At 73.0% G+C, this 57,467-nt stretch carries 50 protein-coding genes and 1 pseudogene (1 of these 51 cut by a window edge); 36 read left to right on the top strand and 15 right to left on the bottom strand.

Annotation, left to right across the window (positions count from 1 at the left end):
• The 5 genes from ACGFR9_RS26440 to ACGFR9_RS26420 form a co-directional block, all read left to right on the top strand.
• Positions 1-266, top strand: partial view of a hypothetical protein gene (locus ACGFR9_RS26440; protein WP_311649020.1) — the 3' portion only. Its footprint begins 136 nt before the window's first position; the window shows 266 of its 402 coding nt (coding positions 137-402); the start codon falls outside the window, past its left edge; its stop codon occupies positions 264-266.
• Positions 263-1,039, top strand: coding sequence for a hypothetical protein (locus tag ACGFR9_RS26435; protein WP_393212798.1), 777 nt, complete (start codon positions 263-265; stop codon positions 1,037-1,039). Before ACGFR9_RS26440 ends, ACGFR9_RS26435 begins: the two co-directional genes overlap by 4 nt.
• Before the next feature lie 38 nt (positions 1,040-1,077).
• Complete coding sequence (locus ACGFR9_RS26430) at positions 1,078-1,599, top strand: roadblock/LC7 domain-containing protein (RefSeq protein ID WP_393212797.1); 522 nt, start codon at positions 1,078-1,080, stop codon at positions 1,597-1,599.
• A gap of 87 nt (positions 1,600-1,686) precedes the next feature.
• Complete coding sequence (locus tag ACGFR9_RS26425) at positions 1,687-2,061, top strand: hypothetical protein (protein ID WP_030218876.1); 375 nt, start codon at positions 1,687-1,689, stop codon at positions 2,059-2,061.
• Between the two features lie 127 nt (positions 2,062-2,188).
• Positions 2,189-4,558 (top strand): glycoside hydrolase family 65 protein, encoded by a 2,370-nt coding sequence (locus tag ACGFR9_RS26420; RefSeq protein WP_393212795.1) that lies wholly within the window; start codon positions 2,189-2,191, stop codon positions 4,556-4,558.
• 100 nt (positions 4,559-4,658) lie between these two features.
• Here the strand turns inward: ACGFR9_RS26420 and ACGFR9_RS26415 are convergent, their stop codons facing one another.
• From ACGFR9_RS26415 to ACGFR9_RS26400, 4 genes are all read right to left on the bottom strand, one after another.
• Entirely contained in the window at positions 4,659-6,023 is a 1,365-nt protein-coding gene (locus tag ACGFR9_RS26415; protein ID WP_393212793.1) for an FAD-dependent oxidoreductase, read from the bottom strand.
• A 134-nt stretch (positions 6,024-6,157) separates the two neighbouring features.
• Positions 6,158-8,896: a SpoIIE family protein phosphatase gene (locus tag ACGFR9_RS26410; protein ID WP_393212791.1), complete on the bottom strand. Its 2,739-nt coding sequence runs from the start codon at positions 8,894-8,896 to the stop codon at positions 6,158-6,160.
• A gap of 209 nt (positions 8,897-9,105) precedes the next feature.
• A complete protein-coding gene (locus ACGFR9_RS26405) occupies positions 9,106-9,651 on the bottom strand; it encodes a hypothetical protein (protein WP_030218867.1) in 546 nt (181 codons plus the stop codon).
• 29 nt (positions 9,652-9,680) lie between these two features.
• Positions 9,681-10,199: an ATP-binding protein gene (locus tag ACGFR9_RS26400; RefSeq protein WP_393212789.1), complete on the bottom strand. Its 519-nt coding sequence runs from the start codon at positions 10,197-10,199 to the stop codon at positions 9,681-9,683.
• 184 nt (positions 10,200-10,383) lie between these two features.
• On the opposite strand from ACGFR9_RS26400, the gene ACGFR9_RS26395 reads away from it, so the two are divergent.
• Both ACGFR9_RS26395 and ACGFR9_RS26390 read left to right on the top strand, forming a co-directional pair.
• Complete coding sequence (locus ACGFR9_RS26395) at positions 10,384-10,614, top strand: DUF397 domain-containing protein (RefSeq protein ID WP_311649005.1); 231 nt, start codon at positions 10,384-10,386, stop codon at positions 10,612-10,614.
• 154 nt (positions 10,615-10,768) lie between these two features.
• Positions 10,769-11,689 carry a helix-turn-helix domain-containing protein gene (locus ACGFR9_RS26390; protein ID WP_393212787.1) on the top strand — a complete coding sequence of 307 codons (921 nt, stop codon included), beginning with the start codon at positions 10,769-10,771 and terminating at the stop codon, positions 11,687-11,689.
• Between the two features lie 68 nt (positions 11,690-11,757).
• Here the strand turns inward: ACGFR9_RS26390 and ACGFR9_RS26385 are convergent, their stop codons facing one another.
• Positions 11,758-12,579: an SAM-dependent methyltransferase gene (locus ACGFR9_RS26385; RefSeq protein ID WP_393212785.1), complete on the bottom strand. Its 822-nt coding sequence runs from the start codon at positions 12,577-12,579 to the stop codon at positions 11,758-11,760.
• A 175-nt stretch (positions 12,580-12,754) separates the two neighbouring features.
• Here ACGFR9_RS26385 and ACGFR9_RS26380 point away from each other — a divergent pair, with 175 nt between their 5' ends.
• Positions 12,755-12,958: a hypothetical protein gene (locus tag ACGFR9_RS26380; RefSeq protein ID WP_393213148.1), complete on the top strand. Its 204-nt coding sequence runs from the start codon at positions 12,755-12,757 to the stop codon at positions 12,956-12,958.
• Positions 12,959-13,090: 132 nt separating this feature from the next.
• Positions 13,091-14,788: a hypothetical protein gene (locus ACGFR9_RS26375; RefSeq protein ID WP_393212783.1), complete on the top strand. Its 1,698-nt coding sequence runs from the start codon at positions 13,091-13,093 to the stop codon at positions 14,786-14,788.
• Between the two features lie 47 nt (positions 14,789-14,835).
• On the opposite strand, the gene ACGFR9_RS26370 is transcribed toward ACGFR9_RS26375, so the two are convergent.
• A complete protein-coding gene (locus ACGFR9_RS26370; protein ID WP_030218851.1) occupies positions 14,836-15,042 on the bottom strand; it encodes a hypothetical protein in 207 nt (68 codons plus the stop codon).
• Positions 15,043-15,156: 114 nt separating this feature from the next.
• Between ACGFR9_RS26370 and ACGFR9_RS26365 the strand changes: the two genes are divergently transcribed.
• The 20 genes from ACGFR9_RS26365 to ACGFR9_RS26270 all read left to right on the top strand — a co-directional run bounded on the left by ACGFR9_RS26365 (position 15,157) and on the right by ACGFR9_RS26270 (position 37,417).
• Complete coding sequence (locus ACGFR9_RS26365) at positions 15,157-15,369, top strand: hypothetical protein (RefSeq protein WP_030218849.1); 213 nt, start codon at positions 15,157-15,159, stop codon at positions 15,367-15,369.
• Positions 15,370-15,664: 295 nt separating this feature from the next.
• A complete protein-coding gene (locus ACGFR9_RS26360; RefSeq protein WP_393212780.1) occupies positions 15,665-16,567 on the top strand; it encodes an alpha/beta hydrolase family protein in 903 nt (300 codons plus the stop codon).
• A 147-nt stretch (positions 16,568-16,714) separates the two neighbouring features.
• Positions 16,715-18,961, top strand: coding sequence for a LuxR C-terminal-related transcriptional regulator (locus tag ACGFR9_RS26355; RefSeq protein ID WP_393212778.1), 2,247 nt, complete (start codon positions 16,715-16,717; stop codon positions 18,959-18,961).
• 146 nt (positions 18,962-19,107) lie between these two features.
• A complete protein-coding gene (locus tag ACGFR9_RS26350) occupies positions 19,108-20,364 on the top strand; it encodes a helix-turn-helix domain-containing protein (protein WP_393212776.1) in 1,257 nt (418 codons plus the stop codon).
• Positions 20,365-20,755: 391 nt separating this feature from the next.
• A complete protein-coding gene (locus ACGFR9_RS26345; RefSeq protein WP_393212774.1) occupies positions 20,756-21,541 on the top strand; it encodes an ABC transporter ATP-binding protein in 786 nt (261 codons plus the stop codon).
• The gene (locus ACGFR9_RS26340; RefSeq protein WP_393212772.1) at positions 21,538-22,344 is read left to right on the top strand and encodes an ABC transporter ATP-binding protein; all 807 of its coding nucleotides are present in this window, start codon (positions 21,538-21,540) and stop codon (positions 22,342-22,344) included. Before ACGFR9_RS26345 ends, ACGFR9_RS26340 begins: the two co-directional genes overlap by 4 nt.
• Positions 22,341-23,237, top strand: coding sequence for a branched-chain amino acid ABC transporter permease (locus tag ACGFR9_RS26335; RefSeq protein ID WP_393212770.1), 897 nt, complete (start codon positions 22,341-22,343; stop codon positions 23,235-23,237). The genes ACGFR9_RS26340 and ACGFR9_RS26335 overlap by 4 nt, the downstream gene beginning before the upstream one ends.
• Entirely contained in the window at positions 23,230-24,369 is a 1,140-nt protein-coding gene (locus ACGFR9_RS26330; protein WP_393212768.1) for a branched-chain amino acid ABC transporter permease, read from the top strand. Before ACGFR9_RS26335 ends, ACGFR9_RS26330 begins: the two co-directional genes overlap by 8 nt.
• Positions 24,366-25,652: an ABC transporter substrate-binding protein gene (locus ACGFR9_RS26325; protein ID WP_393212766.1), complete on the top strand. Its 1,287-nt coding sequence runs from the start codon at positions 24,366-24,368 to the stop codon at positions 25,650-25,652. The genes ACGFR9_RS26330 and ACGFR9_RS26325 overlap by 4 nt, the downstream gene beginning before the upstream one ends.
• 283 nt (positions 25,653-25,935) lie before the next feature.
• The gene (locus ACGFR9_RS26320) at positions 25,936-27,222 is read left to right on the top strand and encodes an ABC transporter substrate-binding protein (RefSeq protein ID WP_393212764.1); all 1,287 of its coding nucleotides are present in this window, start codon (positions 25,936-25,938) and stop codon (positions 27,220-27,222) included.
• Position 27,223: 1 nt separating this feature from the next.
• A complete protein-coding gene (locus tag ACGFR9_RS26315) occupies positions 27,224-28,159 on the top strand; it encodes a carbohydrate ABC transporter permease (RefSeq protein ID WP_393212762.1) in 936 nt (311 codons plus the stop codon).
• Positions 28,159-29,013 (top strand): carbohydrate ABC transporter permease, encoded by an 855-nt coding sequence (locus ACGFR9_RS26310; protein WP_393212761.1) that lies wholly within the window; start codon positions 28,159-28,161, stop codon positions 29,011-29,013. Before ACGFR9_RS26315 ends, ACGFR9_RS26310 begins: the two co-directional genes overlap by 1 nt.
• The gene (locus ACGFR9_RS26305; protein ID WP_393212759.1) at positions 29,010-31,106 is read left to right on the top strand and encodes an alpha-galactosidase; all 2,097 of its coding nucleotides are present in this window, start codon (positions 29,010-29,012) and stop codon (positions 31,104-31,106) included. Before ACGFR9_RS26310 ends, ACGFR9_RS26305 begins: the two co-directional genes overlap by 4 nt.
• 65 nt (positions 31,107-31,171) lie before the next feature.
• The gene (locus ACGFR9_RS26300; protein WP_393212757.1) at positions 31,172-31,945 is read left to right on the top strand and encodes an SDR family NAD(P)-dependent oxidoreductase; all 774 of its coding nucleotides are present in this window, start codon (positions 31,172-31,174) and stop codon (positions 31,943-31,945) included.
• A 37-nt stretch (positions 31,946-31,982) separates the two neighbouring features.
• Positions 31,983-32,723, top strand: coding sequence for a FadR/GntR family transcriptional regulator (locus tag ACGFR9_RS26295; protein ID WP_393212755.1), 741 nt, complete (start codon positions 31,983-31,985; stop codon positions 32,721-32,723).
• Positions 32,720-33,865: a galactonate dehydratase gene (gene dgoD / locus ACGFR9_RS26290; RefSeq protein ID WP_393212753.1), complete on the top strand. Its 1,146-nt coding sequence runs from the start codon at positions 32,720-32,722 to the stop codon at positions 33,863-33,865. Before ACGFR9_RS26295 ends, dgoD begins: the two co-directional genes overlap by 4 nt.
• Before the next feature lie 2 nt (positions 33,866-33,867).
• Positions 33,868-34,686 (top strand): hypothetical protein, encoded by an 819-nt coding sequence (locus tag ACGFR9_RS26285; protein WP_393212751.1) that lies wholly within the window; start codon positions 33,868-33,870, stop codon positions 34,684-34,686.
• Positions 34,687-34,712: 26 nt separating this feature from the next.
• Positions 34,713-35,345 (top strand): bifunctional 4-hydroxy-2-oxoglutarate aldolase/2-dehydro-3-deoxy-phosphogluconate aldolase, encoded by a 633-nt coding sequence (locus tag ACGFR9_RS26280; RefSeq protein WP_393212749.1) that lies wholly within the window; start codon positions 34,713-34,715, stop codon positions 35,343-35,345.
• A 210-nt stretch (positions 35,346-35,555) separates the two neighbouring features.
• Positions 35,556-36,437: an SMP-30/gluconolactonase/LRE family protein gene (locus tag ACGFR9_RS26275; protein WP_393212747.1), complete on the top strand. Its 882-nt coding sequence runs from the start codon at positions 35,556-35,558 to the stop codon at positions 36,435-36,437.
• Positions 36,434-37,417 carry a sugar kinase gene (locus tag ACGFR9_RS26270; protein ID WP_393212745.1) on the top strand — a complete coding sequence of 328 codons (984 nt, stop codon included), beginning with the start codon at positions 36,434-36,436 and terminating at the stop codon, positions 37,415-37,417. The genes ACGFR9_RS26275 and ACGFR9_RS26270 overlap by 4 nt, the downstream gene beginning before the upstream one ends.
• Positions 37,418-37,423: 6 nt before the next feature.
• Here ACGFR9_RS26270 and ACGFR9_RS26265 read toward each other — a convergent pair whose 3' ends face one another.
• A complete protein-coding gene (locus tag ACGFR9_RS26265) occupies positions 37,424-37,906 on the bottom strand; it encodes an MSMEG_6728 family protein (RefSeq protein WP_393212743.1) in 483 nt (160 codons plus the stop codon).
• A gap of 55 nt (positions 37,907-37,961) precedes the next feature.
• Entirely contained in the window at positions 37,962-39,005 is a 1,044-nt protein-coding gene (gene mgrA / locus ACGFR9_RS26260) for an L-glyceraldehyde 3-phosphate reductase (protein WP_393212741.1), read from the bottom strand.
• Positions 39,006-39,231: 226 nt separating this feature from the next.
• Here mgrA and ACGFR9_RS26255 point away from each other — a divergent pair, with 226 nt between their 5' ends.
• The gene (locus tag ACGFR9_RS26255) at positions 39,232-39,780 is read left to right on the top strand and encodes a snapalysin family zinc-dependent metalloprotease (protein ID WP_393212739.1); all 549 of its coding nucleotides are present in this window, start codon (positions 39,232-39,234) and stop codon (positions 39,778-39,780) included.
• Between the two features lie 209 nt (positions 39,781-39,989).
• On the opposite strand, the gene ACGFR9_RS26250 is transcribed toward ACGFR9_RS26255, so the two are convergent.
• The 3 genes from ACGFR9_RS26250 to ACGFR9_RS26240 all read right to left on the bottom strand — a co-directional run bounded on the left by ACGFR9_RS26250 (position 39,990) and on the right by ACGFR9_RS26240 (position 43,937).
• Entirely contained in the window at positions 39,990-41,312 is a 1,323-nt protein-coding gene (locus tag ACGFR9_RS26250) for a lipase family protein (RefSeq protein ID WP_393212737.1), read from the bottom strand.
• 164 nt (positions 41,313-41,476) lie between these two features.
• On the bottom strand, positions 41,477-42,652 hold the full coding sequence (locus ACGFR9_RS26245; protein WP_393212735.1) for a S1 family peptidase: 1,176 nt from the start codon (positions 42,650-42,652) through the stop codon (positions 41,477-41,479).
• A gap of 139 nt (positions 42,653-42,791) precedes the next feature.
• Positions 42,792-43,937 (bottom strand): hypothetical protein, encoded by a 1,146-nt coding sequence (locus ACGFR9_RS26240; RefSeq protein WP_393212734.1) that lies wholly within the window; start codon positions 43,935-43,937, stop codon positions 42,792-42,794.
• Positions 43,938-44,043: 106 nt separating this feature from the next.
• On the opposite strand from ACGFR9_RS26240, the pseudogene ACGFR9_RS26235 reads away from it, so the two are divergent.
• Together ACGFR9_RS26235 and ACGFR9_RS26230 are read left to right on the top strand one after the other, a co-directional pair.
• A pseudogene (locus ACGFR9_RS26235) lies at positions 44,044-44,181 on the top strand (RICIN domain-containing protein); the annotation flags it as partial.
• Between the two features lie 96 nt (positions 44,182-44,277).
• Complete coding sequence (locus tag ACGFR9_RS26230) at positions 44,278-44,808, top strand: DUF2269 domain-containing protein (protein WP_393212732.1); 531 nt, start codon at positions 44,278-44,280, stop codon at positions 44,806-44,808.
• 23 nt (positions 44,809-44,831) lie between these two features.
• Here the strand turns inward: ACGFR9_RS26230 and htpG are convergent, their stop codons facing one another.
• Positions 44,832-46,730, bottom strand: coding sequence for a molecular chaperone HtpG (htpG, locus tag ACGFR9_RS26225; protein WP_393212730.1), 1,899 nt, complete (start codon positions 46,728-46,730; stop codon positions 44,832-44,834).
• 202 nt (positions 46,731-46,932) lie between these two features.
• Between htpG and ACGFR9_RS26220 the strand changes: the two genes are divergently transcribed.
• Entirely contained in the window at positions 46,933-47,376 is a 444-nt protein-coding gene (locus ACGFR9_RS26220) for an ATP-binding protein (RefSeq protein ID WP_393212728.1), read from the top strand.
• Between the two features lie 33 nt (positions 47,377-47,409).
• Here ACGFR9_RS26220 and ACGFR9_RS26215 read toward each other — a convergent pair whose 3' ends face one another.
• Positions 47,410-50,076 (bottom strand): SpoIIE family protein phosphatase, encoded by a 2,667-nt coding sequence (locus ACGFR9_RS26215; protein WP_393212726.1) that lies wholly within the window; start codon positions 50,074-50,076, stop codon positions 47,410-47,412.
• 245 nt (positions 50,077-50,321) lie between these two features.
• Between ACGFR9_RS26215 and msrA the strand changes: the two genes are divergently transcribed.
• Positions 50,322-50,834: a peptide-methionine (S)-S-oxide reductase MsrA gene (gene msrA / locus ACGFR9_RS26210; RefSeq protein WP_030218755.1), complete on the top strand. Its 513-nt coding sequence runs from the start codon at positions 50,322-50,324 to the stop codon at positions 50,832-50,834.
• Positions 50,835-50,905: 71 nt separating this feature from the next.
• On the opposite strand, the gene ACGFR9_RS26205 is transcribed toward msrA, so the two are convergent.
• Positions 50,906-51,379, bottom strand: coding sequence for a carboxymuconolactone decarboxylase family protein (locus tag ACGFR9_RS26205; protein WP_393212724.1), 474 nt, complete (start codon positions 51,377-51,379; stop codon positions 50,906-50,908).
• Between the two features lie 178 nt (positions 51,380-51,557).
• On the opposite strand from ACGFR9_RS26205, the gene ACGFR9_RS26200 reads away from it, so the two are divergent.
• The gene (locus ACGFR9_RS26200; protein ID WP_393212722.1) at positions 51,558-51,782 is read left to right on the top strand and encodes a hypothetical protein; all 225 of its coding nucleotides are present in this window, start codon (positions 51,558-51,560) and stop codon (positions 51,780-51,782) included.
• 24 nt (positions 51,783-51,806) lie between these two features.
• Here the strand turns inward: ACGFR9_RS26200 and ACGFR9_RS26195 are convergent, their stop codons facing one another.
• On the bottom strand, positions 51,807-54,386 hold the full coding sequence (locus ACGFR9_RS26195) for a discoidin domain-containing protein (RefSeq protein WP_393212720.1): 2,580 nt from the start codon (positions 54,384-54,386) through the stop codon (positions 51,807-51,809).
• Between the two features lie 450 nt (positions 54,387-54,836).
• Here ACGFR9_RS26195 and ACGFR9_RS26190 point away from each other — a divergent pair, with 450 nt between their 5' ends.
• Entirely contained in the window at positions 54,837-57,113 is a 2,277-nt protein-coding gene (locus ACGFR9_RS26190; RefSeq protein ID WP_393212718.1) for a catalase, read from the top strand.
• The last annotated feature ends 354 nt before the right edge of the window (positions 57,114-57,467 follow it).

Raw genomic sequence — 57,467 nt, 5'->3', positions numbered from 1 at the left:
CCGCGGAGACCGCCGAACTCGCCCGCCTGGCGATGGAGAGCGGCACGCTCGCCCCCGCCGACGGCGGCCACCCGAGAACCGGCAAGGAACCACCCGTCGACGACCTGATCCTCACCACCGCCGACGCCTACCACCTGCTCCGCTTCGTCATCACCACGTTCGACAGCACCGTCTTCCTGTACCTCTGGCTCGACCGCGAAGCGGGCAACCTCGCCCTAGCCCGGATCCGGCTGGCCGAGATGGCGGACCGGCTGGTGCTCGGATGACCACGGCGTGCACCGACGGAACCGCGCCGGAACTGCTCGGCACCCTCGCGGCCGACCACGCCACCGGAGCGCTCTCCACGGAGTCCGGGATCTTCTACCTCTCGGCCGGACGCGTGGTCCACGTGGAGTCCGCGTACAGTCCCGACCTCGGCGACCTGCTCACCCGCAGCGGCGCCGTCGCCCCGGCCGGCTGGTGGGAAGCGGTCGAACAGGCGGGGGCCGCGCACGGCGTCGGCCGCCGGCTGGTGGACAGCGGCCGCCTCACCACGGGCGCGCTGGAACTGTGCCATCTGGGCGCCCTGTTCGACGCCGCGTACTTCGCGCTCGTCCACGACGGCGCCACGCACCGCTTCCGCCCCGGGGTCGCGCACTGGATCGGCGCGGTCCGCCCCGTACCCGTGTCGACGGTCCTCGGCGAGTCACGGCGCCGCCGCGACCTGCTGCACCGCATCTGGCCCGACCCGTCCGTCGACACCGCCCCGCTCACCCGCGTGCCCGGCACCGGCCCGGCCGAACTGCCGCCCCGCCGTGCCCGCACCCTCGCCCAGGTCGACGGCGCCCGCACCGCCGCACAGATCGCCTCCGCCCTCGCCCACCGCACCTTCCACACCCTCGTCGAACTGCGCCGCCTGGCCGCCGGCGGGCTGGTCACCCCCGCGCCACCCCCGCCCGCCACGCCCGTCCACGCCGTCCCCGACACGGGCGGCGCGGCGTGGGACGAGCCCGACACAGCCCTGCTGAGACGGCTCCTGGACGCCTTGGAGGCACTGTGATCCGCGCGCGCCGGCAGCGTGCCGAAAGGAGACTGCTCATGGCCGTCGAGACCGACGTGCTGGACGAACTGCGTCGGCTCCGTACCCGGATACCCAAACTGACGGGCTCACTCGCCGCCACCGTCGACGGACTCGTCCTCGCCCACGACGTGCCCGACACCGAACCGGAGGGGCTGGCCGCACTCACCGCCGCCGCGCTCGGCGTCGCCCACCGGATGACGGACGCCGCCGCCCGCGGCGACTTCCGCGAACTGCTGGTGCGGGGCGGCAACGGCTATATCGCGACCTACGCGGCCGGCACCACGGCCGTCCTCACCCTCCTCGCCGACGACAGGGTCAACGTGGGCCGGCTGCATCTGGAGGGACGGCGCAGCGGCGCCCGGATCGCGGAGCTGGTGGACACCCACAGCGGCCCGGGCGGCGGGCGGCACGCCGACCGGCTCGCGCTCCGCGAGCAGACCCCCGAGCCGGGGGAGATCCCGGCCCGGCCCATCGGCACCCTCCCGGTGCGGACCCCGCAGCGGCCCGCACACCGGCCCCGGCCCCAGCCCGGCGGCTGACCCCGGCTTCCCTCCCACGGCCGGACGCCTTCGCAGGACCCGGCGGCCGGCCCGGATCACCCATCACGACAGAAGGGACACCCACCCATGGCCAACACCGAGACCGCGCTCAAGGAATGCCTCAGCTCCATCGACGGCGCGACGGCCGCCGCACTCGTCGACTACACCAGCGGCATGGCCCTCGGCACGCTGGGCGGCGGCAAGGACTTCAACCTCGAGATCGCCGCCGCCGGCAACACCGACGTCGTACGGTCCAAGCTGCGCACCATGGAGCACCTGGGGCTGAACGACGAGATCGAGGACATCCTGATCACCCTGAGCAGCCAGTACCACCTCGTCCGCCTGCTCAAGGGACGGGGCGGGAACGGCCTCTTCCTGTATCTGGTGCTCGACAGCACCCGGGCCAACCTGGCGATGGCGCGGCACCAGCTGCGCCGTATCGAGGCCGACCTCGAGGTCTGACCCGGCGCCCGGGCCCTTCGCGCCGTCAGGTGCGAAGGGCCCGCCGGCGGCCGGGGCGTGTGTGCGGGGCACCCGCCAGGGGTACTCCGGTGGTCGACCGCCTGCCGTCGGCGGGAGGAGCGGCGCGGTGACGGGCTGGACCTGGGAGAACGAGGGGTACGACCCCGACGGGGCGCGGCTGAGGGAGTCACTGTGCACCCTCGGCAACGGATACTTCGCCACCCGCGGCGCGCTGCCGGAGTGCTCCGCCGACGAGGTGCACTATCCCGGCACGTACGCCGCCGGAATCTACAACCGGCTCGTCTCCGAGGTCGCCGGACGGCATGTCGAGAACGAGGACATGGTCAACCTGCCCAACTGGCTGCCGCTGCGCTTCCGGCTCCCCGGCGAGCCCTGGCTCAGCCCCGACACCGCGGCCGTGCTCGACCACGGCGAGACCCTGCATCTGTCCTCCGGGCTGCTGGAGCGCCGGACCCGGTTCGGCCTCGGCGCCGGACGCGCGCTGTTGGTGCGCCAGCACCGGTTCGTGCACATGGCCGCCCCTCATCTGGCGGGCCTGCGCACCGAGTTCACCGCCGAAGGCTTCTCCGGCCCCCTCGAGACCGAGGCCGCGCTCGACGGCGACGTCACCAACGCCGGGGTGCCGCGCTACCGGGACCTGGACGGCCGTCACCTCACCCATGTGCTCACCGGGACGACCGCCGCGGACACCGTGTGGCTGCGCTGCCGCACCCGCACCTCGGACATCCGGATCGCGCTCGCCGCCCGGCTGACCTCGCCCGCGCCCGTCGTCAACCGGCACGACCGCCCGCGCGCCCTGCAGACCACCCGTCTGGAACTCGCCGTCGGGGAGACGGTCACCGTCGACAAGATCGTCGCCCTGCACACCTCCCGCGACCCCGCGATCAGCGACCCGCTGCACGCCGCCGTGGACCGGGTGACCCGGGCGGGCGGCTTCGACGAGCTGCTGCCACCGCATCTGACGGCCTGGGAGCAGCTGTGGCGCCGGGCCGAGCTGGACGTACCGGGTGAGGCGGGCCGCATCCTGCGGCTGCACCTCTTCCACGTCCTGCAGACCCTCTCCCCGCACACCGCCGACCTGGACGTCGGGGTGCCGGCCAGGGGACTGCACGGCGAGGCCTACCGGGGCCATGTCTTCTGGGACGAGCTGTTCGTCCTGCCGTACCTCAACCTGCACTTCCCCGAGGTGTCCCGAGCGCTGCTGCACCACCGTCACCGCCGCCTGGAGCGTGCCTGCACCGCCGCCCGGGACGCCGGGCACCGGGGCGCGATGTATCCCTGGCAGAGCGGCAGCGACGGCCGGGAGGAGACCCAGCAGCTGCACCTCAACCCCCGCTCCGGCCGCTGGCTGCCCGACCACTCCCATCTCCAGCACCACGTCGGATCGGCGATCGCGTACAACGTGTGGCAGTACTGCGAGGCCACCGGCGACCAGGAGTTCCTGCAGACCAAGGGCGCCGAGACGCTGCTGCAGATCTCCCGGTTCTGGGCGGACACGGCCACCTACGACGACCGTCTGGGCCGGTACCGCGTCAAGGGTGTGGTCGGTCCCGACGAGTACCACGACGCCTACCCGGACGCCGCCGAACCGGGCCTCGACGACAACGCGTACACCAATGTCACGGCCGCCTGGGTGCTCGCCCGCACCCTGGACGTGCTGCGCGCTCTGCCCGAGCCGCGCCGCCGTGAACTCTCCGAGCGGACGGGGCTGGACGCGGCGGAACTCGAGCGGTGGGAGGAGGTCTCCCGCACCCTGTACGTCCCCTTCCACCACGGTGTCATCAGCCAGTTCGAGGGCTACGGCGAACTCGCCGAGCTGGACTGGCGCGGCTACCGGCACCGGTACGGAGACATCCGGCGCCTGGACCGGCTGCTGGAGGCCGAGGGCGACACCGTCAACCATTACCAGGCGTCCAAGCAGGCGGACGTCCTGATGCTGGGCTACCTCTTCTCGCCCGCCGAACTCCAGTCCGTCTTCCGCAGACTGGGGGTGAGCCTGGACGAACGGACCTGGCGGCGCACGGTCGACCACTATCTGCACCGCACCAGCCACGGCTCCACCCTCAGCGGTCTGGTCCACGGCTGGGTGCTGGCCAGGGCCCGGCGGGCGGACGCCTGGAAGTTCTGCCAGGAGGCCCTCCAGGCGGACATCGCCGACATCCAGGGCGGCACCACAGGGGAGGGCATCCACCTCGGCGCCATGGCCGGCACGCTCGATCTCGTCCAGCGCGGGCTGACCGGCCTGGAGACCCGCGGCGGAGCCCTGTGGCTCGACCCCGTCCCCCTGCCCGAGCTCTCCTCCTACGGCTTCACCCTGCGCTACCACGGACACTGGGGCGTCCGGCTCCGGCTGGAGCACGACCTGCTGGAGGTCGCCGTACCGGCCTCCGGCCGCACCCCGATCGAGGTCCACCTTCCGGACCGCACGGTCCGCCTCCGTCCGGGCGAGACGGACCGTCTGACCCTCCCGGACTGACCGCCGGCCGGCCCGCGGGCGGGCACGCCGTGGACGCGCGAGCGCCCGCCCGGTCCGCGTACGGACCGGACGGGCGCTCGGAACCGGGCCCTTCGGGTGGTCAGGCGCCGCTCTCGCGGAGCATGTCCTCACGTTCGACGAGCTTCACACGCTCGCGGCCCTGCGCCTCGCCCAGCGCCTTCTCCGCGGCGTCCAGGCGGTACCAGCCGTCCCAGGTGGTGAAGCGGATGCCGCGCTCGGCGAGGAACGCGTCGACGGCCTCCGGGCCGGGGGAGCCGGGAGTGGCGAGCCGGCCCGCCGCGTAGTCCTCCAGCAGGTTCGCCACCGTCTCGTTGGCGTCGCCCTTGGTGTGGCCGATCAGGCCCACCGGACCGCGCCGGATCCAGCCGGTGACGTACGTGGACTCCAGGTGCTCACCGGACTCCTGGAGGACGCGCCCGCCGCGGTCCGGGACCGTGCCCGAGTCGAGGTCCCAGGGCAGCTTGGGCAGCTTGTCGGACAAGTAGCCCACGGCCCGGTAGACCGCGCTGACGTCCCAGTCCTTGAACTCGCCGGTGCCCTTCACATTGCCGGTGCCGTCGAGTTCGGTGCGCTCGGTGCGCAGGCCGACGACCCTGCCGTCCTCGCCGAGGATCTCGGCCGGCGACTCGAAGAAGTGCAGGAACAGCTTGTGCGGACGGTCGCCGACGTCGCGGATCGCCCAGTTCTCCAGCGTCTTGGCGACCATGTCGGCCTGCTTGTTGCCGCGCCGGACGGCGATGGAGCCGTCGTCGTAGTCGATGTCCTCGGGATCGACGATGACCTCGATGTTGGGGGAGTGGTCCAGCTCCCGCAGCTCCATCGGACTGAACTTCGCCTGCGCCGGGCCACGGCGGCCGAAGACATGGATCTCCAGCGCCTTGTTGGCCTTCAGCCCCTCGTACACGTTCGCCGGGATCTCGGTCGGCAGCAGCTCGTCGGCCGTCTTGGCCAGCACACGGGCCACGTCGAGCGCGACGTTGCCGACACCCAGCACGGCGACCTTCTCGGCCTCCAGGGGCCAGGTGCGCGGCACGTCCGGGTGGCCGTCGTACCAGGAGACGAAGTCCGCGGCGCCGTAGGAACCGTCCAGGTCGATGCCCGGGATCGAGAGCGCGCGGTCCGCGGTGGCACCGGTGGCGAAGATCACACCGTCGTAGAAGGCGCGCAGATCGTCCAGGTGGACGTCGGTGCCGTAGTCCACATTGCCGAACAGCCGGATCTGCGGCTTGTCGAGCACCTGGTGCAGGGCGGTGATGATGCCCTTGATCCGCGGGTGGTCGGGGGCGACACCGTAGCGGATCAGACCGAACGGCGCCGGCATGCGCTCGAAGATGTCGATGGACACGCCGGGTTCGGCGGCCACGCTGGACTTGAGCAGGGCGTCGGCGGCGTAGATCCCGGCGGGGCCGGATCCGACGATGGCTACCCGCAGGGGGCGGGGCATGGTCAGGTTCCCTTCGAGCGATGACAGGCGACTCGATGGGAAGCCTAAACTGAGGCATGCCTTACCTGGTACGCGGGTCCGGTCTATGGGCTCATAAGTCTCACTTATGAGGTGCCCCCACCTCGCCTTATGGCTCAGGGAACGGGCTGTGCGGCCCAGATGACCTTGCCGGCCGGCAGATAGCGTGTGCCCCAGCGCTCGGCGAGCTGGGCGACCAGGAAGAGCCCGCGCCCGCCCTCGTCCGTCATCGTCGCGTACCGCAGATGCGGCGAGGTGCTGCTGCTGTCGTACACCTCGCAGATGAGATGGCGTTCGCACAGCATCCGCACCCGGATGGGGGAGCCGCCGTAGCGCAGCGCGTTGGTGACCAGCTCGCTCAGGATCAGCTCCGTGCTGAACGCCAGCTCGTCCAGACCCCACTCGGCCAGCTTCCGGGTGACCGCGGCCCGCACCTCGCCGACGGCCGCGGGATCCGCAGGCACCGTCCACTCGGCGATCCGGTCGGCGGGCAGCGCCCGCGTCCGCGCCACCAGCAGCGCGATGTCGTCGACGGCCCGGACCGGCCGCCGCGACTCCAGTACGACCCTGCACGTCTCCTCGGGGGAGTCGCCGGCCCGGGACAGCGCCTCGCGCAACTGCTCCAGGCCTACGTCGATGTCGTGCGCCCGGTCCTCGACCAGCCCGTCGGTGTACAGGACGAGCCGGCTGCCCTCGGGAAGCTCCAGGTCCGCCGACTCGAACGGCAGACCGCCGAGCCCCAGCGGGGGACCGGCGGGCACGTCCACGAACTCCACACTCCCGTCCGGCCGCACCAGGGCGGGCGGGGGATGACCCGCGCGGGCGACGGTGCAGTGCCGGGAGACCGGGTCGTAGACCGCGTACAGACACGTCGCCCCCGTCACCGGGGCGCTCTCGTCGTCCTGCGCCTCGTCCTGGTCGATACGGCCGACCAGCTCGTCGAGCAGCGCGAGGAGCTCGTCGGGCGGAAGGTCGAGCGAGGAGAAGTTGTGCACCGCCGTACGCAGCCGCCCCATCGTGGCCGCGGCGTGCAGCCCGTGCCCGACGACATCGCCGACCACCAGCGCGACCCGGGCCCCGGACAGCGGCAGCACGTCGAACCAGTCCCCGCCGACACCGGCCTGCGCGGGAAGGTAGCGGTAGGCGATCTCCAGGGCGCTCTGATCGGGCAGCGTGCGCGGCAGCAGGCTCTGCTGGAGCGTCACCGCCATGCCGTGCTCGCGCGTGTAACGCCGGGCGTTGTCGATGGAGACCGCGGCCCGCGCGACCAGCTCCTCCGCCAGCGCCAGTTCGTCGGTGTCGAACGGCTCGTCCTTGCGCGAACGCCAGAAGCTGACCACCCCCAGCACCAGCGCCCCGGCCCGCAGCGGCACGGTGATCAGCGAGTGGATGCCGTACTCCATGACCTGCCCGGAGCGCTCCACGTCCTGCGCGTGCCAGCCCGGAGCCTCGCTGAGCCGGGGCTCCAGGACGGGCCGGCCGGTGGCGAGGCTGACGCCCTGCGGGGACGACTCGACGAAGCGGATCTGATGGTCGGTGGGGTAGAGCGGGGCGTCCTCGCCGACCCCCGTCGACGCCGCACGGCGCAGGGCGCCGCCCGCGTCCGGATGACCGCCGGCCAGTACCGCCTCGAAGAGGTCCACCGTGACGAAGTCGGCGAACCGCGGCACGGCCAGCTCGGCGAGTTCCTCGGCCGTGCGGGTGACGTCCAGGCTCGTACCGATGCCCACGCCGGCGTCGTACAGCATGTTGAGCCGCTCGCGTGACTCCTCCGCCCGGCCGGACAGGGCGCGCAGCTCGGTGGAGTCGCGGACCGTGGCCACACTGCCGCGCGGGCCGCCCGCCCGGTCGGTGGGCCGCTGGTTGACGGCCAGCAGCCGGTCGGCGACCAGGTGCACCTCGTCCGTGGCGACCCGGCCCGAGGACAGCAGCTCGGCCGTGCCGGGATCCAGCCCCAGGTCCAGTACGTGCCGGCCCTCGGCGTCCTCGGGCAGGCCCAGCAGCCGGCGCGCCTCGTCGTTGGCGAGCATCAGCGTCCCGTCGCCGTCGACGATGATCACGCCCTCGCGCACCGCGTGCAGCACCGCGTCGTGATGTTCGTACATCCGGGTCATCTCGTGCGGACCCAGGCCATGGGTCTGGCGCAGCAGCCGTCTGCTGACCAGGGCCGCGCCCCCGGTCGCCAGGGCCAGCGCGGCGAGTGCCGCGCCCAGCACGAGCGGCAGCTGGTCCTCCGCCGCCCCGCCGACGTGCTCGGTCGTGATGCCCGCCGACACCAGGCCCACCACCCGGCCGCCTGAGTCCTTCACCGGCACCACGGCCTGCACCAGCTGCCCGATGGTGCCCTTGATCTCCTCCACCACAGGCTGCCCGGCCAGCGCGGGCCCGAGGGTGCCGACGAACTTCTTGCCGATGCGGTCCGGCTTGGGATGGGTGTAGCGGATGCCGTCGGTGTTCATGACGACGACGAAGTCGACCCGCGCCTGCTCGCGCACCGCCTCGGCACGCGGCTGGAGCACCGCCGTGGGATCGGGGGACTCCAGCGCCTCGACCATGCCCGGTGCGTTCGCGAAGGTCTCCGCGACGGCGAGGGAACGGTTGCGGGCCTCCTGGGTGCTGTCGCGCCGGACCTGGAGCACCAGCGCCACGACGGCGGCCACGACCAGCAGCAGCACGATCACCAGGTGCAGGACGAACACCTGGCCGGCGACGCTGCGCCCGCTCAGCACCGACCGCAGTCCCGCCGCCGGACGCCACCGGGAGCGGCCGTCTGCGTCCCGCCGGCGCCGTACGGACGCCGCGGCACCGGGCCGCAGGGACGACCGGGCCTGGGATCGACCCTTGAGTCGGACCATGTGCCATGTCTACACTGCCGCGCCGTGCGAGGCGAGAGGCGCCACCCACCCGACCGGCGGGTCGTCACCGATCCGTCACAGGATTTCCGGGTCGCGCGCGGCCGTCCCCCGTTGACCGCGCGCGACCCTCCCCCCAGCGCGCGGCTCGTCCCCCGAAGGGCCGCGCGCGTTCTTCGGCCGGGCCACCCCGGCGGCCGTGCTCCGCGGCCTCAGTCGGCCAGCGCGCGGGCCAGCTCCGTGGTGGCGCGGGCGATCTCGGTGTCCGGTTCGGCCAGCAGCCGGTTCAGGTCGCCGCGCCGGGCGCGCACCGCCTGCCGGGCGGCCCGCTCCCACACCACCGGGTTCTCGCGGCGGTTGAGCAGCTTGGGGTAGGCGGCGGCGGTGCTCTCCCACTGCCGGGCGTCGGCGATGGCCTTGAGCAGCTGGATGATCCGGACCCGGCAGGTGATGTGCGGCAGCTGGGCCAGCTCCCAGAGGAAGGGGACCGTGGCCGCGGTCGCCTGTTCCGTGACGAAGCCGTACTGGCAGATCCGCTTGCGCAGATCCTCCAGGGCGGTGCGGGCCGTGCGGGCGTCCCCCCAGGCGATGCCGTTCAGCAGCAGCGGGATGGCCGCCGCCGATCCGGTGGAGTCCTGCATGTCCGCCCACGGCACGCGGGACACTGCCGTGAGGGGCGTGGTACGGGCCACTTTGGTGGGGGACGTGTGGCGCACAGGGCGCTCGCTGCTCGGCTGTTCCGTAGAAGCGCTGCGCATGGCGTGGATGCCTTTCCGCGGCAGTCGTGTCAGATGGGCGGGCGGGTCGACAAACGGGCCCACACCGTCTTGCCCCGGGGCGGGGCGGGGGTCCGGCCCCGGCCGTCGGCCGGGGCGTCGGTGATACGCGGTCCCCGGCCGCGCTCCGCCGGGCCGGAGCCGGCGCCGGGGGTGCGGACGGGTGGGTGGTCGTCGGAATCGGTGACGCCGAGCGGCAGGTGCGCGGGCTCCCGGCGGAACCTCGACCGGATGTCCGGCACATCCGCGCACCGCGGTGCCGCGGGGGTCGCGGCGTCGGCGGCGAGCTCGGTGATCACCGGGGTGGCGTCGTCGCGGTGGTCGCCCGGGGACCGGGCGCACAGGGCGTCCCGGGTGAAGGACCGCGCCCGCGCGAGCCCCACCCGGCCGCGCCCGATGGGCATGGCGGCCGAGGGGGACACGGGGCGGGCCGTCCCCGGCACCGGGCGGGCGGGTGCCACGCGGGCGCCCGCCGTCCGGATCACCGCCCCGGCCGGCGGCCGGAGCAGTGGAAGCGCAGGTGATGACACGACATCTCCCCGATGCGACGTCAGGACGGGGCGTCAACACGGGGGTTGACGCCACGGCTATTATCCACGCTGAGAGCGCTCGTGTGCAATTGCACGAGAAATTGCGCGAGATTTTTCGCCGATGCGCGTCCGGACTCCCCCGAACGGCGCGCACCGGGCGGACCGGGACAGCAAGGAGACAGCGGTGGCAGGAGTGCGGAACGGAGTGCGGGCCGGTCAGTTGGGCGCCCGCTGGATCAAGAGCCGGCACAGCAACGCCGAGGGCAACTGTGTCGAGGTGGCCCCGCTGCCCGACGGGAGCATCGCGATGCGCAACTCCCGGGACCCCGACGGCCCGGCCCTCGTCTATACGGCGGCGGAGCTGGCGGCGTTCCTGGCCGGCGCCAAGGACGGCGAGTTCGACCACCTGGTCTGAATGCCCGCGGCGAACCGGCGCGGGCCTCCCGGGCCGGTTCCGGGAAGCGGAGCACCGCTCACTACTTCCGCTCGGCTTTCGCACGTGGATGCGGTGAGGGACAGTCAGATGCGATAGTGTGAATCGCCCTTGTGCCGGTCTGCTGGGAGTCAGGATGTCCGCCGCGTCGCCTCGAATCTCCCGTCTGGAACCCTATCTGGACAGGTCCGAGCCCGCTCCGACCCTGCTGAAGATGCTGGTCGGTGTGCAGCTGGCCGGTTTCCGTGACGATGCCGGACTGTCCCAGGAGCAGGCGGCCCGCTCCGTCGGCTTCAGCCCGGCGAAGCTCTCCCGTATCGAGTCCGGCAAGGGCCGGCGCCCGCCGACCGAGGCCGATGTCCGCGCCCTGCTGACGCGGTACGGCACCGACGAGTACGAGGTTTCGGTGCTGCTCAAACTGCTCCGGCGGGCCGGTGAGCCGGGTTGGTGGCAGCGGTACGACAAGCGGCTGATGCCCGAGTGGTTCGACCGTCTGGTCGGCCTCCAGGAAGCCGCCGCCACCATCCGTACGTTCGAGATCCAGTACGTCCCCGGACTGCTGCAGACCGCCGCCTACACCCGCGCGGTCGTCGAGCGGGGCCTGCCGAACGTCCCGTCCGGCGAGGTGCGGCGCCGGGTCGAACTGCGGATGCGCCGTGCCGAACTGCTGCAGCGCGAGGACGCCCCGCAGATCTGGGCCGTCATCGACGAATCCGTTCTGCTGCGCGTCCTGGGCAGCCGCGCCGTGATGCGCGAGCAGCTCGAGCACCTGGTGACACTGGCCGGGCGCACCAACGTGACCGTGCAGATCGTCCCGCTGGACGTGACGAACGCGTCCGCTCCCGCCATACCCGTCACCTATCTTCGCTTCGGCGGCCTCGACCTGCCCGACGTGGTCTACCTGGAGCACATCAGGAGCGCCAACTTCCTCGAGGACCGCGACGAGACGGAGGAGTACCGGATCGCGCTGGACCGCCTCGCCGACGAGGCCCTCAAGCCGCGCGACTCGGTGGATCTGCTCCAGCGGACGATCAAGGAGCGCTACGCCACGGTGTAGCGGCGGGCCGACGCGCCGGCGCCCCCGTGGGACCCGACGGTCCGGCGGGGGCGCCGTGGCGTGTGCGGCTACTGCGGAAGCCGGCCCACACCGCCGAACTCGATCCACTCCTGGGTGAGCTGACGGGGCGCCACCTCCGTGTCGGGCCGCCAGGTGGAGACCTCCACCAGGCCCGGCTCCAGCACCTCCAGGCCCTCGAAGTACGACTCCACGTCCCGCTTCGTGCGTACGCGCCCCCAGTGCCCCTGGGTCGCCCGGTCCATGAAGTCGGTGACGGCCCTGCGGACCTCGGCGTCCTCGCTGACGAGCTGGCACATCACCATGAAGCTGCCCGGAGCCAGCCGTTCCCGCACCCGGCGGGCCAGGGTGAGCGGACCGTCGGTGTCGTCGTCCGGGATGCAGTGGAAGACCGAGTTGAACAGCACACAGACCGGCTCGGAGAAGTCGATCAGGCGCTCGGTCTCCGGATGGCCGAATATCCCGTCGGTGTCGCGCATGTCGGCCTGGATCACCACCGTCCGCTGGTCCTGCTCCAGCAGGGCGCGGCCGTGCACCAGCACCATCGGATCGTTGTCGGCGTACACCACGTGGGCGGTCGGGTCGATGCGCTGGGCGACCTGGTGGACGTTGTCCTGGGTGGGCAGACCGGAACCGTGGTCGATGTACTGCCGTATCCCGTACTCCGCGCTGAGGGTGCGGACCACCCGCTGGAGGAAGCGCCGGTTGTTCAGCGCCAGCCGTCGGGTGCTGGGCACCACCTTGTCGAGTTCCTCGACCGCCGCCCGGTCCGCCGCGTAGTTGTCCTTGCCGCCCAGGTAGTAGTCGTACATGCGCGCCGCCGTCGGCACGGACGCGTCGATCTCGGTGGACAACTGCTTACCGGTGTGCATCGTTCCCCCTGCGGGCCGCGCCAACTGGACTGGCTGGACAGGGAGTACATCCTAGGGAGACGCGCGGTCCCCGTGCCAGCCCGTCGGTGAACCCGGCCGGAACGGACTGCGCACCCATCACCCGTGACTACTCACCGTGCCCTTGCGGACGCCCGGTGTGAGTGCAGGGGTCGCCGTGAGGGGGTACTCGCGGGGCGACGGCGTCTGCCTGTGGAAGGCCGGACCCTTCCCGCTCCACCGGGAGACGCTCGACCGGGCGGCACAGGCCCTCCGCGACGGCGATCTGCTGGAGCCGGTCTCCTCCTGTCATCCGCGGACCCTGCGCCGGACCAACACGATGATCAAGGTGCTCTCCCCACAGCTCCTGGCCGGCGCGTGACCTGCCCCGGCGGCGGTCCCCGCAGCTTGCCTGCGCACGCGCGTGTGCCCCGCTATCGTCGGGTTCGTCCCCAAGGGACGTTCGTCGCCGGCGTCACCCACGGCCGGCCATCCGCTGCCCCGGGAGGCACGCATGGACGACTACTACGACCTCGGCGACCACCGCCGGCCCGTGACGACCTCCTCCGCCGAGGCACAGCTCTGGTTCGACCGCGGGCTGATGTGGACGTACGCGTTCAACCACGAGGAGGCGGTCGCCTGTTTCGAGCGCGCCGCCGAGGCCGACCCCGACTGCGCCATGGCGCACTGGGGCATCGCCTACGCCCTCGGCCCCAACTACAACAAACCCTGGGAGGCCTTCGACGGCGACGAACTCGTCCACACCGTCGCCCGCACCCACACCGCCGTCGAGCGGGCGCACGACAGGGCCGCCCACGCCACCCCCGTCGAACGGGCCCTCATCGAGGCCCTGCGCGCCCGCTACCCGCGCGCGCAGGCCGCCGAGGACTGCTCGGTCTGGAACGAGCCCTACGCCGACCGGATGCTCGAGGTGTACGAGGACGCCCCCGGCGACCCGGACGTGGCCACCCTCTGCGCCGACGCCCTGATGAATCTCACCCCCTGGCAGCTGTGGGACCTGCGCAGCGGCCGTCCCGCCGACGGCGCCCGCACCCTGGAGGCCAAGGCGGTCCTCGACGGCGCGCTCGCCACCGAGGCGGGCGCCCGGCACCCCGGCGTCCTCCACCTGTACATCCACCTGATGGAGATGTCCCCCACGCCCGAAGCGGCCCTCACCGTCGCCGACCGGCTGCGGGGCGCCGTGCCCGACGCAGGGCATCTGCACCACATGCCCTCACACCTGGAAGTGCTCTGCGGCGACTACCGCCGGGTGGTGTCGGACAACACCCTCGCCGTCGCCGCCGACGAGAAGTACCTCCGGCGGGCCGGCGCCATGAACTTCTACACGCTCTACCGCGCCCACAACCACCACTTCAGGATCTACGGCGCCATGTTCGCCGGCCAGTCGGCGATCGCGCTGGACGCCGCCGCCCGGCTCGAGGCCGCCGTTCCCGAGGAACTGCTCCGCGTGCAGAGCCCGCCCATGGCCGACTGGCTCGAGGGGTTCCTCGCCATGCGCGTCCACGTCCTGATCCGCTTCGGCCGCTGGGACGACATCCTGGACCTGCCGTTCCCCGCCGACCCGGAGTTCCACTGCGTGACCACGGCCATGCTCCACTACGCCCGTGGCGTCGCCCTGTCCGCGACCGGCGCCGTCGACCGGGCCGAGGCGGAACGGGACAACTTCCGCGCGGCCGTCCGCCGCGTCCCCGGCACCCGGATGCTGTTCAACAACACCTGTCTGGACATCCTCGCCATCGCGTCGGCGATGCTCGACGGTGAACTCGCCTACCGCAAGGGCGAGTACGACACCGCGTTCGCCGCGCTGGAGCGGGCCGTCGCCCTCGACGACGGCCTGCCCTACGACGAACCCTGGGGCTGGATGCAGCCCACCCGGCACGCCTACGGGGCGCTGCTGCTGGAACAGGGCCGGGTCGAGGAGGCCGAAGCGGTGTACCGGGCAGACCTGGGCCTCGACTCCACCCTGCCCCGCCCCCTGCAGCACCCGAACAACGTCTGGGCGTTGCACGGGTTCCACGAGTGCCTGCTGCGCACCGGGAGGACCGGGGAGGCCGCGATCATCGGCCGCCAGCTCAGGCAGGCGGCCGCGCTGGCGGACGTACCTGTCGAGGCGTCCTGCTACTGCCGGCTCGAGACGGGCCCGGGGGCGGCCGTGCGGGCGGCTCCGGAGACGGGTCGCCCCTGCCACTGAACCGGCCCGGGACGGACCGGCTCGGCGGCAGGGACGGTGTAACCGTCTCAGCTCGCCTCGACGACGGACTGGAACGTCCTCATGCAGGAGAAGCAATGCCGGTCGGTCGCGTGCCGATGCGTCGACTCGTTCTGCTTCTCCACTCCGCAGAGCGTGGATGACTTGTCCGACGTGAGGACATGCCACACCAGCTCCCCCGAGGTGTCTGCACCGCACCACATCTCGTGCATTCCCAGCTCCCTCCGGGTAGGCATGGAGGCCGCTTCCATACGAGCACGGGCCGGGGCCGGACGGCTCGTCCGGCGGGGCAGTCGGGTGACGCACCGGGCCGGGATGCATGGCGGCGGCACCGGCCGGATCCTGGAGGGATGAGGAAACCGCCGATCGTGGTGCACCCCCCGCTCGGGTCGGGCGGCCGCCGGGTGACCGTACGCGGTGAGATCGTCGGCCTCGCGAACTCCGACCGGGACGTGGTGGAATTCCTGCGCCGGGCGGGACTGCCCGAGGCCGAACGGCTGCTGGACGATCCCGCCTGGGTGAAGTGGGCCGGCGGCCGGGCGCACGTCTACGACGCGGCCTGACGGACCCTCTCCGACGCACCGCGGCCACCGTCGGCGCCGACTCCGACGGTGACCGCGCCTGCCCCTGTACCCCCGCGTCCCTGTCGCATGCCGGGCGCCCCGGCCCGTCCGCTGCGCACCCGACGCCGTATACGAGACCGGTGAGATTGCCGGTCCGCACCGGCTCCCTCCTCTCCGACAGTGGCACCGCCAGTCCATCGGCGGCGCCCCCGGCCGGGGCACGGCCCCAACCGTGCCGTGAACCATGTGCATCCACCGGCCGGGCGGTCCGCCGCGACAGAGAGGACCACTCGTCGTGCAGCAGCACCCCCACACCCGCAGGCGCCGGACCGGCCGGCTCGCCGGACTGACCGCGGCCCTCGCCGCCGCCGTCGCGCTCACCACCCTCACCGGCCCCGGCGCCCAGGCGGCCGACAACCCGTACGAGCGCGGCCCGGCACCGACCGAATCGAGCATCGAGGCGCTGCGCGGCCCGTACGCCGTCTCGGACATCTCCGTCTCCTCGCTGTCCGTCACCGGCTTCGGCGGAGGCACCGTCTACTACCCGACCAGCACCGCCGACGGCACCTTCGGGGCGATCGCCATCGCTCCCGGCTTCACCGCCTACCAGTCCTCCATCGCCTGGCTGGGCCCGCGCCTGGCCTCCCAGGGGTTCGTGGTGTTCACCATCGACACCAACACCACCCTCGACCAGCCCGCCTCCCGCGGCGACCAGCTGCTCGCCGCGCTGGACTACCTCACCCAGCGCAGCGCGGTCCGCGGCCGGATCGACAGCAGCCGGCTCGGTGTCATGGGCCACTCGATGGGCGGCGGCGGCACCCTCGAGGCCGCCAAGGACCGGCCCTCCCTCCAGGCCGCGATCCCCCTGACCCCCTGGAACCTCGACAAGACCTGGCCCGAGGTCAGGACCCCCACCCTCCTGTTCGGCGCCGACGGCGACACCGTCGCCCCGGTCTCCAGCCACGCCGAACCCCTGTACACCGGCCTGCCGTCCTCCCTGGACCGGGCGTATCTGGAGCTGAACGGCGCCACCCACTTCACGCCCAACTCGTCGAACACGACGATCGCGAAGTACAGCGTTTCCTGGCTGAAGCGGTTCATCGACAACGACACCCGCTACGAGCAGTTCCTCTGCCCGCTGCCCCGGCCGAGCCTGACGATCGAGGAGTCCCGCGGCAACTGCCCGCACACCTCCTGATCCCCTGACCCGGTGGCGGTCCGCGAACGGCGCGGGCCGCCACCGGCGTTGTGCGCGGGCACCGCCGGGCGCCGGGCGCCCTGGGCCCCGGCACACTCGTGGACGCACCCCCTCCACCCGGCCTTACGCGTGAGTAACGTCGAGTGAATGACCGGACAGACGACTCCGCGACGGCAGACGGACCACCGGCTGCCGGACCATGCCGCCCGCGCCCACCGCTACACCGCCGCCGCGGCACGGGCGCTCCTCGCCGGGCACTCACCCGCGGCCCTGCGCCTCCTCGACGCCGCCCGCAGCCGGCCGGCCCCCGCGTCGGTACGGGGCGGCGCGGAACTCCTGCGGGGCTCGGTACTCCTCACCGACGGCCCGGTGGCCGACGCCCACGCATCCTTCCTCCTCGCCGCGACGCTGCTGGCCGCCACCGACCGGACCGCCGCCGACACGGCGACCCTGGCAGCGGCGGAAGCGGCCTGGTCCGCCGGCGATCCGACGGCCTGCCTCCACGCCCTCGCCCTCCACACCGCCCCCACACCGGCCGCGCCGACGCCCGGCTCCGTCCCCGGCCGTGGAGCACCGGCCACCGGGCCGCCGCCTCCCGGCACCGCCGTCCGCCCGACGGCCGACGCCGGTACCGAGGCGGCGTCACCGGCCGGCGTTCCCCGGCCGCCGGGCCGTGTCTCCGGCTCGGGCCCGGACGTGCCGGTCGCGGCCGTCGGGCCCGAGCCGGAACCGTCGGCCGGCGGTCCCCGGCTGCCCAGCCCGTCCACCCGGCCGGGGGTGTCCGCGGGCACCGCCGACCGGTCGGCGGCCGGGGGTGGTTCGGGGCCGGACGTGCCGCCGGCGACCGTCGGCACCGAGGCGGAACAACCGGCTGACCGTCACCGGCCGCCCGGCCTTCCCGGGGGCTCGCGGGTGTCGGCGGCCGGGGCATCGTCCGCCGGGTCCGGTTCCGGTGCCCGGTCGGTGGCCGGGGGTGGGTCCGGGGCGTGCGGGCGGGTAGGGCGTTCGTCGTCTTCCGGCCCCGGTCTTCGGGCTGCCGCCGGTGCCGGCTCGGAGACGCCGGCATATGAGCCCCCGCCGTCCGGATCTCTCGGCCCGGGTGGGGCCGAGGCGGAAGCGGCCGCGGCCGGGGGCGGGGGGCCGGGGGCCGGTGGTGACGCGTGGAGCGCCGTACAGGGGCGTACCGCGGTGTTGCGTGATCACCGGGACGGGATGCGGGATGTGCTGCTGGGGCGGTTCGACCGGGCCGCCGGGCCGTTGCGGCGGGTGGTCGCGTACGAGCCGGGCGGCGACGGGGCCGAGCCGCTGCTGCGGGCCGCCTCAGCCGCGCTCATGCTCGGCGACGTGGCCGCCGCCCGCCGCGCCGGCGCCCGGGCGCTCGCCGCGGCCCGTATCCACGGCTGTGCCGCCCTCGAACCACGGGCCCTGGAGTACCTCGCCTACGCCGAACTGCGTGCCGGACGCCACCAGCTCGCCCGCACCCACGCCGAGGAGGGACTGCGCGCCGCGTCCCGGACCGGGCAGCGCAACACCGCCGCCCACCACCACGCCGTACTGGCACTCGCCGCGTCCATCGAGGGGGAGCGGGATGTCGTCGCCGAGCATGTCGAGGCGGCCCTGCGCACCGCCCGCCGGCACGGACTGGCCCAGGCCGCGACGCTCGCACAGTGGGCCACGGCCCGTGCCGACCTCGGTGCCGGCCGCCCCCGCGAGGCCGCGGACCGGCTCGGCCCGCTGGTGCGCCCCGGTGCGCGCCGCGGCCACTTCGCGGTGTGGATGCTCGCCGTCCCCTGCTTCGTGGAGGCCACCGCGCTCGCCGGCCGTCCGGAACTCGCGGCCTCGGCCGTCGAGGACTTCGCCGTATGGGCCGGGTGCCGGGCCGACCCGCAGGCCCCCGCCCAACTGCTGCGCTGCCGCGCCCTGCTGGCCGCCCCGGACGAGGCCGACGCCCTGTACCAGCGCGCCCTGGACCGCCACGAGGAGACCGCCGGCGACTTCGAACGGGCACGCACGGAACTGCTCTACGGGAAATGGCTGCGGCGCCGGCGCCGGCTGCGCGAGGCACGGACCCGGCTGGGTGAGGCCCTGATGGGCTTCGAACGCTGCGGCGCGCATCTCTGGGCGGAGCAGGCCGCCGCCGAGTCACGGGCGGGCGGCGCGGCCCCGGGCCGGACCGGGACCGGGGACCTCTCCGGGCTGACCCCGCAGCAACTGCGTATCGCACGGTGCGTCGCCGAGGGCGCCACCAACCGGGAGGTGGCCCTGCGCCTGTCCGTCAGCACCCGCACCGTCGACTACCACCTGCGCAACATCTTCGCCACCCTGGGAGTCCGCTCCCGCGTCGAGCTGGTCCGACTGGTCGAACAGGCGGAAAAGACCGGTGCACAGCTCTAGGGACCGACCGGACGGTATGTCATCCTTCGGGACAGGACGAGTCCGATGGCGGCCGGCCCACGGGCTCCCCCCGTACCGGCCGGGCGCCGATACGGGGACCCGCCGCACGGGCACCGCCGGGAAGCCGACCCTGGGGGAGATGCGCGATGCGACACGCCGTACGGCCACGAACCCTGCCGCGCCCTGGACCCGAGCCCGCACCCCCGCCCCGGACACCGCGCGTGCGGTCGCTGATCGACGCGGACGCGCTGCGCGTGCTGCACCGGGCCGCCCGCGTCCTGCTGGACGACCTGCCCCAGCTCACCGACGGGCTGGTCGCCGTTCTGCAGGAGCAGGAGCCCGCGTACAGGGCCGCCGTGGAGGCGGACGCCACCACGACCTGGCAGGAGGTGCACCGCTCGCTGCGGCACAGCATCTCCTCGCTGCTCGATCCGCGGGGCGCCCGCGACGCCGCGCGGCGCTGCACCTGGAAGATCGGTGCCGTGCGCGCCGAGCAGGGGCTGCCGCTCGACGCCCTGCTGCACGCCTTCCGGCTGGGCGGCTCCCTCGTCTGGCAGGGCCTGGTCGACGAGACGTCCCGGTCGGCACCCGAGGACGTACGGCTGCTGGTGCATGTGGCGTCCGACGTGTGGGACTTCGTCGACGAGCACTGCACCCTCGTGGCGGACGCCTACCGGCAGACCGAGCGGCAGCTGGCGTGGCGCAGGGAGAACAGGGTGCGGCTGCTGGCCGCGGCCCTGCTGGACGGTACGAGCAGGATCGCCGACCTGCCGGAGGCGGCGCAGGCGCTGGCGCTGCCGGAGCACGGGCGGTACGTGGTCGTCGCGGTCGCCGGCGGCGCCGGTCCCGGTTGTTCCGGTGCCCAAGCGGCCCTCGCCCCGGGTGTGCGCGTGCACTGGCACACCGGCGTGGAGGCGGACTACGGCATCGTCCTGGCCGGGGACGGTACGGAGCCCGTGGTCCCCGAGGAACAGGCGGCCGGGGCACGGATCGGCGTCAGCAGCGCGGTCCGGGGACTGTCCGCCGTGGGGGAGGCGCGGCGGCTGGCGGACACCGCGCTGAGCCTGTGCCCCGGGCAGGGCGGCACGATCCGGCTGACCGAGCATCTGCCGGCCGCGCTGGTGGTGTCGAGCCCGGAACTCGGCGCCGCGCTGGTGGAGCGGCTGCTGGGCCCGCTGGCCCACCTCGAACCGGCCGACGCGGAGGTCCTGCTGGACACCCTCGCCACCTGGCTGGCCTGCGACGGTTCGGCCCAGCGCGCGAGCCGCCGCCTCTACTGCCACCGCAACACGGTCCTCAACCGCCTGCGCCGCTATGAACAACTGACAGGCCGCTCCCTCTCCCGCCCCACGGACCTGACAGAGACGACCCTGGCCCTGACCGCCCGCAACTTCCTGACGTAGTCCCGGCCCACGCCCGCAACCGCGTGCGCCCGACGCCACATCACTGCGAACGGGCAGGCACATACCCGCACAGCTGCGGGCAGGCGCTGCACCCGCCCAGCTGCGGGCGATCGTGCCGCTGGGGCGGCACGGGTGGGCGCAGCGGCACCTCGCCGCAGACGGCACCCATCACACCGCCCGGCCCACCCGCACCCCACCCGCCCTCCCCCAAAAACAGAGGGGCCCGGCAACGGGCCCGCCTGGGCACCGGCACAACCCCCACCCACCCCCATTGGTACGCCGCAGCGTACGACCCCCAAAACCTGTACCCCCCGCCCACCCCCATGCTGTCGTGAGGCACCCCTGCCCCCCGAAGCCGCCGCGCCCCGCGCCCCGGCCCCGAGGAGTCGCGATGCCCGAAGCCCCACCGGACAGCTCACCCACGCTGCGCGTGGCGACCGTCGACGTCACCTACGGCCGTGCCCTGTCCGCCCTCCGCTCCGTGTCCCTGACCGTCCCGCCCGCCACCGTCGTCGCCCTCCTCGGCGCCAACGGGGCGGGCAAGACGACCCTCCTGCGGGCGGTCTCCGGCACCCTGCGCCTGCACCGGGGCGCGATCACGGCCGGCACCATCCGCTACGGCGACACGGTCCTCGACGGCGGGGACCCGGTCGCCGCGGTCCGTGCCGGAGTAGTCCAAGTCCCCGAAGGGCGACGGGTGTTCGCCGGCCTCTCCGTCGACGAGAACCTCCGCTCCGGCGGCCTCGGCCTCAGCCGCCGCACCCGTACCGCCCAGATCCAGGAGTCCCGCGACCGCGTCTTCACGCTCTTCCCCCGTCTCGCCGAACGCACCCACCAGGCAGCCGGCCTGCTCTCCGGCGGCGAGCAGCAGATGCTCGCGATCGGCCGCGCCCTGATGGCCGCCCCGCGCCTGCTGCTCCTCGACGAGCCCTCCCTGGGCCTCGCCCCGCAGATGGTGCACCGCATCGCCGAGGTGATCCGCGAGATCAACGCCCAGGGCACCGCCGTACTCCTCGTCGAGCAGAACGCCGGAATGGCGCTCTCCCTCGCCGACCACGCCCACGTCCTGGAGGTCGGCGAGACCCGCCTCGAAGGCCCCGCCGGCGAACTCGCCCGCACCGACGCCGTACGCCGCCTCTACCTGGGCGAGTCGGCCGAGGACCAGGGGGCGGCGTGACCGACCGCACCACCACCGCGCCGCCGCCCGTGCTCGACGTACGGGACGTCACCGTGCGCTTCGCCGGACTCACCGCCCTCGACGGCGTCTCCTTCACCGTCACCCCGGGCTCGGTGCACGCGCTCATCGGACCCAACGGCGCCGGCAAGTCCACCTGCTTCAACGTGCTGTCCGGTCTGTGCCGCCCGGCCGCCGGCACGGTGACACTCGGCGGCACCGAGCTGACCCGGCTCGCCCCGCACCGTATCGCCGCGCTCGGCGTGGCCCGCACCTTCCAGAACATCGTCACCACCCACGGCACCGTCGCCGACAACCTGATGCTCGGCCGCCACGCCCTCACCCGCGCCGGTTTCGCGGCCACCGCGCTGCGCCTGCCGAGCGCCGTGCGGGAACAGCGCGAGCACCTCGAAAGAGCCCGCGAGATCGCCGAACTCACCGGTCTGGGCGCCCACTTCGACAGTCCCGTCGCCCTGCTGCCCTACGGCGACCGCAAGCGCGTCGAACTCGCCCGCGCCCTCTGCCTGGAGCCCCGTGTGCTGCTCCTCGACGAACCGGTGGCCGGCATGAACGCCGCCGAACGCGCCCGTACCGCCGAGGCGGTGGGCGAACTCCGCGCCGAACTCGGCCTGTCCATCGTCCTCGTGGAGCACGACATGGGCCTCGTCATGCGTCTCGCCGACGACGTCACCGTGCTCGACTTCGGCAGACGCATCGCCCACGGCACCCCCGACGAGGTCCGCCAGGACCCGGAGGTGCTGCGCGCCTACCTCGGCACCGACGCGCCCGGGGAGGACGCGGCATGACGGCATTCCTCGACAACATCCTCGGCGGGCTGGCCCTCGGCTCGGTCTACGCGCTGGTCGCGCTCGGCTTCGTCGTCATCTTCAAGGCCTCCGGCGTCCTCAACTTCGCCCACGGCTCCCTGCTGCTGTTCGGCGGCTACCTCACCGCCGTCCTGCACGACGACCTCGGATTCGCCGGGGCACTCGCGCTGGCCGTCCTCGCCACGGCCGCCCTCGCGGGCGTACTCGACCGGTTCCTGCTGCAACGTGGCGGCCAGGACGCCCACTCGGCGCATGTGCAGACCATCGTCACCATCGGCGTCGACATCGTCCTGCTCACGGATCTGTCCCGGCGCATCGGCGGCGACCTGCTGTCCCTGGGCGACCCGTGGGGCGACTCGGTGACCGAGCTGGGGCCGCTGACCGTCGCCGACAGCCGGCTCGCCGCGATCGTGGTGTCGGCCCTGGTCATCGGCGCGGTGTTCGCGCTCTTCCGGTTCACCGCCTGGGGCCTGTCCCTGCGGGCGGCGGCGGAGGACCTGGAGGCGGCCGCCCTCATGGGCGTACGGCTCAGCAGGGTGCGCGCCGGCGCCTGGTGCCTGGCGGGCGCGCTTGCCGCGCTGGCCGCAGTGTTCCTCGCCGCGTTCCCCGCCCCCGGGCTGGAGCGCACCACCGGCCAGATCGCCCTCAACGCCTTCCCCGCCGCGATCCTCGGCGGCCTCGCCTCCCCGGCCGGTGCCCTGGCGGGCAGCATGATCATCGGCCTGACCGAGGCGCTCGTCGTCGGCTACGGGTCCGATCTGCACGTCCTCGGCGAGGGCTTCGGCGACGTCGCCCCGTACGCCGTGATGCTGCTCGTCCTCCTGGTGCGGCCCACCGGGCTGTTCGGCGCGAAGGGAACGGCCCGTGTCTGACCGACTTCCCGGCTTGCTCACCCGACGCCGTGCCTCGCTCCTGCTGGTCGCCGTCGTCCTGTGCCTGCCGCCGTTCTACCTGGACGCGTTCTGGCTGCGCATCGGCCTGTTCTCCATGGCGGCGGCCATCGGCGCGATCGGCCTCGCCCTGCTCAGCGGCACCGCCGGACAGCTCTCCCTCGGGCACGCCTTCTTCCTCGCCGTCGGCGCCTACGGCTATGCCTGGCTCGCGGGCGAACCCGGCCCGGGACTGCCCCCGGCCCTCGCCGCGCTCCTCGCGGTCCTGCTCGCGGGGGCGGCCGGCGGACTGTTCAGTCCCGTCGCCGCCCGGGTCAAGGGCATCTACCTCGGCATCGCCACCCTCGCGCTGGTCTTCCTCGGTCACCATGTGCTGCTCACCGCGGACTCCGTCACGGGCGGCTTCAACGGCCGCTCCGTGCCCCCGCTGACCCTCGGCGGGTTCGGCTTCGCTCAGAGCGACCCCGAACTGACCGTCCTCGGCGTGCCGTTCGGCGCCGAGGAGCGACTGTGGTTCCTGGGACTGACCCTGTTCGCGTTCACCTGGTTCACCGCCCGCGGCCTGCTGCGCGGACGCCCCGGCCGGGCGCTGGTCGCCCTGCGCGACAGCGAGACCGCGGCCGCCGTGATGGGCGTGGACGTCGCCCGTCACCGCTCGGCCGCCTTCGTGGTCTCGTCGATGTACGCGGGCCTCGCGGGGGTGCTCCTGGCGCTCGCCTTCCGCCGCGTGGTCCCGGACTACTTCTCCCTCGCGCTCTCCGTCGACTACCTCGCCATGATCGTCATCGGCGGCCTCGGTTCCGTCGCGGGAGCCACCGCCGGCGCCGTCTTCGTCACCGCGCTCCCGCTGCTGATGACCCGCTACGCCGACCAGCTCCCGCTGGTGACCGCGCCCGGCTCCGCGGAGGGGGCGGTGGGCCCCACCGAGGCGGCCCGCTACCTCTACGGCGCGGCGATCGTCCTGGTCCTGCTGTACGCCCCCGACGGCCTGCACGGTCTGACACGCCGGCTCCGGGACCGCGTACGGCGCCGCCACCCCCGTACCCCCACCCCGGAAACCGTCGTCCCTTCGCCACCGCAACCGGCCGCACGACCCAAGGAGCACACCCCGTGAACACCACGCACCCCAGGCGCCGCAACCGGCACCGCACCGCCGGGACCGTCCTCGCCGGCGCCCTCGCCCTGCTGCTCGCGGTCAGCGGATGCAGCTCCAAGGCGGGCGGCGGCGACAAGGGCGGCGAGGCCGCCGACGGCCTCCGCACCGGACCCGGTGTCGGCGCCGACACCATCAAGCTGGGCGCCCTCACCGACCTGACCGGCCCCTACGCCACGCTCGGCAAGAGCATCGTGCAGGCCCAGCAGATGTGGGCCGACGAGACCAACGCCAAGGGCGGCATCTGCGAGCGCAAGGTGGAGATCGTCGTCAAGGACCACGGCTACGACGTACAGAAGGCGGTCACCGCCTACGCCGACATCGCCCCGGACGTCGTGGCGCTGCCCCAGGTCATCGGCTCCCCGGTGGTCGCGGCCCTGCTCGACGACATCGAGCGGGACAAGATGCTCACCTTCCCGCAGGCCTGGGCGGCCTCACTGCTCGGCAAGGACGCCGTCCAGGTGCTCGGCACCACCTACGACGTCGACATGATCGCGGCCGTGGAGTTCCTGACCCGCACCAAGGGCCTGAAGAAGGGCGACACCATCGGTCACGTCTACTTCGAGGGCGACTACGGCGCCAACGCGCTGGAGGGGTCCACCTGGGCGGCTCAGCAGGCCGGCATGAAGGTGGCCGGGCAGAAGATCCAGGCCACGGACACGGATCTGTCGGCCCAGGTGTCGGCCCTGCGCAAGGAGGGAGTGAAGGCCATCCTGATCAGCGCGGGACCCGCGCAGACCGCCTCCCTCGTCGGGGTCGCCGCCTCCCGCGGACTGAAGGTCCCCGTCGTCAGCAGCGCCCCCGGCTTCGCGCCCCAGCTGATGAAGACCCCCGCAGCCCCGGCCCTGGCGGCGATGCTCAGCATCGTGAGCGCCGCACCGGCGGTCAGCTCCGATCTGCCGGGTGTGAAGAGCATGGTCGCGGCGTACCGGAAGAAGTACCCCGACTCGCCGGTCGACTCCGGGGTGCTGTCCGGGTACAACGCGGCGGAGCTGATGGGCGCCGACCTGAAGGCGGCCTGCGAGGCGGGCGGCCTCACCCGTGAGGACGTCGTCAAGGCGCACCGCGCGCAGACCAAGGCCGACACGGGCCTCGGCACCGCCCAGAACTTCTCGGACGTGAACCGTCCCGCGAGCGTCGAGACGTATGTGCTGAGGCCCGACGCCGGAGCGGTCGGCGGAGTGGTGAACGCGGAGGAGGCGCACGCGGCTCCGGGAGTCGAGGACTATCTGTCCGCCCGGTGACGGCCGGACACACCGTCGGGCCCCGGCGCACCCCAGGAGGGGACGCCGGGGCCTTCGTGTACCCGTCCTTCAATAAATAAATTAGGAATAATTATTGACAGGGGTTCCGTGTGGCGCCACAGTCTTCGCCGTGACACACCCGCCGTGCCACCGCCTCTAGCTCGAATAAATTAGTAATTATCCTTGACGTGGCGCGAACGCCACGCGAACCTGGATCCGCCGCGAGCGGGCGCCGGCCGTACGAGGGCCGGCGCCGGCCGCGCGGATCCCCAGGGAGTGCTCCATGACGAACCACCAGACCAGCCGACGCCGCTTCCTCGCCGGACTCGGCGCCGCCGGTACGGCGTCCCTGCTCAGCGGCTGCGTGACCTCCGGCTCCTCCGGCAAGAGCGCCTCCGGGGGAGCGGTGACCCTCCAGTCCAACCTGTCCGCCCCGCAGGCGAAGGCCGCGATGGAGGACCTCGTCGCCGCATACGCCGAGAAGGGTACCGGCGAGGTCAGCCTGAACACCGTGGCCGCCGAGACCTTCCGCACCCAACTGCCCACGTACCTCACCTCGGCCAACCCGCCGGACGTGTACACCTGGTACCCCGGCTCGGTCGCCGACGCCTACGCCCGCAAGGACCTGCTGCTCGACCTCGGCGAGGTCTGGGAGTCCCCCGAGCTCGCGGGCTACTCCAGGGCGCTGAACAGTCTGTGCACGGCGGCCTCCGGCAAGAAGGTCTTCGTCCCCACCACCTACTACTGGTGGGGCATGTTCTACCGGAAGTCCCACTTCGCCGAGTGGGGCGTCAGCGAGCCGAAGAGCTGGGACGACTTCCTCGACCTGTGCGACAAGCTCAAGAGCCAGGGCATCAGCCCCATCGGGCTCGGCGCCGGCGGCAACACCGCCTGGGTGGCCTCCGCCTGGTTCGACTACCTGGACATCCGTATCAACGGCGCCGACTACCACCGCGGGCTTCTCGCCGGTGAGCACCGCTTCGACGACCCCGAGGTGCGCAAGGTGTTCGACCGCTGGCAGGAGGTGCTGCCGTACTTCGACCCGGACGGCACCGCCGTCGCCTTCCAGGACGCGTCCACGTCCATGCTCAACGGCCGCAGCGGCATGATGCTGATCGGCACCTTCTTCGCCGACGCGGCCCCGAAGGACGCCCTGGACGACATCGACTTCTTCCGCTTCCCGGTCATCGACCCGAAGGTCCCGCTCGCCGAGGAGGCCCCCACCGACGGGTACTTCGCCGGCGCCCGCACCGGCCGCCACGACGAGGTGATCGACCTGATGCGCTACCTGGGCACCGCCGAGGCGCAGGAGATCTACATCAAGGGCTCCTCCGGTACGGTCCTGCCCTGTCACCCCGACGCCAGGGACGCCGGCACCCCGCTGGTCGTCAAGGGGCGGGCACACATCGAGGAGGCGGCGGAGATCACCCAGTTCTTCAACCGGGACTCCAGCGACGCCCTCCAGCCCACCGCCGACAACGCGCTGACCCGGTTCATCGCCGAGCCCGAGTCGATCGGCTCGATCCTCACCACCTGGCAGCGCGACGCCGAGAAGATCTGGAACGTCTGACGTGGCCGTCCTGACCACCACGAAAAGCACCTCCCCGGCCCCCGCACCGCCCCGCGGCAGGCGGGGCCGGGGCGCCCGCCGCACACCCCCGCTGGTGCTCGCCTTCGTCCTCGTCCCGCTGCTCGCCGAGGCCGTGTGGGTGTTCTGGCCCGCCCTCCAGGGCTTCTACCTCGCCCTGACCAGCTGGGACGGGGTGTCCGCGCCCACGTTCGTCGGCCTGGACAACTTCCGGGAGATGGCGGGCGACGACACGTTCCGCGACGCCACCTGGAACACCGTGCTCTGGCTGGTCCTGTTCGGCGGTCTGTCCGCCGTCCTCGGCCTGGCCACCGCACTCCTGCTCCAGCAGGAACGACGCGGCGTCGGCTTCTACCGGGCCGCCCTGTTCCTGCCCGTCGTCTTCTCCCTGGTCGCCACCGCCCTGGTCTGGCAGGCCGTCTACCAGCCCGACGGAGTCCTCAACCAGGTCCTCGAGTCCGTCGGCCTGGAGAGCCTGCGGCACGCCTGGCTCGCCGACCGGGACACCGCCCTGTACGCGGTGATCGTGCCCGCCCTGTGGCGGCAGATCGGCTATGTCATGGTGCTGTACCTGGCCGGCCTCAAGGGCATCGACCCCGCCCTCCACGAGGCCGCCAAGGTCGACGGCGCCGGACCCTGGCAGCGCCTCCGGCATGTCACCCTGCCCCAGCTGCGCGGCGTCAACGCCGTCGTCCTGTCCGTCATCGTCATCGACTCGCTGCGCTCCTTCGACGTCGTGTGGTCGCTGACCCGCGGCGGCCCCTACCACTCGTCCGAGCTGCTGAGCACCTACATGTACTCCACCGCCTTCCAGTCCCTGCGCCTCGGCTACGGCTCCGCCCTGGCCGTCGTGATCTTCGTCCTCGCGTTCGGGGTCATCGCCTCCTACCTCGTCCGCGCCTTCCGGGAGGCCGACTGATGGCGACCGCCCACACCCCGTCGGCCCTGCGCCGCCGGCGCCTCGCGACCGCCGGGTTCCACCTCGGCGCCGGCACCCTCGCCGTGCTGTGGCTGCTGCCCATCGCCCTGGTCCTGGTGACCAGCGTGCGCTCCTTCGACGACATCGCCGCCCACGGCCTGGGCAGCCGGCCGCACTCCTTCACCCTCGGCAACTTCGCCCGGGCCTGGGTCGACGGCGGCCAGCAGCGCGCCCTGATCAACAGCCTGCTGGTGACCGTCCCGACCGTACTGGTCACCCTGGCGCTGGCCGCCATGGCCGCCTTCGCCCTCAGCCGCTACGCACTGCCCTTCCGGCGCTCCCTGCTGCTGCTGATGCTCGGCGGCAATCTGCTCCCGCCGCAGATCCTGCTCATCCCGGTGTCCAAGCTCAGCGAACTCATGGGCGTCTACGACACCCTGCCCGCCCTGATCGGCGTACAGATCGGCTTCGGCGTCGGCTTCTACGTCTTCGTCCTGCACGGTTTCATGCGCGCCATCCCGCCCGAGATCCAGCAGGCGGCCGTCGTCGACGGTGCGGGGCCCTGGCAGATCTTCTGGCGGATCATCCTCCCGCTCACCCGGCCCGCGCTGGCCGCCCTCAGCGCCCTGTCCTTCACCTGGATCTTCAACGACCTGCTGTGGGCCATCACCGTGCTGCGCACCGACACCAAGATGCCCATCACCGCCGCCCTCATCGGACTCCAGGGCCAGTACGTCTCCATGTGGAACGTCATCGCCGCCGGATCCGTCATCGCCGCCGCGCCCACCGTGGCCGTGTTCCTGCGCTTCCAGCGGCACTTCGTGGCCGGCCTCAACCTCGGAGCGGTCAAGTGACACACCACCGCTGGACCCTGCGCACCGACCGTACGAGCTACACCGTGCGGCTCTCCGACGACGGCCCCTGGGCCGAACTCGACGCCTGGGGACCGCACGGCAGCGAGGACGGCCCATCCGCTCTCGGCCGGTCCCGGCGCACCCACTTCATCACCCCCGCCGACACCGCCCCGGCCGAGTATCTGCCGTCCGGCCTGCGCCCGTTCACCGGCGCCGACCTCATCGCGTCCCGCCCCGGCGGCGCCCGCGGAGTGTGGTGGGAGTTCGCGGGCGCCGAGGAGGGTGAGGGCACACTGCGGCTGGCGTTCACCGACGACGTCCTCGGGCTGCGCACCGTCCTGTGCTACGCCACCGTGCCCGGCACGGACGTCGTGCGGCGCTGGACCGAGCACACCTGCACCGGCGGCGAACCCCTGCGCCTGGAGCGGTTCGACTCCGCGGCCGTCAACATCCCCGCGAGCGACGGCGTACGGCTGACCTGCCTCGCCGGACAGTGGTCGCAGGAATTCCAGCGCACCCAACTCGACCTGACCCGGGGCACCTTCACCATCGGCAGCGTCCAGGGAGTGCCCGGACACGCCTACGCGCCCTGGCTCGCCGTACAGGACCGCTCGGCACCGCACGACGGCCCCGCGCCCACCTACGGCGTGGCCCTGGAGTGGCCCGGCAACTGGCACATCACCGCCGAGGCCGAACCGGGCGGAGCCGTACGGGTCCGCGCCGGACGCGTACCGCACGAGGGCGCGGTGCTCCTCGCCCCCGGCGACACCCTCACCACCCCCAAGCTGGCCTGCGTGTTCAGCCCCGACGGGCTCGACGGACTGGCCCGCGCCCAGCACCGCTACGAACGCCTGCTGACCGGCGAGCGGACCCACCGCACCCGCAAGGTCCTCTACAACTCCTGGGAGGCCACCGGCTTCGACGTCGACGCCGCCGGGCAGCTGGAACTCGCCGAGGCCGCCGCCGGTATCGGGGCGGAACTGTTCGTCGTGGACGACGGCTGGTTCACCGGCCGCGCCGACGACACCGGGGGACTGGGCGACTGGCACCCGGACCCCGCCGCCTTCCCGCGGGGATTCGACCGCTTCATCGGCCAGGTGCGGGCGCTGGGACTGGACTTCGGCCTGTGGGTGGAGCCGGAGGCGGTCAGCCCCGGCAGTCGCCTGCACGCCCAACACCCCGAGTGGGTCTACCGCGTCGAGGACCGGCCCGCCCGCCTGGTCCGCAACCAGCTCCTGCTGGACCTCGGCCGCGAGGACGTCCAGGACTTCGTCACCGGCACCCTCGACCGGCTGCTCACCACCTACGACATCTCCTACCTCAAGTGGGACATGAACCGCCCGCCCACCGAACGCGGACGCCCCGGCGCCGGGCCGGCGGGCGAGCTCGACCTGGACGCCGCACACGTCCGCGGCTACCTTCGCGTCCTGGACCATCTGCGCACCGCCCACCCGCACGTCACCGTAGAGGGCTGCGCCGGCGGCGGCGGACGCGTCGACCACGCCACCATCGCCCGCACCGACGTCGTCTGGCCCAGCGACAACACCGCGCCCCTGGACCGGCTGCGCATCCAGTACGGTTTTCTGCACGTCCACGCCCCGCATGTGATGAGCTCCTGGGTCACCGACGCCCCCGGCCTGTTCGACCCGCGCCCACGCAGCCTCGCCTTCCGCTTCGTCACCGCCATGTGCGGAGTCCTCGGCATCGGCGCCGACCTGCGCGCCTGGGGACCCGGACAGCGTGCGGAGGCGGCCCGGTGGACCGCCCGCTACAAGGAGGTGCGCGAGGTGATCCACCACGGCGAGGCGCATCTCCTCGGCACCCCGGACGACCCCACCTGCGGCGTCCAGTACGACGCCCCGGACGGCCGGCGCACCGTCGTGGCCGCCTTCAGCACCGGACGGCTCGACGGCGCCCCGCTCGTCCCCGGCCGCCCCGCGCGGCTGCGGCCGCGCGGCCTCGACCCCGCCGCCCGCTACCACGACACCGCGACCGGCACGACGTACGGCGGATCCCATCTGCTGCACTACGGCCTGCCGTTCGCGTGGAGCGCCGGCCACGACGCCGAACTGGTCGTCCTGACACGCCAGTAACCCCGGCCCGGCATATGTTGCCCGCACACCGAGTCACCGACACCGCGAAGGAGTCCCACCCCACGATGGACCAGCCCGCACCACGCCAAGGCGCCCGCTACCACGGCCGTACGGCCGTGGTCACCGGAGCGGCCTCCGGCATCGGCGCCGCCACGGCCGAGCGCCTCGCGCAGGAAGGAGCCGCCGTGGTGCTCGCCGACATCTCCGGGACGGCCGGCCGGGCCGTCGCCGGGCGGATCACCGACGGCGGCGGCCGGGCCGCCTTCGTCCGCGCCGACGTCACCGCCGAGGCGGACTGGGACCGCGTCGTGGAAGCCGCCCACGGCTACGGCCCCGTGGACCTCCTGGTCTGCAACGCCTACACCGTCGATGTCGCCCCCGCCCACGAGCTGTCCCTCGACTCCTGGCAACGGCAGCTCTCCGTCAACGTCACCGGCAGCTTCCTCGGCTTCCGCGCCGTCCTGCCCGATCTGCGCGCCCGGCGCGGCGCCGTCGTGCTCACCTCCTCCGTCCACGCCCACAAGGGCATCCCCGGTCACCCCGCCTACGCCGCCTCCAAGGGCGCCCTGCTCTCCCTGTGCGGACAGCTCGCCGTGGAGTACGGGCCCGAGGTGCGCGTCAACGCCGTACTGCCGGGGCCGATCCTCACCGCCGCCTGGGACAGGGTCCCGCCCGCCGACCGTGAACGCAGCGTCGCCGAGACCGCCGCCCGGCGCTTCGGCACCCCCGCGGAGGTCGCCTCCGCCATCGCGTTCCTCGGCAGCGACGACGCCTCCTTCGTCACCGGCTCGCACCTCCTGGTCGACGGCGGCTGGAGCGTCGTCAAGGCCTCCGCATGACCACCACCGCCGTCCCGAAGCAGAAAGGCTCTCCGACATGACGCGCTACGCCCGCCGCGGTGTGCACGGCCAGACCGTGGAAGCCCTGGCCCGCCGCATCCTGGGCGGGGACATCCCCGAGGGCGCGACCCTCGACCTGGTGGCCCTGCAGAGCGAACTCGACGTGAGCCTTACCGCCCTGCGCGAGTCCCTGAAGGTCCTCGCCGCCAAGGGCATGGTCGACGCCCGGCAGAAACGCGGCACCTTCGTCCGCGCGCGCGGCGACTGGAACCTGCTCGACGCCGACGTACTGCGCTGGCAGTTCGAGGGTGGCCGCACCACCGAAGCCGACCGCGCGCTGCTGCGCAACCTCGCCGAGGTGCGCGCCATCATCGAACCGGCCGCCGTCCGCCTCGCCGCGCAGCGGCGCACCGAGAGCGACCTCGTCGCCCTCGACGAGGCGCTGCGGGCCATGGGGGAGGACCACAGCGACGCAGGCCACGCCGTCGAGGCGGACCTGGCCTTCCACCGGGCGCTGCTCGACGCCACCCACAACGAACTGCTCGAACGCATGGAGATGGTCATCGAGTCCGGACTCGCCCACCGCGACCGGATCGTGCACAGCTCCCCGCACAGCGAGAACCCGGTACCGGCCCACCGGGCCGTACTGGACGCCGTTCGCGAGCAGGACGCCGACGCCGCCGAGGCGGCCATGCGGGCCCTGCTCGAACAGGCCGGCCGCGACCTGGACCGGATCGACGACGGCGACGACGACACGAAAGGCCCCGGCGCGCAGTGAAGATCGCCCGTATCGAAACGTTCCTCGTGCCGCCGCGCTGGCTGTTCTGCCGCGTCGAGACCGACGACGGCCTCGTCGGCTGGGGCGAGCCGGTCGTCGAGGGCCGTGCCGAGGTGGTGCGCGGCGCCGTCGAGGTGCTCTCCGAACTCCTGGTCGGCCAGGACCCGTTGCGCATCGAGGACCACTGGCAGGTGCTCACCAGGGGCGGCTTCTACCGGGGCGGCCCCGTGCTCTCCAGCGCCGTCGCCGGACTCGACCAGGCCCTGTGGGACATCGCCGGACAGGCCTACGGCGCCCCCGTGCACGCCCTGCTCGGCGGCCCCGTACGGGACACCGTCCGGGTGTACGCCTGGGTCGGCGGCGACGAACCGAGCCGGCTGCGCGAGCAGATCACCGCCCAGGTCGAGGCCGGTTTCACGGCGGTGAAGATGAACGCGGCCGGCGCCACCTCCCCCGTCGCCACCGCCGCCGAGACCGCCGCCGTCGTCGCCCGGGTGGCCGCCGCCCGCGAGGTCCTGGGCCCGGACCGGGACGTCGCCGTCGACTTCCACGGCCGTTTCACCGCGGCGTCCGCCCGCCGCGTCCTCGGCGAACTCGCCCCGCTGCACCCGCTGTTCGTCGAGGAACCCGTCGTCCCGGAGCAGAGCCATCTGCTGCCCGGACTGGTCGCCATGAGCCCGGTGCCGCTCGCCACCGGTGAACGCCTCTACTCGCGCGCCGAGTTCCTGCCCGTGCTCACCGCCGGGGTCGCCGTCGCGCAGCCCGATCTGTCCCACGCGGGCGGCATCTCCGAGGTGCGCCGCATCGCCTCCCTCGCGGAGACCTTCGGCGCGCTGCTCGCCCCGCACTGCCCGCTCGGCCCGATCGCCCTCGCGGCCAGTCTCCAGATCGCCTTCGCGACACCGAACTTCCTCATCCAGGAGCAGAGCCGCGGCATCCACTACAACAAGGACGCCGACCTGCTGTCGTACGTCGTCGACCCCGAGCCCTTCCGGTTCGTGGACGGACACGCGCGGCGCGGCGACCGGCCCGGTCTCGGCATCACCGTCGACGAGGCCGCCGTACGTGCCGCCGACCGCACCGGGCACGCCTGGCGCAACCCGGTGTGGCGGCACCCCGACGGCTCCTTCGCCGAATGGTGAGCGTGCCACCCCCGCGGATCGTCACCGACCCGGCACACGGCGGCCGTTGGACCTCGCTGACCGCGGGCGGACGGGAGTGGCTCTGGCACCGGGAGGCGCCCGAACGGGCCGAAGCCGCCCCCGGCGACGCGTTCGTGGACGCCGGCGGACTGGAGGAGTGCGTGCCCACCGTCCGGGGCACACCCGACCACGGCGACGCCTGGGCGCGGCGCTGGCACCGGGACGGGGACGTGGAACGCGTGGACTGCGACGGCTTCGGCCTGGCCCGCGCCATCCGGGCCACCGGTGAGGCCGCCGAGGTCCACTACACCCTGACCGCCGATCCGGGCTTCCGCTTCGTCTGGGCGGCCCACGCGCTGCTCGACCTCTCACCGGACGCGGTGCTGCGTCTGGCCCACGGGGCACGCACCCGCCTCCACCCCGAGGCGGCGCCGCTGCTGGACCGCCCCTGGCCCACGGACGCGCCCTGGGCCGAGGGCGTCTGGCCCGAACCCCTCGGACTGCGCCTCGACCGGTTCGGACCGGACGACGGCACCGCGGTCGGCGCCGTCGTCGACACCGGCCGTGCCTGCGTCCACGACGGCCCGGCGGACCGGCTGGCCCTGTCCGTCGAGGCCGACGGTCAGCCGGTGTCGGTCGCCCTGTGGCGCAACCTCGGCGGCTTCCCCGCGGACCGCCCCTACCGCAGTACGGGCGTCGAACCGATGCTCGGGCGGGTCTTCGGCCTCGCCGACGCGGGCCCGGACGACGCCGCGCGCGTACCCGCGTCGGGCGAGGTCCGCTGGCGGCTCACGCTGACCGCCCACTGCCGCTGCCCCTGAGCACTTCCAGGAAGGAACCCCCAGTCGTGGATCTCCAGGCCGCACTGGCCGCCCACCGTCTCGTCGCCATCGTGCGCGGCACCGACGCCGACGCCGCCCTGCGCACCGTGCTGACGCTGGCCGACGAGGGCGTCGAACTCATCGAGGTGTCGCTCACCGGGACGGACGCCCTGTCCGTCATCGCACGCGCCCGCGCCGCCCTCGGTCCCGGCCGGCCGCTCGGCGCGGGCACCGTCCTCACCGCCGACGACGCCCACGCCGCCCACGACGCGGGCGCGGACTTCGCCGTCACCCCGGCGCTCGGAGAGGGCGTGAGCGCCGCGCTCGAGCTCGGACTGCCGGTGCTGGCCGGGGTGTTCACCCCGACCGAGATCGTCGCCGCACGGTCCCTCGGCGCCACCGCCCTGAAGCTGTTCCCCGCCGCACAGGCCGGCGGGCCGGCCTATGTGAAGGCGCTGCGCGCCCCCTTCCCGCACGAGCCGCTCGTCCCGGTCGGCGGCGTCGACGAACAGGCCGCCCGCGCCTACCTCACGGCCGGCGCGACCGCCGTGGGCGTAGGCTCCCCCCTCGTCGGAGACGCGGCCGACGGTGGCAGCCTCACCGCCCTGCGCGCACGCGCCCGCGCTTTCAGCGTGGCCGTACGGGAGGCCGTGCGATGACCGTCGCGCTCCTGCCCACGCGCCTCGTACAGGGCGCGGGCGTCGGTTTCGCCGATCGCCTTCCGGCCGGGCGCATTTGTGCCGCGCCGAGCGTGCGCGTGTGCGCCACGGCCGTACGTGAGGCCAACCGATGACCAGCGAACTCCGCCTGGACCGCCCCCGGTTCGGGCTCGGCGCCGCCCCGCACCCGTCCGTACCGGAGGCCGCACGATGACGCGCACGACCACCGACGAGCTCCTTCCCACCCGCCCCGACCGTCTCGAACTCGGCGAGGGCATCCGTTTCACCGGCGACCGGCTGGTCCTCGTCGACCTCCTCGCCGGGCGTCTCCTCACGGCCCCCGACGATCCCGCCGCGCCCCTGGAGACCCTGCTCCGGCTGACCGTGCCGCTGGGTGCCGTGGCGCCCGTGGAAGGGCGGCCCGGGCACTGGATCGCCGCGGCCGGCACCGGCGTCTGCCTGATCGCCCCCGACGGCACCACCGACCGGCTCGCGTGCCCGGAGGGCGACGGCATGCGGATGAACGACGCCTGCGCCGACCCGTCCGGCCGCTTCTGGGCGGGCAGCATGGGCCACGACGCCGACGACGGCGCCGGTTCGCTGTACCGGGTCGACCACGACGGCACGGTCCACCAGGTCCTGGACGGCATCACCGTGCCCAACGGGCCCGCCTTCACCCCCGACGGCCGCCACATGTACCTCGCCGACAGTGCGCGCGGGATCGTCCGCCGCTACCCGGTCGACCCCGCGACGGCCGCGCTCGGCACCCCCGAGGTGTTCCTCACCGTGGACGACGGCAGCCCCGACGGCATGACGGTCGACGAGGAGGGCGCGGTGTGGATCGCCGTCTGGGGAACCGGCACCGTCCGCCGCCACCTCCCCGACGGCCGCCTCGACCGCGTCCTGCGCCTCCCCGCGGGGCAGCCGGCGGGCGTGTGCCTCGCGGGCGACGAACTGCACATCACCTCGGCCCGCGTGGGCCTCGGCCGTCCCGGCCCTTACGACGGCGCCCTCTTCAGCACCCGCGTCGGCGTACCGGGCGCACCCGCCGCCCCCTACCGGCCGTCGGCCTCCCCGGCGGAGCCGGTATGACCCCCGCTCTCCTGCCCGCCGAGGGACGTGTGGTCTGTGTCGGCGAGACGATGGCGGCCCTCGCCCCCGACCCGCCCGCACCACTGGAGCACGCCGGACGGCTGCGGCTCGCGGTGGCCGGCGCCGAGTCCAACGTGGCCATGTACCTGGCCGACCACGGCATCCCCGCCGTATGGCTCTCCGCCCTCGGCGACGACCCCCTCGGCCGCCGCGTCCGCGCCGCGGTCTCCGCCGCCGGCGTCGACGTGTCGTACGTCCACACCGATCCCCACCGCCCCACCGGGCTGATGCTGAAGGACCCCGGCCCCGACGGCACCCGCGTCCACTACCACCGGGCCGGCTCGGCCGCCTCGGCGCTCGGCCCCGGCCTGCTGGACCGGGAACCGGTGTCCTCGGCCCGGCTGCTGCACTTCACCGGCATCACCCCCGCCCTGTCCGCGTCCTGCCGCGCCCTGGTCACCCGGGCCCTCGAAGCACCGGCCGGCGCCCGCCCGTACGCGATCGGCTTCGACGTGAACCACCGGGCCGCGCTCTGGCCCGAGGGAACCGCCGCCCCCCTGCTCCGGGAACTGGCGGACCGCGCGGACATCGTCTTCGTCGGCCTCGACGAGGCACAGGACCTGTGGGGCGCGGACCTCACCACCGAGGACGTACGGACGCTGCTGCCCGGCCCGCGCGTCCTCGTCGTCAAGGACGGCGCCCGCGCCGCGACCGCCCTCACCGGCGACCGCACGTACACGGTGCCCGCACTGCGGACGGCGGTGGTGGAACCCGTGGGCGCCGGTGACGCGTTCGCGGCCGGATTCCTCGCCGGGCTGCTCCGGGGCACCACGGTGACGCGCGCGCTGCGCCTCGGACACCTCACCGCGGTCTCCGCCCTCAAGGTGACGGGCGACCACGGACCGCTGCCCGGCGCGGGGGAGAGGGAACGGCTGCTGGGACTCCCGGAGAGCGAATGGGCGGCACTCGCCACCGGGTGAGTGCCGTCAGCCGCCGACCGCCTCCGGATCGCGGTCGGACGACGGCCACACATACGGCAGATCGTCCGGCTCCCCGGCGAAGACCTCGCCGTAGGCCTCCGGATCCTTGCGGACCAGCGCCGAACGATGACTGCGGTGCATCGCCTCGTCGCCCAGCCACGGCGGCAGCTCACCGGCTTCGGCCAGCTCCTCCTGGCCGCGCACCGGCGCCCCCGGCCGCACTCCGGCGAGGTCGGCGACCAGCGTGGCGGCGCAGCTGTCCTGATGGCCCCGCTCCCGCCAGACCCGGCAGACCTCCAGGCCGTACCGCACCAGGGCCTCCTCGTAGCCGGTCCACATGCGCACCGCCGGATGCCGGCGCCACCCGTACCCGGGGACGATCAGACCGCGCAGCACCTGGATCGCCTCGACCCGCTGCTTGCCGAGCCGGCGCCGGTCGAGGACCAGCGCCGACTCGCGGAAACCGGGATACGGCAGAAAGGTCTGCATGGGACACCCCGGTTCCCCCGTTCCCGGCGACGCACACCCGCGGCGCCGCGCACGCTCAGCCCATCGTGCCCAGACGCGCCTCGCGCCACAGGTCGACGCCGCCCTCGGTGGCGTGTTCGTCGATCTCGGCCAGCTCCTCGGCGGAGAAGTCGAGGTTCTCCAGCGCCGCGACGTTCTGCTCCAGCTGCTCCGTGCGGGACGCGCCGACGACCAGCGAGGTCACCCGCGGATCGCGCAGCGCCCAGGCCAGCGCCATCTGCGCGAGGGTCTGCCCGCGCCGGGCCGCGACGGCGTTCAGGGCCCGCAGGCGGCGCAGCATCCCGTCCGTCAGCCAGCCGGTGTCGAACGACTTGCCCGCCGCCGCCCGCGAGTCCCGCGGCACGCCGTCCAGGTAGCGCCCGGTCAGCATCCCCTGCGCGAGCGCGGTGAAGCCGATGACCCCGAAGCCCTCCTCCTGCGCCACGTCCAGCAGACCGTCCGTCTCGATCCAGCGGTTCAGCATGTTGTACGACGGCTGGTGGATCAGCAGCGGCGTCCCGAGGTCCCGCAGGATGGCCACGGCCTCCCGGCTGCGCTCGGCGTCGTACGAGGAGATGCCGACGTAGAGCGCCTTGCCCTGCCGTACCGCCGTGTCGAGGGCGCCCATCGTCTCCTCCAGCGGAGTGGTGGCGTCCAGGCGGTGCGAGTAGAAGATGTCGACGTAGTCCAGGCCCGTCCGCCGCAGGGACTGGTCCAGCGACGCCAGCATGTACTTGCGCGAGCCACCCCCCTGGCCGTAAGGGCCGGGCCACATGTCCCAGCCGGCCTTGGTGGAGACCACCAGCTCGTCCCGGTACGGCGCCAGATCCCCGCGCATCAGCCGGCCGAAGTTGATCTCGGCGGAGCCGTACGGCGGGCCGTAGTTGTTCGCCAGATCGTGGTGGGTGATGCCCAGGTCGAAGGCGCGCAGGGCGATCTCGCGCTGCGTCTCGAACGGCTTGTCGTCGCCGAAGTTGTGCCAGTAGCCCAGCGACAGCAGCGGGAGGTCGAGTCCCGAGCGGCCGGTACGCCGATAGCGCATGGTGCCGTCGTAGCGCTCGGGGCGGGCGATGTGGTTCATCGGCAGGTCTCCGGTGGTGCGAGCGGGGGTGTCCCGTGCGATGGTGTGGATTCCTCGCCACAGTGCCCCCGCGTCATCGGGAAGTCCAACCGATCTCTTCCATGGCATTCAGCAGTACGGCTTCTGAATCGGCGGGCGGGCGCGACGACGGAATGGAGTCCGTGCCGGCGGGCAGGCGGAAGCGGCGGCGTGAGTACCGCGCGCTCCCCCCACAAGGAGGTCGACCATGAGGGTCCGTACGCTGACCGGCGGCCTGGCCGCGGTTCTCGTCCTGGCCGGACCGTTGCTGAACGGTCCCGCCGAGGCCGTCCCGTCCGCCGGCACCGCCCCGCGCCAGGTGGCCGTCGACGTGATCACCTACGACGCGAGCCGCGCCGGCGAGTTCAAGGCCGCGGTGGACCGGGGCGCGGCGATCTGGAACGAGAGCGTCGAGTCCGTCGAACTGCGTCCGGCCGGCTCAGGGGAGTCCGCCGACGTCCGGATCGTGGCGGACGACGGCTGGCCGCGCTCCGTCCCCTCCCCGCAGGGCGGCGGAACGGTCTACCTCGGGCGCGAGGCCATGGACCAGGGCTACTACGCGATCCGTGTCGCGGCCCACGAGCTCGGCCACATGCTGGGCCTGCCGGACCGCAAGCCCGGTCCCTGCTCCGACCTGATGTCGGGTGCCAGCGCCGGCCTCTCGTGCACCAACCCCTACCCGAGCGCCGCGGAGAAGGCGCAGGTCGAGAGGAACTTCGAGGGAGCCCCCGTCGGGGCACTCCTGGGACGGTCGTGACCCGATGTGACTCCTGGGGCGATCACCGCTATGGTTGACCCAGGTCAAGGCGACGGGAACTCCCGGAGTCCGACCGTGCGTTGGTGGTCCAAGGAAAGACGCCCCGCTTCCTGCGGGGAGATGCAGGTGCAAGGCCTGCCCGGCGCTCCTCTCGCACGAGCCCCGTCCCGGTCATCCGGGACGGGGCTCGCGGCGTTCCCGGTGGTGCTTCAGGGCTGGACCGGCATGGTGCGGCAGTTCGACACCGCCGGTTCGCCCTTCAGCCGGTCAGTCAGCCACGCCACCGCGTCGCCCTGGTCGGTGAGAAGCGGCGCCAGGTGGTTCGTGAGCAGCTTGTCGCCCAGGTTGGGCAGCCGTACCGCCTTGTAGGTGACGTCGCCGCCCTTGGCGCACCAGTCCACCGCCAGCTGCCGTGCCTGCGCGTGCGGGACGATGTCGTCCTGCACCCCGGTGACCAGCCGGACCGGCCCGGTCGGCCGCGTCGTGCCGAGACGCTGCTCGTCGAGTACGGCCTGGGCGGCGGGCTCCCCGGCGATGACCGCCGCGATGGACTCGCCGCTCTTCGTCCACCTGGTGCTCCTGGTGAAGCCGTAGCCGAGGATCGCGTCGCCCACGCAGGTGGTGGAGATGTCCTCCAGGGCGGCCCGCCCGGTGGCGTTGATGTTCTCCTCGACGACCGCGCGCAGCTCCGGCTCCTCCTGGGCGAAGCCGTTGATCGACCAGCCCAGCGCGCCGGCCAGGGCGCTGCCCTCGATGCCCTTCATCACCTCGGTCAGATCGGCGGGCGGCGCCCCGCTGTAGGTGCCGACGAGCGGGACCTCGGGCGCGTAGGCGCGCTGCAACTCGGCCGCGGCGGCGCTGGCGCCTCCGCCCTGGCTGTAGCCGTACATGGCCACCCGGGACGCCCCGGTCACGGAAGCGCCCGGCACCGAGTGCGCGGCGCGGGCGGCGTCCAGCATGGCGTGCCCCTCGTCCACACGGTTGACGTAGGTGTGGAGCCGGTCGGTCGCGCCGAGTCCGACGTAGTCGGTGACGGCTACGGCCGCCCCGGTGGCCAGGAGCCGGTAGACCGCCAGATCCTCGTACGCCAGCGACACCGTCCTCCCGTTGAAGGTGAGCGGGTGCTGCAGGGCGAGGGAGGGCGCGCACTGGTCGCCCTGCCCCATGGTCCCCGAGCCGACGACCACCAGCGGCCGGGGTCCGTCGCCCTTCCAGCGGGCGGACGGCTCGATGTAGGCGCCGGTGACGGCGACCGGCTGCCCGTTCGAGTCGGTGGACGTGTACATCAGGCGGGTCGCAGTGCCGGGCAGGGTACGGCCGTCCAGGCCCGGCAGGCCCAGCCCCAGCGGCAGTGGCTCGTGACGGACCAGCACACCGTTGCCCGCGGGCAGTTCGGCGGGCGGCGTGTAGAAGGCGGGGATGGTGACGCCCCGCGACACCACGGGGTCGCTCGCGGCGGCGGACGGCGCCGACACGCACACACAGGCGGTCGTGGCGACGACGCTGGTCAGCACGGTGCTGATACGGCTCACGGCTCACTCCTCGCTCTGCTCCAGGAAGGTGAACCGGAAACTAGCAGCGCTTACTTACCGCCGGTAACCCGTGAGTAAGTTACGGCAGGGTAACTTTTGTGGCGCGGGCACGAGAGCGGACCCCGCCGGTCGTCCGGCGGGGCCCGCTCCTGGCCGTCGGCCCGTCAGGCCGTGTGCAGCGTCAGCCCGTAACGGTTGAGGATCTCGTTGATGGGCTGGAACCAGGTCTCGCCCCCGCCGGAGCAGTTGCCCCAGCCGCCGGAGGTGACGCCCTGCGCCTGGTCACCGCTGATGAACGAGCCGCCCGAGTCGCCCGGCTCGGCGCAGACGCTGGTCTTCGTCATCTGACGGACCGCGCCCTGGCTGTAGTTGACCGTCTCGTTCTTGGCCAGCACATTGCCGCAGTGCCAGTGGGTCGTGGAGCCGGAGCGGCAGATCGAGGCGCCGACCGGAGCCTCCGCCGAGCCGCGCACCAGCTGGTCGGAGACCGTGCCCCAGCCGAGCACCACCGGCACCGTCCACCAGCCGCTGCCCACGTTCACCCAGGCGTAGTCGTTCTCGGGGAACGAGGAGCCCTGGAAGTTGCCGATGTACGAGCCGTCCCAGCCCCTGACCTGCTGCCCGGCCCCGCCGCAGTGCCCGGCGGTGACGAAGCCGCCGTGCACCGAGAAGCCGATGGAACAGCGGACGTTGCCGGTGTAGTAGGGGTCGCCGCCGACCGTTCCGGCGGCGAAGGTCTCGGCCTGGGCCGCCACGGTCCGCACGGTGACCGGGCCGGCCTCGCGCGCCTTGTCCACAAAGGAGCGGACATCGTTGTCAGCCCGCTCGCCGGCGACCACGTTCACGACGACCGTGTTGGCGGTCGGGTCGACGGCCCAGCTGCTCACGCCCGAGGGCGCGTCGAGGCGGTCGATCCGGGACTTGGCGGCGTCGAGCTGCCGGGCCGTGTGCTCGACGGTGCGGACGGCGGCGCCGGACGCGCGCAGGGACCGTACCGTCGCGGTGTCGGCGTCCGCGGTGACGGCCACCGTCAGCTTCTCGCTCCTGGCGTCGAACCAGGCGCCGCCGTAGGCGGATCCGGCGGTCTTGCGCGCCTTCGGGGCGAGGTCGGTGGCGTCGCGCTCGGCGGCCAGCCGGTCCTCGGCCTCGGTGCGGGTCAGCCCGAAGTCCCGCTGCATGGCCTCCAGCAGACCCGCGGAGGCGGGTGCGGAGCCGGCGGGGCGGGCGGTGGGGGAGTCGGGGGCGTCCTGCGCCGAGGCGGGGAGCGTGCCGGCCGCGGTCCAGCTGCCGATCATGAGCAGGGCGGCTATGCCGGCATGCGTGAGTCTGGTACGTCTCATGGAAGGTGAGCCCTTCGTCGTTCCAGCAAGGTGGGGGTGGAACTGCGCGGTCTGAGAGCGCTCTCATTTCCGGGTGGGCAGAGCTTAGCGAGCCTGACCGTGTCAGGTCTATGCCAATGCAGGGCCCTTTTCCGGTGGGTCACCGCACGGCTTTCGCCGCCTTCTCCGCCTCACGGGCCGCCGCCTTCGCCTCCCGCGCGGCACGGGCGAGGGCGTGCGCGGCGGTTCGGTGCAGTTGCCCGGCCTCCCGTTGCTCCCGGTCGGCCCGCTCCCACTCCGTACGAGCCTCCCGGAGTCGTTCTTCCGCGGCCGACACCCGTTCCCCGGCCTCCCGTTGGCGTTCACGTGCCCGTTGCAGCGAGGCGCCGGCCTCATCCTGCTCCGTGCGCAGCTCCCGTACGCGTGCCTCGGCGGCCCGGGCCGCCTCCTGGGCGTGCTCGTGCCGCTTTTGTCGTTCGGCACGCCGCTCGGCCAGTTCATCGTGCCGCCGGGAGCGGGCCGACGGCGTCCGGGAGGGCTTGCGAGAGGGAGTCGGAGCCGGTGCGCCGTCGGTCTTCGCGCGGGTCGGCTTTCGTGCCGTGGCCGGGGCGCCCGCCTCCTCCGCGCCGGGTGCCTCGTGCGCGGGAGTCCGTGCGCCGGTCGTGTCCGTGCGGGGCGTTCCGTGTGCCGGGGTTTTCGTACTGGCTGTGTCCGTGCGAGGCGCCCTCCGCGCCGGGGCCTTCGTACTGGCCGTCTCCGTGCGGGGCGCCCCCCGCGCCGGCGCCGCACCGGCCGTCTCCGCACCGAACCCCGTCGGCGGCGTGAGCGCGGTCTCCGTGCGGCCCGTGTCCCACAGGTGGGCGGCCTCCGGGTCCGCGAGCACCGCGCGCAGCGTCGTCTCCACGTCCCGCTGGGCCGAGCCCGACAGCGGATGCCCGGCCTCCCGTGCCAACAGCGCCGCCTGCCGCGACAGTTCGGAGACGATGCGCCGCCGCTGCGCGGACAGTTCCTTCAGCGCGCCGGGATCAAGCCCTGCGTACGCCTCCCGCAGTGCCCGCCCCAGCTCCAGGAACTGCCCGGCCTCGTCCGGCCGCGAGTGCCGCAGCAGGTTCGCCGCCCACGCGGCGAGCGTCGGCCGGCGGGCCGCGTGGATACGGCGGGCGTCGCCGGCCCGCCGGGCCGTCCGCGCGGCGGCGGCCCGTTCCTCGCGCCGGGCGACGAAGTCGGACGGCGGCAGCGCGTACAGCTCGTCCAGGACCGCCTCCACCTCGCCGTCCCCGCCGTCCGGTACGTCCTCACGCCGCATGATCCCCAGACTCCACCGGACGCGAGGCGCGCGCACATCGGATTCAGCCGTCCCGGCCGGTGAACCGGTCCGGGGCCAGCGTGGCCGGCAACAGAGCGCCGGCGCCGACGGCCGCTACCGGTTCGTCGCCCGGCACAGCGGCAAGTGCCTGACCGTCGACAACGCCTCCACCGCCGACGGGGCACACCTGTCCCAGCAGCCCTGCACCGGCTCGGCCGCCCAGACCTTAACCCTCACCGGCTGAACCACCGGTCCACGAGGGCGTGTACGCCGACGTCAGTACGCCGGGTTACTCCCGCCGTCAGATGTCCGTACGGCCCGGGCCCGGCACCGTGGGGGAGTGAAACTCAGCCGACCCGCACGCCGGGCCCACCTCGTCGTCCATGCCGTCGCCTCCGCCGGCTGGCTCGGACTCACCGTCGGGCTGCTCGCCCTCGGCATCACCGCCAGCACCACCGGGTCCGCGGCCATGGTGGAGGTGTCCGTCCGGGCCATGAAGCTCTTCGCCGACTGGCTCCTGCTGCCGGTCGCCTTCCTCACGCTCGGCAGCGGCCTCGTGCTGTCCCTCGGTACCCCCTGGGGGCTGGCGAGGCACCGCTGGGTGTGGACCAAGTTCTGGCTGACCCTGGCCACCACCACCGCGACGGCCCTCGTGCTGCGGCCCGGCGTGAGCGCGGCCGCGGCCGCCGTCTCCGCCGGGCACCCCCTGCCCGACGGGAACGACGTCCTGATGGGACCGATCGTCTCGCTCACCGCCTATGTCTTCATGACGGTGATCTCGGTCCTCAAGCCCTGGGGCCCGACCCGCCGCGGCCGGCGCCTGCGGGAGGCGGCCCGCAGGCCGCGGACCGCCGAGCCGGCCGGTGTCTGATCACGGCCGGGCGCACCGCCGGGTCACAGGGTGCGCTCCAGCCGGTCCGCCATCAGCCGCACGAGACGCGCCGGATCCTTCGGGCGGCCGCCCTCCGCCAGCACGGCCAGCGCGTACAGCAGCTCGGCGGTATCGGTGAGGTCCGAACGGTCCTCGCGCTCCCCGTACGCCTTGTTGAGGCCCTTGACCAGCGCGTGGTCCGCGTTGAGTTCCAGGATGCGCCGGGTGGCCGGCACCTCCTGGCCCATGGCCCGGTACATGCTCTCCAGCGCCGGGGTGAGATCGTTCGCGTCGGCGACGAGACAGGCCGGGGACACCGTCAGCCGCGTCGACAGGCGCACCTCCTTGACGTCCTCCGCCAGCCGCTCCCGCATCCAGCCGAGCAGACCCGCGTACTCCTCGGCCTGCTTCTCCCGCTCCTCGTTGCCGCGGTCGTCCTCCCGCGCGCCGAGGTCGACCTCGCCCTTGGCGATCGACCGCAGCGGCCTGCCCTCGTACTCGGACACCGCGTCGACCCACACCTCGTCGACGGGGTCGGTGAGCAGCAGCACCTCGATGCCGCGCTCGCGGAACGCCTCCATGTGCGGCGAGTCGCCGACGCTCTCCCGGGACTCGCCGGTGATGTACCAGACGGCGTCCTGTCCCTCCGGCATCCGCTCCACGTACTGCCTCAGCGTGGCCGTGCCGCCGTCCCCGTGCGTGGTCGCGAACGACGTCACCGCGAGGAGCGCCTCACGGTTGTCCGGGTCGGTGACCAGCCCCTCCTTCAGCACGGCGCCGAACTCCCGCCAGAACGTGGCGTACCGTCCCGTGTCGTCGGCCATCATGTCCTTGACCGACGACAGCACCTTCTTGGTGAGCCGGCGCTGCATCATCCGGATGTGCCGGTCCTGCTGGAGGATCTCGCGGGACACGTTCAGCGAGAGGTCCTGGGCGTCGACCACGCCCTTGACGAAGCGCAGATACGGCGGCAGCAGGGCCTCGCAGTCGTCCATGATGAAGACGCGCTTCACATACAGCTGCAGTCCGTGCCCGGAGTCGCGCCGGAACAGGTCGTGCGGGGCGTGCGACGGGACGAACAGCAGGGCCTGGTACTCGAAGGTGCCCTCGGCCCGCAGCTGGATCGTCTCCAGCGGTTCGCGCCAGTCGTGGCCGATGTGCTTGTACAGCTCGTGGTACTCCTCCTCGGACACCTCCTCGCGCGAGCGCGCCCACAGCGCCTTCATGGAGTTCAGGGTCTCCGGCTCGGCCGCCTCCCCGTCGTCGCCGCTCCCACCGACGAGACGGATCGGCCAGGTGATGAAGTCCGAGTAGCGCTTGACGATCTCCCTGACCGTCCACTCCGAGGCGTAGTCGTGCAGCTGGTTCTCGGGGTCGGCCGGCTTGAGGTGCAGCACGACGGAGGTGCCCTGCGGGGCGTCGTCGACGGCCTCCAGCGTGTACGTGCCCTCGCCCCGCGACGACCACCGGGTGCCCTTCGGCTCGCCCGCGCGCCGGGTGAGCAGGGTGACCTCGTCCGCGACCATGAACCCCGAGTAGAAGCCGACGCCGAACTGGCCGATCAGCCCCTCCGCGCCGCCCCCGTCCTGCGCCTCCCGCAACTCCCGCAGGAACTCGGCGGTGCCCGAGTTGGCGATCGTGCCGATCAGCCGGCCGACCTCGTCGTACGACATGCCGACGCCGTTGTCCCGCACCGTGAGGGTGCGGGCGTCCTTGTCGATCTCGAGCTCGATGTGCAGATCGGAGACGTCGGCGTCCGGTGCCTCGTCCCGCAGCGCGGCCAGACGCAGCTTGTCGAGCGCGTCGGAGGCGTTGGAGACGAGTTCACGAAGGAAGACGTCCTTGTTCGAGTAGACCGAGTGGATCATCAGCTGGAGCAGCTGACGGGCCTCAACCTGGAACTCAAACGTTTCGGTCGGCATGATGCGCGATTACCTCACTGATTCACGGATCGCCGGATACTGGCCCGGATCACTCTAGTGAAAAGCGGGGCCGTCGTGCCGCGTTCGGCTTCCCCCCGCCCACGGCCCACCGATGTCACAGGCACCTGTCACACTTCAGTGGCGTGCGGGGGAGCGATGCGGGTAGTCGCGCGGGTGTGATCGGTGAGTGAAGGCGGGCCGGATGGAACCAGTTCCAGTCGACGAGGGGGACACGGTGCCAGGCGCACCGCGGCTGCGGGCGTCGTACGCCCTGGACGACGACGGCACGTGGATAGCGCAGGCACGACATCTCGCCGCCGCGTTCCTGGCCCGCGCCCGGTCCGAGGACGGCCTGCCGGTGTCGACCCGCGCGGTGGAGATCACGCAGCTCGTGGTCAGCGAGCTCGTCACCAACGCCCGCAAGTACGCGCCGGGCCCCGTCGGCCTCGACCTGCGGGTCGCCGGCGACGCCGTCGAGGTGATCGTCCGGGACGGCAACCCCGCGCCCCCGGTGGCCCGGGACGCGGACCCCGGACGGGTGGGCCAGCACGGACTGGAGATCGTGATGGCCGTCGCCCAGGCCCTGGACGTACGGCAGGAGCCGGCCGGCAAGAGCATCACGGCCCGTATCTCACTCCTCGCCTGAGCAGGCCCGGGCCGTCGGCAGGGTCGTGCGGACTCACTCGTCGTCCCCGGCGGGCAGCGGCTGCTCCGTCCAGATGACCTTGCCGTTCGCCGTGTACCGCGTGCCCCAGCGTTCGGCGAACTGGGCGACGAGGAACAGTCCGCGGCCGCCCTCGTCCGTGATCGCCGCCCGGCGCAGATGCGGGGACGTGCTGCTGCCGTCGGACACCTCGCAGATGAGGGCGCGGTCCCGGATCAGCCGTACCCGGATCGGCGGCGAGGCGTGCCGGACCGCGTTCGTCACCAGCTCACTGATGATCAGCTCCGTGACGAGCGCTTCCTCCTCCAGCCCCCACCCGGCCATCGTCCGGGTGACCGCCGAGCGCACCGAGGCCACCGCGGACGGATCGGACGGCACGTCCCACACGGCGGTGTGGTCCTCGTCCAGCGCCCGCGTGCGGGCGATCAGCAGCGCGACGTCGTCGCGGGGCCGCTCCGGCAGCAGCCGCCGCAGCACCGTGTCGCAGGCCTCGTCCGGGTTCCCGGCGCCCTCCAGGGCCCGCCGCAGCAGCTCCAGCCCCTCGTCGATGTCCCGGTGGCGGTCCTCCACCAGGCCGTCGGTGTAGAGCGCGAGGCTGCTGCCGGGCGCGAGCAGCAGCTCGGCGGTCTCGAACGGCAGCCCGCCCAGCCCGAGCGGCGGACCCGCGGGCACGTCGACGAACCCGGCCCGGCCGTCCGGACCGACGACGGCCGGCTGAAGATGCCCGGCGCGGGCCAGCGTGCACCGGCGGGTCGACGGATCGTAGATGACGTACAGACACGTCGCCCCCGTGACCTGCGCGGCCTCACCGTCCCCGCCCTCGTCCTGGTCGATCCGGGTCACCAGCTCGTCCATGTGCCACAACAACTCGTCCGGGGGCAGGTCCAGAGTGGAGAAGTTGTGCACCGCCGTACGCAGCCGGCCCATGGTCGCGGCCGCGTGCAGCCCGTGACCGACCACGTCGCCGACCACGAGCGCCACCCGGGCGCCCGGCAGCGGGATGACGTCGAACCAGTCGCCGCCGACCCCGCCGCGCCCCGCCTGCGCCGGCAGATAGCGGTGCGCCACGTCCAGCGCGTTCTGCTCCTGCAGCGCGCGCGGCAGCAGACTGCGCTGCAGCGTGCCCGCCATGGCGTGCTCACGGGTGTAGCGGCGGGCGTTGTCGATGCTGACCGCCGCGCGGGCCGCCAGCTCCTCGCCCAGCGCCACGTCGTCCTCCTCGAACGGCCCCGGCTTGCGCGAACGCCAGAACGTGACCACGCCCAGGACGACACCGCGTGCCCGCAGCGGCACCGCGACCATCGAGTGGATCCCGGCCTCGACGACCTTCCGGGCGCGCTCGGGCGCCGGCTCCTGCCACCCGGAGAAGCTCGTCATGTCGGCCTCCAGGACCGGCCGGCCCGAGCGGAAACCGGCGCCCTGCGGCGTGGCGGGGCCGTACGGGATCAGCTCACCGACCGGCAGGAACGGGACGTCGTCCCGGACACCCCGGAACGCGACCCGGCACAGCGCCGCGTCCCGCTGCGACGGCTCCTCACCCCGCAGCACGGCCTCCGCCAGTTCCACGGCGACGAAGTCGGCGAACCGCGGTACGGCGAAGTCCGCCAACTCCTGCGAGGTGTGCACCACGTCGAGCCGGCTGCCGATGCGCAGGCCCGCGTCGTAGAGCAGCCGCAGCCGCTGCCGCGCCACATCGGCCCTGCCCTCCAGGGCCTGGAGTTCGGTGGTGTCCCGCAGTGTCGCGACGGCCCCGGAGGGCCCGCCGTCCCGGTCGGTCGGACGCTGGCTCACGGCCAGCAGCCGGCCCCGGGCGACGTACACCTCGTCGGTGGCCCGGCGGCCCTCGGCGAGCAGCCCGGCCAGGGCCGCGTCGACCCCGGCCCCGGCCGCCGTACGGCCCTCCGCGTCCGCGGGGAGGTCGAGCAGCCTGCGCGCCTCGTCGTTGGCCAGGGCCAGCCGGGCCTCACCGTCGACGATGATCACGCCCTCGCGTACGGCGTGCAGCACGGCGTCGTGATGTTCATACATCCGGGTCATCTCGGCCGGCTCCAGCCCGTGGGTCTGCTGCCGCAGACGGCGGCTGACCAGGGCCGTGCCCAGCACCGACAGACCGAGGGCGGCGGCCGTCGCGCCGAGCAGCAGCGGCACCTGGTGGTTGGCGGTCTCACTCACGCGTTCGAGCGTGATGCCGGCGGAGACCAGCCCGGCCACGGTGCCGTCCGGGTCGGTGACCGGCACCACGGCCCGCGTGGACGGCCCGAGCGTGCCCGTGACGGTCTCCCGGACGATACCGCCCTGCGCGGCGGGCTCGATGGCGCCGATGTAGTGACGGCCGATCTCGGCCGGATTGGGGTGGGTGTAGCGGATGCCGTCCGTGGTCATCACGACGATGAAGTCCACGTCGGCGGCCGCGCGCGCCGCCTGCGCGCGAGGCTGCAGCACCGCGCTGGGATCGTCGGACGCCAGCGCCGCCCGCACTCCCGGCGCCTGGGCGAAGGTCCGCGCCACCGCGAGCGCCCTGTTGCGGGCCTCCCGCTCGGTGTCGGCGCGCGCCTGCAGTACGAGGGCCGCCGCCGCGGCGAGCGCGAGGAACAGCACGATCACCACTTGCAGGGCGAACACCTGGTGGGCGAGGGGACGCGCGGTCACCACCGGGCGAAGGCGGCCCAGGAAACCGGCCATGCCCCATTTCTAGCACCGCCCCACGCCCGGTGCGCGAAGGATCCCCCAAGATCCCCCCGGCCCGCCCCCTCACCCGCCGACCCGCGGGGAGTCCCGCATCCCCGTGCTCCGCGAGCGGCGAGCATGACGGGCAGACTGTGCGGCCCGCCGTACGCCGACGGCGGCGTGACCGGAACAATGGGGGAGCCGGTGGGGTTCTCACTGGTGGAAGCCGTAGGGCATGTGGGAGAAGGGCGACATTCGAGATGACGAGGAACGAGGAGAGGGCGCTGCTCGCCGGCGGCTGCTTCTGGGGCATGGAAGAGCTGATCCGCACGTTCCCGGGTGTGCTGACCACGCGGGTGGGCTACAGCGGCGGCGACGTGCCGAACGCGACCTACCGCAACCACGGCACGCACGCCGAGGCGATCGAGATCACCTACGACCCGGCCGTCACCGACTACCGCACGATCCTGGAGTACTTCTTCCAGATCCACGACCCGAGCACGAAGAACCGGCAGGGCAACGACATCGGCACGAGCTACCGCTCCGCGATCTTCTACCTCGACGACGAGCAGAAGCGCGTCGCCGAGGACACCATCGCCGACGTCGACGCGTCGGGGCTGTGGCCGGGCAAGGTCGTGACCGAGGTGACCGCGGCCGGACCCTTCTGGGAGGCCGAGCCGGAGCACCAGGACTATCTGCAGCGCTACCCGGACGGCTACACCTGCCACTTCGTACGTCCCGGCTGGCGGCTGCCGAAGCGCACCGGGGCCTGACACCCGTATATGACGAGGGGGCGCGTCCGCTTCGCGGGCGCGCCCCCTCGTCATGGGCCGAAACGGTTCCGTCAGCCGAACTGGCCCGGCCGGTAGGCGCCGGCGGGCTGGCGGTTGATGACGTTGATGCGGTTGTAGGCGTTGATGACGGCGATCATCGAGATCAGGGCGACGAGCTGGTCCTCGTCGTAGTGCTTGGCGGCGTCGGTCCAGGCGTCGTCACTCACCCCGCCGGACGCGTCGGCGAGCCGGGTGCCCTGCTCCGTCAGCTCCAGCGCCGCGCGCTCGGCCTCCGTGAAGACGGTGGCCTCCCGCCAGGCGGCGACGAGGTTGAGCCGGACCGCGGTCTCCCCGGCCGCGGCGGCGTCCTTGGTGTGCATGTCGGTGCAGAAGCCGCAGCCGTTGATCTGGCTGGCGCGGATCTTCACCAGCTCCAGGGTGGTGTGCGGCAGACCGGCGTCCGTCACCGCTCTGCCCGCGGAGTTGATGTGCTTCAGCACCTTGGCCGCGAGGGGGTTGGAGAAGAAGTCGAGACGCGCTTCCATGGGGAGCTCCTTGGTCGGCTGTCGTGGATACACCGCACTGACGGAGGAGCTCCGGCGGATGTGACCGGAACGCGGATGTGACCTACGTCTCCTCGCCGGACGGCGGCGGTCCGACGTGTCGTCCGCGCGGCGGCGCACGACCGATAGCCTGGCCGGATGGACGGGGAGCGGAGCGTCGGTGAGTGAGCGTCGGGAGCGCGACTGGGCGGACATGACGCCCGGGGACTTCGATCTCGACGCTCCGCTGTTCCTCAGTGTGGGAACCGGCCCCGTCGTGGTGCCGGCCGAGCCGGACGAGTACGGTACGGCGCCGCTGTTCGGGGAGGAGACCCCCGTACGACGGCCGGGGCCGCGTCGTGTCCCGCGCCGGACCGCCCCCGAGGAGCAGGGGCGGCTGTTCTGAATCCGGCGCGGGACGCCGTCACGCTCAGGGGAACTGGGTGACCTTGGACGGGACGGTGTCCGTCCCCGACGTCGGGGCGCCCGTGTCGTTGATGACGTGGCGGTACTGCCCCTTGCCGCCGAGCGAGATCACCTGCAGATTCCGCATCTTGATACCGGGCTTCACCGGCACCTGGAATCCGTGGTGCTGCACGATGGTGTCGTCGGACGTGTAGTTGCAGTAACTGCCCAGCGCCCATGCCTCGTGGACGTTCACCGAGTCGGCGACCTTGTAGGACGCGTAGCCGACGATGCCGTCATGGGTGATGGCGGCCTCGTTGGGGGCGTCGTACGCCTTCTCGTTCTGGAAGAAGATCGTGCGGCCGCGTTCGCCGCTCCAGAACACGTCGTACTTGTTGAAGTGTTCGACGAAGAGACCCGTGGTGAGGACGTCGTCGCCGTTGACGCGCAGTCCGTAGTCGGCGCGGTTGGTCTCCCAGCCGACGCCCTCGCCGTGGTCGGCACGCCAGATCCAGGTGTGGTCGATGATCACGTCGTCGCTGTTGACGACCACGGAGTCGGTGGCACGCCCCGGACCGGCACCGCCGATACGGACGAACACGTCCTGCATGGTGGTCGGGTTGGCGGCGTGGTCCGCGGCGGAGCCGGGCTCGCCGATCCGCAGCAGCGTGTCCGAGTTGACCGGGCCGGCGTCGATCAGGAAGCCGGCCAGCCGGACACCGTCGACGTCCGCCACGTGCATGGCGTCGACCCCGTTGTCCGGGATGATCGTCGCCAGGCCGAGGCCGAGCACGACCGTGTTGGCGCGGTCGACCTCGATGGTCCGGTCCAGATGGTAGACACCGGGTGTGAACAGCAGGTTGAGGCCCTGGTCGAGCGCGGCGTTGATGGTCGCCGCCGTCGCGCCGGGCTTCACCACGTAGAACCGGTCGAGCGGAAGGGACGTACCACCCGTGTTGGCGGGCCAGGAGACACCGCGCGCGTTGGTGCGCTTGGCGGGCACGAACACCTTGTACTGATTGCCGTCCAGGTAGAGGAACGGCTTCTCACGGGAGATGGGCGTGGTGTCGAACGTGGTGTACGGGCCGGTCTCGAAGTTGCTCGCCGGAGCGCCCTGGACACCCGTGAACGTCATGTTCCACACGCCGTTGGTCCAGCCGCCGACGGAACTGTCGCGCGTGTACCACTGCTGCTGGGAGTACGGGCCGACGGTGCCGTCGATCTTCGAGTCGGCGATATAGCCGCCGGAGGCCCAGCCGTAGCCGTTCGGGGCGAGGTTGAGGCCGCCCTTGACGTGGATCCGGCGGAACGGAGCGGCCTGCGCGACCGCCCAGCGGTCGGTGCCGTTCACGGGGTTGATGGCGAGGTTCTCCGCCGAACGCCAGAAGTTCTGCGTGGCGTTGCCGTTGAACCAGCCGGCGTCCACGGTGAGGTCACCGTTGATCTGCACGTCGTCGGGGTTGAGTCCGAGGCCCGAGACCGAGGTGTAGAAACCGAGTTGGGCGTTGATGTTGTTGTACGCGCCCGGCTTCAGCAGGAACTGGTAGCGGCCGCTGCCGAACTGGTTGCTCTCCTGCTGCGCGAAGACCTGGTCGAACTTCTGCTGCAGGTTCGGCGTCGACGGGTCCACGACGATGACGTTCGGACCCAGATCGCCGCCGCCCTCGATCGGACCGGTGCCGCCGTCGTCGGACGTGGTGTGCACGGCGACCTCCCACAGGGAGTAGCCGTAGCCGGTCCCGCGGGCCGTGCCGAGGACGCGTACATAGCGGCCCGAGCCGCTCACCTCGTAGGAGGCACGGCCGCCGGTCGCCCCGGTGACGGACTTCAGGGTGCTCCAGTTCTGCCCGTCGGTGGACGCCTCGATCCGGAAGTCCTTGCCGTAGGCGGCCTCCCAATCGAGGTCCACCCCGCACAGATCGCGTACGGCGCCCAGGTCGACGCGCACCCACTGCGGGTCGGCTGCCTGGCTCGACCAGCGGGTGCCGGCGTCACCGTCGAACGCGGCGGCGGCGGGGGTGCCCGCGTTCTCCGTGGACGAGGCCGAAGCCGGCCTGCCCTGGGCGGCGTTGGCCGTGCCGCAGGAGGCGGGCGGGTTGGAGCCGGTGGTGCCGAAGACCTGGAACTCCCACAGCGAGTAGCCCCACTCGGTGGCCCGGTCCAGGCCCTGCATACGGACGTAGCGGGCCTGCCCCGACACATCCACGGTGTCGACGCCGCCGTCGCTCCCGGTCACGGTGCGGGCGTCGGTCCAGCTGCTGCCGTTCCCGGAGAACTGGATCTTGTAGTCCTTGCCGTAGGCGGCCTCCCAGTTCAGGACGACCCGGGTGACCGACGCCGTGGCGCCTAGGTCGACCTGGAGCCACTGGTCGTCGCTCGCGGCCGACGACCACCGGGTGCCCGTGTCGCCGTCCACCGCGCCGCTCGCGGGCGTGCCCGCGTTCTCGGCCGTGGAGGCGGTGGCCGTCCTGCCCTGGGACAACGGGGTCTCGGCCGCGGCGGCCGGGGCCTGGGCGGCGGGCAGGGTGACGAGCGCCGCCGTGGCGGCGAGCGCCGTACCCAGGGCTCCGCGTCTGAGGCGGCTCGAGTGCTTCATCTGTCTCATGCGTCAGCCTTCTGCTGGGGCGATGTGGGGATGCGGGCGAGCCCGCGTGCGCGCAGGCCGGACCGTCCGGCCGGCCGGTGGCGCTGTGCAGCGGCTCTCTCTGCGAGTAGGCATGCCGGAGGACGAACACGGCTGCGCGGCCGCTTAGTTCAGGCTTTGATTTAAGTGGTGAGACATCGCCCCGGCAAGCCCTCGGACATGAATTGGTGAAGCGGATGCCCGCCGCGGGGCGGCTCGCCGGGCCGAATCCGCATGCCTCGACCGCCCGGCCCGGGGTACGCGGCCGGGGCGGTTCACCCCTTCGGGGGGCGCCCGCTGCGGGGGTGCTGCCGACGTGAGACGTTGACAGCGCCTGCTGCCCTTTTCAGGTGCTATGCCCTGTCGGGGCGCCCGCAGTCGCAACTGAACGCACGGCCACCGTGGCCGGTCCGAAGCGGAGGAGTGTCACCCATGAGCGAGGCCAACCCCGTCAAGCGGGCGGCGAAGAAGATCGCGGAAAGCCTGCGGGACGACGGATCGGCACCGTCCGACGGCATTCCCGGCCGGCCCGGACCCCAGCCGCCCACCGTGGCCGAGCCGACCCGGCCCCGTGAACCGCTGCCGGCCAAGCCGGACCAGAGCGGCCCGGCCACCGTGTCGCCCACCGGCCAGCCGACCGGCGCCGACCAGGCGAGGGTGGCGCAGTCCGGCAACTACCTGACCAACGCCCAGGGCACCCGGCTGTACGACACCGACCACTCGCTCAAGGTGGGCCCGCGCGGCCCCGTACTGCTCCAGGACCACCATCTGCGCGAGAAGGTCATGCACTTCGACCACGAGCGCATCCCGGAGCGCGTGGTCCACGCGCGCGGCGCCGGCGCGCACGGGGTGTTCCAGAGCTACGGCACGGCAGCCGCCGTGACCAAGGCCGGGTTCCTCGCGGCGGACGTCGAGACACCGGTGTTCGTACGGTTCTCCACCGTGGTCGGCTCGCGGGGATCCGCGGACACCGTGCGCGACACCCGCGGCTTCGCCACGAAGTTCTACACCAGCGAGGGCGTCTTCGACCTGGTCGGCAACAACATCCCGGTCTTCTTCATCCAGGACGCCATCAAGTTCCCCGATGTCGTCCACGCCGTGAAGCCGCACCCGGACAGGGAGATCCCGCAGGCACAGAGCGCGCACGACACGTTCTGGGACTTCGTCTCCCTGCACACCGAGGCGACCCACCACACGATCTTCTTCATGGGCGACCGCGGCATCCCGCGCTCCTACCGCATGATGGAGGGCTTCGGCGTCCACACCTTCCGGCTGGTGAACGCCGAGGGCGGCACGACCCTGGTGAAGTTCCACTGGAAGCCCAAGCTGGGCGTGCACTCCCTGGTGTGGGACGAGGCGCTCACGATCAACGGCGTCGACCCGGACTTCCACCGGCGGGACCTCGCCGACGCCATCGAGGCGGGCGCGTACCCGCAGTGGGAGCTGGGCATCCAGACCTTCCCCGACACCCCCGAGCAGACCTTCGAGGGCATCGACCTGCTGGACCCGACGAACATCGTGCCGGAGGAACTCGCCCCGGTGCGGCCGGTCGGGCTGATGACCCTCAACCGCAACCCGTCCAACTTCTTCGCCGAGACGGAGCAGGTCGCCTTCCATGTCGGCCACCTCGTGCCCGGGATCGACATCACCGACGATCCGCTGCTCGCGGGACGGCTCTTCTCGTACCTGGACACCCAGATCACCCGCCTGGGCGGCCCCAACTTCCCACAGCTGCCGATCAACCGGCCGCAGGCACCGGTCAACGACATGCTGCGCGACGGCATGCACCAGACCGCCGTGCACCGGGGCGTGGCCCCCTATCGGCCCAACTCCCTCGACGGGGGCTGCCCGTTCACCGCCGGCGCGGACACGAGCGCGTTCATCGAGGCGCCGGTGCGCATCCCGGAGGCGTCGAAGGTGCGCGAGGCGCCGGAGTCGTTCGCGGACCACTTCAGCCAGCCACGCCGGTTCTGGCTCAGCATGAGCCCCGTGGAGCGCGAGCACATCATCGGCGCCTACACCTTCGAACTGGGCAAGTGCTACGAGCAGGCCATCAGGGAGCGGACGCTGCAGGTGCTGGCCAACATCGACCCCGAGCTGTGCGCCGGTGTCGCCGCGGGACTCGGCCTGCCGGCGCCCGAGCCCACCGTGCCGCTCGCCGACGTGGCGCCGAGCCCCGCCCTCTCGCAGATCGGGGGGACCTGGCCCGTCGACGGCCGCGTCATCGGGATCCTCGCCGGTCCGGACGGCGACCTCGACGGGGTCCACGCGGTACGCGACGCCGTGCTCGAGGCGGGCATGGTCCCGCTGGTCGTGGCGCCGACGGCCGGCACGCTCGGCTCGGGCGATCCGGCCCTGACGGTACAGCGCAGCTATGTCACCGCGCGGTCCGTCGAGTACGACGCCGTACTGCTGGCCGGGCCGCCGGCCCCGGGCGACGACGCGACCGGCGTGCGCGACGGCAAGGGCGCGCCGGCCGCCGGGCGGCGTACGGCGGCCGACCCGCGGGTCGCGCAGCTGCTGACCGAGGCGTTCCGGCACGGCAAGGCGATCGGCGCGTGGGCGGGTGGCGAAGCCGCCCTCGAAGCGGCGGGTATCCCCTCCGACGCCCCCGGCGTCGTGGTCGCCGACTCCGGGCCCGCCGTCCTCGACCAGGTCCGCGCCCTGCTGGCCTCCCACCGCGTCTGGGAACGCTTCACACCCGCGTGACACGCGATCCGGGTGGGAACCCCGCCCACCCGCTTCCAAGCGCACCGGCGCCGCACGCCGTGGCGCGACCACGGGCGCCGGTGCCGCGGTGCACGCCTGCCCTTCCCTCGCCTCCGGCCCCGTTCGTGTGGGGGAGGGGGTTTCCGTCGGCCCGCGTCGCGGCTGTCCACGGCGGTCGGCCCCGGCCGTGGGGCGCCGGTGGTACGGGTCATGCCCGCCGTTCCTCGCCCTTGGTTCCGTTCGTGTGGGGGAGGGGGCTTCCGTCGGCCCGCGTCGCGGCTGTCCACGGCGGTCGGCCCCGGCCGTGGGGCGCCGGTGGTACGGGTCATGCCCGCCGTTCCTCGCCCTTGGTTC

It is taken from the genome of Streptomyces sp. NPDC048584 (assembly GCF_043199595.1).
In the GTDB taxonomy this organism is placed as follows: domain Bacteria; phylum Actinomycetota; class Actinomycetes; order Streptomycetales; family Streptomycetaceae; genus Streptomyces; species Streptomyces edwardsiae.
This window is presented reverse-complemented; position numbering and strand designations above follow the sequence as displayed.

Bases quoted from the DNA above. Each gene is read 5' to 3' on its own strand.
- ACGFR9_RS26385 (WP_393212785.1), bottom strand. From the start codon at position 12,579: ATGCACACCGGTAAGCAGTTGTCCACCGAGATCGACGCGTCCGTGCCG.
- ACGFR9_RS26355 (WP_393212778.1), top strand. From the start codon at position 16,715: ATGACCGGACAGACGACTCCGCGACGGCAGACGGACCACCGGCTGCCG.
- ACGFR9_RS26215 (WP_393212726.1), bottom strand. From the start codon at position 50,076: ATGGCCGGTTTCCTGGGCCGCCTTCGCCCGGTGGTGACCGCGCGTCCC.
- ACGFR9_RS26220 (WP_393212728.1), top strand. From the start codon at position 46,933: ATGGAACCAGTTCCAGTCGACGAGGGGGACACGGTGCCAGGCGCACCG.
- ACGFR9_RS26265 (WP_393212743.1), bottom strand. From the start codon at position 37,906: ATGCAGACCTTTCTGCCGTATCCCGGTTTCCGCGAGTCGGCGCTGGTC.
- ACGFR9_RS26410 (WP_393212791.1), bottom strand. From the start codon at position 8,896: ATGGTCCGACTCAAGGGTCGATCCCAGGCCCGGTCGTCCCTGCGGCCC.
- ACGFR9_RS26425 (WP_030218876.1), top strand. From the start codon at position 1,687: ATGGCCAACACCGAGACCGCGCTCAAGGAATGCCTCAGCTCCATCGAC.
- ACGFR9_RS26300 (WP_393212757.1), top strand. From the start codon at position 31,172: ATGGACCAGCCCGCACCACGCCAAGGCGCCCGCTACCACGGCCGTACG.
- ACGFR9_RS26310 (WP_393212761.1), top strand. From the start codon at position 28,159: ATGGCGACCGCCCACACCCCGTCGGCCCTGCGCCGCCGGCGCCTCGCG.
- ACGFR9_RS26435 (WP_393212798.1), top strand. From the start codon at position 263: ATGACCACGGCGTGCACCGACGGAACCGCGCCGGAACTGCTCGGCACC.
- msrA (WP_030218755.1), top strand. From the start codon at position 50,322: ATGACGAGGAACGAGGAGAGGGCGCTGCTCGCCGGCGGCTGCTTCTGG.
- ACGFR9_RS26195 (WP_393212720.1), bottom strand. From the start codon at position 54,386: ATGAGACAGATGAAGCACTCGAGCCGCCTCAGACGCGGAGCCCTGGGT.
- ACGFR9_RS26345 (WP_393212774.1), top strand. From the start codon at position 20,756: ATGCCCGAAGCCCCACCGGACAGCTCACCCACGCTGCGCGTGGCGACC.
- ACGFR9_RS26245 (WP_393212735.1), bottom strand. From the start codon at position 42,652: ATGAGACGTACCAGACTCACGCATGCCGGCATAGCCGCCCTGCTCATG.
- ACGFR9_RS26270 (WP_393212745.1), top strand. From the start codon at position 36,434: ATGACCCCCGCTCTCCTGCCCGCCGAGGGACGTGTGGTCTGTGTCGGC.
- htpG (WP_393212730.1), bottom strand. From the start codon at position 46,730: ATGCCGACCGAAACGTTTGAGTTCCAGGTTGAGGCCCGTCAGCTGCTC.
- ACGFR9_RS26240 (WP_393212734.1), bottom strand. From the start codon at position 43,937: ATGCGGCGTGAGGACGTACCGGACGGCGGGGACGGCGAGGTGGAGGCG.
- ACGFR9_RS26365 (WP_030218849.1), top strand. From the start codon at position 15,157: ATGAGGAAACCGCCGATCGTGGTGCACCCCCCGCTCGGGTCGGGCGGC.
- ACGFR9_RS26415 (WP_393212793.1), bottom strand. From the start codon at position 6,023: ATGCCCCGCCCCCTGCGGGTAGCCATCGTCGGATCCGGCCCCGCCGGG.
- ACGFR9_RS26370 (WP_030218851.1), bottom strand. From the start codon at position 15,042: ATGCCTACCCGGAGGGAGCTGGGAATGCACGAGATGTGGTGCGGTGCA.
- ACGFR9_RS26295 (WP_393212755.1), top strand. From the start codon at position 31,983: ATGACGCGCTACGCCCGCCGCGGTGTGCACGGCCAGACCGTGGAAGCC.
- ACGFR9_RS26390 (WP_393212787.1), top strand. From the start codon at position 10,769: ATGTCCGCCGCGTCGCCTCGAATCTCCCGTCTGGAACCCTATCTGGAC.
- ACGFR9_RS26190 (WP_393212718.1), top strand. From the start codon at position 54,837: ATGAGCGAGGCCAACCCCGTCAAGCGGGCGGCGAAGAAGATCGCGGAA.
- ACGFR9_RS26375 (WP_393212783.1), top strand. From the start codon at position 13,091: ATGGACGACTACTACGACCTCGGCGACCACCGCCGGCCCGTGACGACC.
- mgrA (WP_393212741.1), bottom strand. From the start codon at position 39,005: ATGAACCACATCGCCCGCCCCGAGCGCTACGACGGCACCATGCGCTAT.
- ACGFR9_RS26350 (WP_393212776.1), top strand. From the start codon at position 19,108: ATGCGACACGCCGTACGGCCACGAACCCTGCCGCGCCCTGGACCCGAG.
- ACGFR9_RS26320 (WP_393212764.1), top strand. From the start codon at position 25,936: ATGACGAACCACCAGACCAGCCGACGCCGCTTCCTCGCCGGACTCGGC.
- ACGFR9_RS26335 (WP_393212770.1), top strand. From the start codon at position 22,341: ATGACGGCATTCCTCGACAACATCCTCGGCGGGCTGGCCCTCGGCTCG.
- ACGFR9_RS26255 (WP_393212739.1), top strand. From the start codon at position 39,232: ATGAGGGTCCGTACGCTGACCGGCGGCCTGGCCGCGGTTCTCGTCCTG.
- ACGFR9_RS26205 (WP_393212724.1), bottom strand. From the start codon at position 51,379: ATGGAAGCGCGTCTCGACTTCTTCTCCAACCCCCTCGCGGCCAAGGTG.
- ACGFR9_RS26430 (WP_393212797.1), top strand. From the start codon at position 1,078: ATGGCCGTCGAGACCGACGTGCTGGACGAACTGCGTCGGCTCCGTACC.
- ACGFR9_RS26405 (WP_030218867.1), bottom strand. From the start codon at position 9,651: ATGCGCAGCGCTTCTACGGAACAGCCGAGCAGCGAGCGCCCTGTGCGC.
- ACGFR9_RS26275 (WP_393212747.1), top strand. From the start codon at position 35,556: ATGACGCGCACGACCACCGACGAGCTCCTTCCCACCCGCCCCGACCGT.